Genomic DNA, 55,470 nt, shown 5'->3' on the forward strand with positions numbered 1-55,470 from the left:
CCGCACGTGTGAGGCCGAAGGCATCCCACCCGTCTTTCACACGGCGATCTTCCTTCGTAGGGGCCCCGAAGAAACCACTCCACCCCATCGAGCAAGACAGCAACAGCAACCAGCAGACAAGCAGAAGCATCACCGACGCCGAACAGCCCCCACCCGATCACCACCACGCCGACGCCCACCGGAATGCCATTCACTATGAAGGCTGATATCGCCGACCAAAACGCCGCACCGCCTGCAAGTAGCAGGCCGGTCCCCGAACGGCAATCCCGACGACGGCAAGCCCTGAGCCAACGCACCGTCATCGACCACAGGCAAAGCGCCGCCCTTACGCGCTCCCATCATCCACAAGTATTTCCACTCCCCGTTGATCGCCACCTCAGGAACGCCGAACTCCTGTAACAGCGCCCGGCTCATCGGCCACTTCGGGAACTGCTTGCCGTTGAGCACCCGGCCGAGCGACGTGGGCGACGAGCCGAGTGCGAGGTGGTCGCTGTGTTCGCGGAGTCTGCGTTCCAACTCCCGCAATGATGGCTTTCCCGCTTTCAGGTACTCCTGGGCCAAGCGGTCGTGGAACCGCTCCCGGGCTTCCGTGCGCGTGAGGGCGCCGGGCGCCGGGGAACTGACGGGAGATCGAGGTTCGCTGGCCTCGGCCATGACATCCTCCTCTGGTGGGCTCTGCGATCGGAAGGACCCGCGGCGGCGGGTGATCCGAACGTCAGAAAAGCCCCTGCGGGCGCGGAGTCGGCGAGCCGGTGCGCGAGGCGCCGAGCGCGCGGCCGGTGAGGCCGCTGGCTAGCAGCACGGCCGCGCTCTCGGCGGCGTGTCCCAGGAAAAGCAGCACGAGGATGTAACACAGGACTACCCCGATGACGACGCTCCGCATGGCGGCGCCGGTGCTCCTTCGAGTCGCGGCCGCCGTGCGGCAGGCGCGGCGGGCACGCGGTAGGTCGCGCGGGTACAGCAGGGTCATCAACAGTCACCTTCCGATTGGCCTTGGGCCAACCTTCGTACTCGCCCAGCCGCTGATCGACTGGGCCTTCGTTGATCTGGGCGTGCCGGGGCGCTGGCGTAGGACTGATTCCGATTGGCGATCGGACCTTCGGAAGCATCCCGGGTCGCGTTGGGCACATCTTTCCCTCGCTCTCAATCCGCTGCCAACACGGCGCGGCTGGGCGGCACGGGTTGGCACAGCCCACGCCAAGCCGGTTACTGATTAGTAGTCAGCATTGGCCGCGGCGGGTGAACCGGGCGGGAAAAATAGTTGCGAGGACAATTTACTAATCGGGCAGGCGAACGATCTTGCGGGCGCTCGGCGTTCCGGACGACGTCTTCCCGGGAAACCGAAGAGGACCTCCCGGTGCCAGCGGGAGGCCCTCTTCGTCATCGCTTCTGGCTCGCCCAGATCAGTGACCGTGCCGTAGCGCGCCTTATCGAGCGACCATGCTCCACAAGGCTATCGAGGGGGAAACTGCGACGCAGTTGTGCCGGCGGTTATCCTGCACGCGTTCGGACTTTCCGGCCAGTGTTATGGAAAGTTTTGAGACAAAGTGGCACGAAACGTTACGGCATCCGTCGACCGTACGCGGTAATACGCGACGGATCGCGACATTTCGCGGCAAGACTGTCACGGTTCAGACGAGTGGCGGCGGTCACAGCAGCGCGCCACCCCCGGCGGTGGCCACGGAGTTTTTCCGGCGCCGCCAATCATGCGGTTTGACATTTGTTGAGTCCGGGCCGCGAATCCGGTTTTCGTTCGGAACGACCGCCGTGGTAGTACGTCCATACTGCTGTCCACTCCCCGCGGACGAAACTTCGGTTTCGATTCGAGCGCCATGCCGGGAGGAGGGGCGCGACGGGGATGCCCGCGGGGTCGCGCCGCGTACGGTTTGCCCTGCCGTTTCCGTTCAAACGTCCAGCCCCCTTTCGGCTGCGATCAAACGGCGTAACGCGGCCCCCAAAGTGACATAGGTCACTCCATCGTGGCGCGTTTGCGTTGTTCGAGCCGCCCGTAGGCCACGGTTGGTCTACTACCGAGCGGAGTGACTCATCACGGTTGGTAGTCGCGCGGTCCGCGGTGTGGGCTTCGTCTACGGCCTGGCCACCAACTTTGTGCACACGTTCACAAGCGGTACCGTGGTGGCAGACCCGGAGACGAAATCTGCCGAGGAGTAGCAGCGTGGCGGCACAGCGAGGCCAGCGGAACGGGGTCGGCGACACCCCGCCCGCCCCAACCGCCGCCGAGATCACGACGCCGATCCCGAGGGTCGCGGAGGTGCCCGCCGCACGTGACCGGGCCCGCGCGATCCCCGAGGCCGCGGTGGCCCGGCTCGCGGTCTACCTGCGGGTGTTGTCCGGAATGCAGGAGCAGGGCGCGGGCACCGTGTCCAGCGAGGAACTCGCCGCCGCGGCCGGGGTCAACTCGGCGAAGCTGCGCAAGGACCTGTCCTACATCGGCTCGTACGGCACCCGGGGCGTGGGCTACGAGGTCGTGGTGCTCATCGAGGAGATCGAGCGGATCCTCGGGTTGACCCGGAAACACAGCGTCGCGGTCGTCGGAATCGGTAACCTCGGACATGCCCTCGCCAACTACGGCGGGTTTCCTGGACGAGGTTTCCCCGTGACAGCTTTGTTCGATGTCGATCCCGACCTCGTCGGCGTGCCCGTCGGCGGGATCCCGGTCGACCACATCGATGACATCCCGAGGGTCTGCGCCGAGCGCGAGGTGTCCATCGGGGTGATCGCGACGCCGCCGCCCGCCGCCCAGACTGTATGCGACCGTTTGGTCGAAGCGGGAGTTCAGTGCATTCTGAACTTCGCTCCCGTCGTCCTGCAGGTGCCCGACCACGTCGAGGTCCGCAAGGTCGACCTGGCGGTCGAGTTGCAGGTCCTGTCGTTCCACGTGGCGCGACGGGCCGACGACGCCGCGCAGGATGGCGGGGTCGCTGGGATGGGTCCGGATCTGCAGGTCAACGGGATGGTGGTGTCGTGAGCGTTCTCGCTGTCGGGATGTCGCACCGCACCGCGGAGGTGCGCGTCCTCGAACGCGTCACCGTCTCGGCCGTCGACGTGCCCAAGGTCCTGCACGACCTGCAGGCGTGCGCCAACGTCTCCGAAGCCGTGTTGGTCACCACGTGCAACCGGGTCGAGGTCTACGCGGTCGTCGAGGCGTTCCACGCCGGGCTGGCCGACATCGTGGGCGTGCTCGCGCGGCACTCCGGCGAGGACGTCTCCGCCCTTTACGACCACCTCTACGTGCACTATGCCGCCGCGGCGGCCCAGCACCTGTTCACCGTCGCCGCGGGCCTGGACTCCATGGTCGTGGGCGAGTCGCAGATCCTGGGCCAGGTCCGGCTGGCCTACGGCGCCGCCCGCGAGGCGGGCACCGTCGGCCGCACCCTGCACGAGCTGGTGCAGCAGGCGCTGCGCATCGGCAAGCGGGTGCAGACCGACACCGGGCTGGGCCAGGCGGGCGGGTCGGTCGTGTCCGAGGCGCTGTCCGACGCCGAGGAAGCCCTCGCCGGGCTGGCGGGCCGCAAGGCGCTGATCGTGGGCGCCGGGTCGATGGGCGGCCTGGCCGCCGCCGCGCTGCGCCGGGCCGCGATCGGTGAGGTCGTCGTCGCCAACCGCTCGCAGGCCAACGGCGAGCGCCTGGCCGCGTCGCTGCGCGAGCAGGGCGTGCCCGCCGCCGCCGTCGCGCTCGACGGGCTGCGCGAGCGGATCGCCGACGCCGACGTGGTGATCTCCTGCACCGGGGCCATGGGCGCGGTCGTGCGCGTCGAGCAGGTCGACGCCCGCCCGGCCGACCGGCCGCTGGTCATCTGCGACCTTGGCCTGCCGCGCGACGTCGAGGACGGCGTCGCCGACCTCGCTGGCGTGCGCGTGGTCGACCTGGAAAGCCTCCAGCGCAGGCTCGCCGAGGCCCCCAGCGGCATCGACACCCGCCGCGCTGGCGAGATCGTCGCCGAGGAGGTGCGCGCCTACCTGGCCGCGCAGCGCTCCGCCGAGGTCACCCCGACCGTCACGGCGCTACGCAAGCGGGCCGCCGAGGTGGTCGACGCCGAGCTGCTGCGGCTGGACGCGCGGCTGCCCGAGCTGGACGACCCGGTCCGCGCCGAGCTGGCCCGCACGGTCCGCCGCGTGGTCGACAAGCTGCTGCACACCCCGACGGTCCGGGTCAAGGAACTCGCCTCCGGGCCGGAGGGCACGGGCTACGCCGAGGCGCTGCGCGAGCTGTTCCAGCTCGACCCGCAGGCGCCCGCCGCCGTGGCCGCCCCCTTCGAGACGCCCGTGGACGGTGGTCGCTGATGGAACGCGTGATCAGAATCGGCACGCGCGGCAGCGCGCTCGCCCTGGCGCAGACCGGCACGGTCGCCGACGCGCTGGAGAAAGCGGGCGCGAAGACCGAGATCGTCGTCGTGTCCACCCCCGGCGACCGCTCGTCCGCGCCGATCGCCGAAATCGGCATCGGCGTGTTCACCTCCGCGCTGCGCGACGCGCTCGCCGACGGCACGGTCGACGTGGCCGTGCACTCGTACAAGGACCTGCCGACCGCCCCGGACCCGCGACTGTCGCTCGCAGGTGTTCCTCCTCGGGAGGACCCGCGCGACGCGCTGGTCGCCCGCGACGGGCTGACCCTGGGCGAGCTGCCGCCGGGCGCGCGCATCGGCACCGGCTCGCCGCGCCGCGCCGCGCAGCTGCACGCGCTGGGCTTCGGCCACGAGATCGTGCCGATCCGGGGCAACGTGGACACCCGGATCGCGATGGTGCGCGACGGCGAGGTCGACGCGGTCGTGCTCGCCCGCGCGGGCCTGGCCCGGCTGGGCAGGCTGGCCGAGATCACCGAGACCCTGGACCCGATCCAGATGCTGCCCGCCCCGGCGCAGGGCGCTCTGGCGATCGAGTGCCGGGTGAACGACGTCGACGTCGAGCACCTACTCCAGTCCACTGTAGACGATGAAGCCACCCGGGCCGCGGTGGCCGCTGAGCGCGCCATGCTGGCCGCGCTGGAAGCGGGCTGCAGCGCGCCGGTTGGCGCATTGGCCGATGTCGTGGAAGACCTCGACAGCGACGACCAGGTGGTCTACCGCCTGTCGCTGCGCGGGGTAGCCGCCGCGTACCTGGCCGACGGCGACCCCACCGGGCCCGTCGAGATCATGCGCGCCTCGGCCACCGGTGACCTGACCGCAGGAGAGCAGCTCGGTCGTGCGCTGGCCGCCGAGCTGCTGGAACTCGGGGCCGGGGTGCTCTCCGGTCCCGAGGCGTAGTTGATGAGGAAGTGGCCTGACATGACCACCCGTGCACGCAAGTCCCCCGGTCGCGTCGCCTTCGTGGGTTCCGGCCCCGGCGACGCCGGGCTGCTCACCGTTCGAGCCAAAGAGCTGCTCGAACGCGCGGAGCTCGTGGTTACCGACCCGGACGTGCCCTCCGGGGTGCTGGCGTTCGCCTGCCCCGGCGCCGAAGTCCGCCCCGCCGTGGGGCAACCAGCCGACGTCGCCAAGGACCTCGCTGGCGAGGCCAAATCCGGCCGCGTCGTCGTGCGCCTGGTCGCGGGCGATCCGCTGACGCATTCGGCGGTCGTCGCCGAGGCGCAAGCCGTCGCGCGGACCAGCGCGGTGTTCGACGTGGTGCCCGGCGTCTCCGCCGCCACCGCCGTCCCCGCCTACGCGGGCATCGCGCTCGGCTCCACGCACACCGAGGTCGACGTGCGCGGCGACATCGACTGGGCGGGCCTGGCCGGTGTGCCCGGCCCGATCGTGCTGCACGCCAGCGCCAGCCACCTCGCCGAGGCGGCCTCGTCGCTGGTCGAGCACGGCATCGCGGCGCAGACCCCGGTCGCGGTGACCGCCGACGGCACCGGCTCCAGCCAGCGCACCATCGACACCACGCTGGCCTCGCTGGCCGCCGACGCTGGCGAGATCTCCGGGCACCTGGTGGTGACCGTGGGCGCGGCCGTGTCGCAGCGCTCGAAGCTGTCGTGGTGGGAGTCGCGCGCGCTCTACGGGTGGCGGGTGCTGGTGCCGCGCACCAAGGACCAGGCTGGCGAGATGAGCGAGCGCCTGCACCTGCACGGGGCCATCCCCTCGGAGGTGCCGACGATCTCCGTCGAGCCGCCGCGCAGCCCGGCGCAGATGGAGCGCTCGGTCAAGGGCCTGGTCGACGGCCGGTACCAGTGGGTCATCTTCACCTCGACCAACGCCGTGCGCGCGGTCTGGGAGAAGTTCGCCGAGTTCGGCCTCGACGCCCGCGCGTTCTCCGGCGTGAAGATCGCCTGCGTCGGCGAGGCCACCGCGGCGAAGGTCCGCTCGTTCGGCATCAACCCGGAGCTGGTGCCCTCGGGCGAGCAGTCCAGCGAGGGCCTGCTGGCCGACTTCCCGCCGTACGACGACATCCTCGACCCGGTGGAGCGGGTGCTGCTGCCGCGCGCGGACATCGCCACCGAGACCCTCGCCGCCGGTCTGCGCGACCGCGGCTGGGAGATCGATGACGTGACCGCGTACCGCACCGTCCGCGCCGCGCCGCCGCCCGCCGAGACCCGCGAGATGATCAAGACCGGCGGGTTCGACGCGGTGTGCTTCACCTCGTCGTCCACCGTGCGGAACCTGGTCGGCATCGCGGGCAAGCCGCACGCGCGGACCCTGGTGGCCTGTATCGGCCCCAAGACCGCGGAGACCGCGCGGGAGTTCGGCCTGCGCGTCGACGTCCAGCCCGAGCACGCCACCGTGCCCGCCCTGGTCGACGCGCTCGCCGAGCACGCGGCGCGGCTGCGCGCGGAGGGCGCCCTGCCCCCGCCGCGCAAGACCAAGCGCGCGAGGCGCTAGTACCACCCGCGGGCGGTGTGCAGGGGCACGCCGCCCGCGGCCTTTTGGGGAGGGCCCGATGTTTCCGAACCACCGGCCGCGCAGGCTGCGCGGCACACCGGCGCTGCGACGCATGGTCTCCGAGACCGCCGTCGAGCCGCGGCAGCTCGTGCTGCCCATGTTCGTCAAGGAGGGCGCGACCGAGCCGACGCCCATCGGCAGCATGCCCGGGGTCGTCCAGCACACCCGGGACACGCTGCGCAAGGCCGCCGTCGACGCGGTGCGGGCCGGGGTCGGCGGGATCATGCTCTTCGGCGTCCCCGAGACCCGTGACGCGGTGGGCTCCGGCGGCGTCGACCCGAACGGCGTCCTCAACGTCGCGCTGCGCGACCTGCGGGCGGAACTGGGCGACGAGACGGTCCTAATGGCCGACCTGTGCCTGGACGAGTTCACCGACCACGGCCACTGCGGCGTCCTTGACGCGCACGGCGACGTCGACAACGACGCGACCCTCGCCGTCTACGCCGACATGGCCCTGGCGCAGGCCGAGGCGGGCGCGCACCTGCTCGGCCCCAGCGGCATGATGGACGGCCAGGTCGGCGTTGTCCGCGAGGCGTTGGACGCCGCGGGCCGCCACGACGTCGGCATCTTGGCGTACTCGGCCAAGTTCGCTTCCGCCTTGTTCGGCCCTTTCCGTGAGGCCGTCGACTCGCAGCTAACCGGCGACCGTAAGACCTACCAGCAGGACCCGGCCAACGTCCGCGAGGCGCTGCGGGAGGTCACGCTCGACCTCACCGAGGGCGCCGACCTGGTCATGGTCAAGCCTGCCCTGGCCTACCTCGACGTCATCCGCGCCGTCCGCGAGCTTTCCGACGTCCCGGTAGCCGCTTACCAGGTCTCCGGTGAGTACGCGATGGTCGAGGCCGCCGCCGCCAACGGCTGGCTCGACCGCAGGCGCACCATCCTGGAGACCCTGACCTCGATCCGCCGCGCGGGCGCCGATGTGATCTTGACCTACTGGGCGACCGAGGCCGCGGGCTGGCTGCGCGAGCGCTGACACCGGCGGAACACCCGGCGGGTATGTTCGGGCCGTGCGCACACCAGACGAATCGGACCCGGGGCCGCGCGACGACGAGCCGGTCATGCCGACCGCCGCCGAGGCGGCCGACGCGGGCCAGGCCCGGACGGACGCGCCGCGAGTCGTGCGGGCCGCGTTCTGGGTCTGGGTCGCCGCGGGGCTGATCGGCCTGGTCGGCGCGATCCTCTTCTTCATCTTGCGCGAAGAGTGGGCCGAGAACCAGAAGCGCGTGACGCCCGAGATGCGGTCAGTCGACACCATGCAGGTCGCGGTGGGCCTGTCCTGGTGGCTGTTGCTGGGCTCGCTGATGTTCCTCGGGTTCTTCCTGCTGCTGGCCCACCACGCGCGCCGCGGCGTGCGCAAGGCCCGGACGCTGCTGCTCGTCGTTGGCGTGATCGCCTGCCTGTTCGAGTACTCGGTCGGCCGGGTCACGATCTACGGCTTGATCAGCGCGCTGCTGGTGGTCGTCGGGCTGGGGATGCTCTACATGCCCACGGCGCGGCGGTTCTTCGCCGAGAGCGACGAACGGTGAGCGGGCAGCCCGAGGAGCCGATTCACTACCTGGAGCCGGGGTCGAGTTGGTGGCCGGTGCTGTGGGGGCCGCTGTTCTGCGCTGTCGGCGCGGGTCTTGAGGCCACTACCGGTGTGGTGCACGGACTTACCTGGCTGCTGGTAGGCGCGGTGTTGGCGCTGATGACCGCGGGCTGGGTAAACGCCAGGCGAAAGGTCTGCGCGGTCACGTTGACCGCCACCTCGTTGCGGCAGGGGGAGGAAGTGCTGCCGGTCGAGCGCATCGCCAAGGTCACCGGAGTGCAGGCCCCCGACGGAGCCAAACCGCTCGGTGGCGGTTTCACCGTGCCGCGCAAGACAACCGAGGTGCCGGTGGAGTTGGACGACGGGTCGGTGGTGCTGGCCTGGGCGCGGTACCCGGAGGACCTGACCGAGGCGCTGAAACCGCTGGTCGAGCGCAAAACGTGACCGTCGATCCCGCTAAGTCGCTGTGCATTCGACCAGGCAACCTAATAGTTTCTCAGCTATGACAACGAGTGGACCCGGACCCCAATCCAACGACCCCTACGAGCCACTGCCCAGCGCGCCGCCGGTCGACCCGCGATCCCTGCCGCAGGCGCCCGCCCGGCCCAAGCAGGTCGACACCGCCTTCACCCTGTGGCTGGTCAGCGCCGGACTGAGCCTGCTCGGGTTCGTCCTCACCCTCGCGTTCGGCCAGGACGCGACCCGTGACGCGGCCAGGAAAGCGCTGGAGGACTCGGGCACGTCGTTCACCGAAGCCGATCTCGACACCGCGGTCTCGGCCGCGCTCGTCCTCACCGGGGTCGTCGCGATCCTGTTCTTCGGCCTCTACCTGCTGTTCGCGTTCAAGATGCGCGCGGGCCGCAACTGGGCGCGGCTGACCCTGGCGATCCTGGGCGGCATCGGCCTGCTCTTCGGCATCTTCGGCCTGGTTTCCGGCGAGCAGGGCCCGCTCGACATGGTCGTCGGCATCGCGCAGATCGCCCTGGTCGGCACCGCGATCTACCTCATGTACACCAAGGAGTCCTCGGCGTACTTCGACGCGGCCAAGCGCGCGAGCTGACCGCGTTCGACGGCGGGCGGGGCGGTTCGGGACGCGCGAACGACCGTTAAATACACCTCGTAACACGGGTGTGTCCGGGGACTACATAGTTCGCATGACCGCCTCCCCGCCCGATTCGCCCCGTTCCAGACCCGGCGCGGTGACCGCGGCCTGCTACGGCTCGCTGGCCGCCGCCGCGCTCGCGGGCGCCCTGCTGCTGCTGTCCGACCGGCCCCTGGGCTACCTCGGACTCGGCGCGGGCCTGTCCGCCGTCCTCGCCGTCGTCCTCGTGCTGCCGTTGCGCGCGGGGCGGGGCTGGGCGCGCTACGCGTTCCTGGTCACCGCGCTGGTCGGGGCGCTGTGCGCGCCAGCGGCGGCCAACGCGCTCTGCCACGGCGCCGCCGTCTACGTCGGCGCGCTGCTGATCACGCTCTGGGTCGCCGTGGTCGTCCTGCTGCTGCGGGTCGACGTCCGCGAGCACTTCGCGGGCACCGCGCCCGAGGCGACGCGGCCATGAGAGGCTGACCCTGTGACAGCAGGGACGAGTCAGCCCGAGGCGCCCGACCTGGCCTGGCCGGTGGGCACCGAAGGGCTCAACCAGCCGAAGCGGGCGCTGGTCGCGGCGGCCGAGCTGGTCGCGGCCGCCCTGCTGGTGTGGCTCGCGGTGTGGCTGTGGTCGCGCGGAACCGTGCCGCTGACCCCGATCGCCGAGCGCCCCGACCTCGCCTTCGAGCGCTACGCGGGCAACTGGATCGGCGCCTCGGTCGCCGCGGGCACCGGCGCGCTGATCGTCGTCCTCGACGCCGTGCGGCAGATCGCGCTGGCCGTGCGGGCCCGCTCCCGCCGTACGTGAGCGCGGACACTCGACCCGATTTGGGAGACTGGCCCCGTGGAAGCTGAGACCCAGGCGCACGTGCGCGGTTCGGCCACGCTGTTCGACCGCGCGAAAGCGGTCACCCCTGGCGGAGTGAACTCCCCGGTGCGGGCGTTCTCCGCGGTGGGCGGCACCCCCCGGTTCATGGTGCGCGGCCAGGGCCCGCACCTGTGGGACGCCGACGGCAACCGCTACGTCGACCTGGTCTCGTCGTGGGGCCCGATGATCCTCGGGCACGCGCACCCGGCCGTGGTCGACGCGGTGCGCGCGGCGGCGGGCAACGGGCTGTCGTTCGGCGCGCCGACGGCGGGGGAGATCGACCTCGCCGAGGAGATCATCGGCCGGGTCTCCCCGGTCAACCAGGTCCGGCTGGTCAACTCCGGCACCGAGGCCACGATGAGCGCGATCCGGCTGGCCCGAGGCTTCACCGGCCGCCCCCGGATCGTGAAGTTCGCAGGCTGCTACCACGGCCACGTCGACGCGCTGCTCGCCGAAGCGGGCTCCGGCGTGGCGACCCTGGGCCTGCCCACGACGCCGGGCGTCACCGGCGCGCAGGCCGAGGACACCATCGTGCTGCCCTACAACGACCTCGACGCGGTCCGCGCCGCCTTCGCCGAGCACGGCCAGACGATCGCCGCGGTGATCACCGAGGCCGCCGCGGGCAACATGGGCGCGATCGCCCCGGTCCCCGGCTTCAACGAGGGCCTGCGCGAGATCACCGCCGCCAACGGCGCGCTGCTGATCATGGACGAGGTGATGACCGGCTTCCGCGTGTCCGCGGCGGGCTGGTTCGGCATCGAGGGCGTCGTCGCCGACCTCTACACCTTCGGCAAGGTCATGTCCGGCGGCCTGCCCGCCGCCGCGTTCGGCGGGCGCGCCGAGGTCATGGCCGCGCTCGCCCCGTCCGGCCCGGTCTACCAGGCGGGCACCCTGTCCGGGAACCCGGTCGCGGTCGCCGCGGGCCTGGCCACGCTGCGCGCCGCCGACGAGACCGTCTACCGCGCCTTGGACGCCAACGCCACCCAGCTCGGCGCGCTGCTCACCACCGCGCTGACCGAGGCGGGCGTGCCGCACCGGGTGCAGTTCGCGGGCAACCTGGTCAGCGTCTTCTTCACCGAAGACCCCGTGGTCGACTACGCGGGCGCCAAGGCCGCGCAGACCTGGCGGTTCCCGCCGTTCTTCCACGCCCTGCTCGACCGCGGCGTCTACGCCCCGCCCAGCGCGTTCGAGGCGTGGTTCGTCAACGCGGCGCTCGACGACGACGCGTTCACCCAGATCGCCGACGCCCTCCCGCACGCGGCGGCGGCGGCAGCGGCGAAGGAGCCGGTGTGAGCAAGACGATCGTCCACCTGCTGCGCCACGGCGAAGTCCACAACCCCACCGGCGTCCTCTACGGCAGGCTCCCCAACTTCCGCCTGTCCGACACCGGCAAACGCCAGGCCCTCACCGTCGCCGAGCACCTCAGCGACCGCGACATCACCCACGTCGTGGCGTCCCCCCTGCAACGCGCGCAGGAGACCGCCGCCCCCATCGCGGGCTCCCACCGCCTGGAGATCGCCACCGACGACCGCCTCATCGAGTCGGCCAACGTCTTCGAGGGCCAGAAGGTCTCGGTGGGCGACGGCGCGCTGCGCTCCCCCCGCAACTGGCCCCATCTGCGCGACCCGTTCACCCCGTCCTGGGGGGAGCCGTATTTGGAGATCGCGCACCGGATGCTCGGCGCCGTCCACCGCGCCCGCGAAGCGGCGAACGGCCACGAGGCGGTGTGCGTGTCCCACCAGCTGCCGGTGTGGACCATCCGCCGCTACCTGGAGGGCAAACGCCTCTGGCACAACCCCTCCCGCCGCGAGTGCTCCCTGGCCTCCCTCACCACCCTCGTCTTCGACGACGAGCAGCTAGTGGAAATCCGCTACTCGGAACCCGCGGGCTCCAGCGACCCCAGGAAAACGGGCGCGTGACCGTGCGCGCCCTCCTGGCGGCCGCTTCGGCCCTAGTCCTGGCCCTAGCGGGCTGCGCCACCGGGGAGAACACGAACAATTCGGAGTTCGTCTTCGTCTCCCCCGGCGGCAAAACGGAAATCTTCTACGACGGCCCCGACCGCAAACCGCTCCCCGACCTCTCCGGCGCGGACCTGATGGACGACACCAAACGCCGCTCCCTGGCCGACTACCGAGGCAAAGTAGTAATCCTCAACGTCTGGGGCCAATGGTGCGCCCCCTGCCGCACCGAAGCGGCCCAACTCCAGAAAATCCAGGACGCCTACCCCGACCGGGCCCAAGTCCTGGGCATCAACTTCCGCGACAACCAACGCGAAGTCCCCCAAGATTTCGTCCGCGACCGCGGCCTGACCTACCCCTCCATCTACGACCCCTCCGGCCGCACCCTGCTCGCCCTCAAGGGCTACCCCCGCACGGTCGTCCCGGCCACTTTCGTCATAGACAAACAGGGCAACGTAGCCGCCGCCTACCTCCGCGAACTCCTAGCCGAAGACCTCACCCCGGTAGTCGACCGCCTCACAGCCGAGTAACACCACCCGTCCCCTCCCCCGCTCGACCCTGTGAGCGGTGTCACTACTGTTCGATTGTGGCACAGCTGTGCGCGGAGGTGGTTAACCTCCGCACAGGCAAGTCGTTTCACCGCGACATGGGCAGTCGACTTACATGGCACAATGACTGAAAGCCAGCGACACCTCGTTCATATTGTAAGCGAATTCCGCGACAAATTGCAGCAATCCAATGCCGCCTACATGCAGCAGGAGGCTGATACCGCGCGTTCGTTTAGTCATCTTGCCGAGAATCTGGAAGCGAGGTTGAACCCCGATGGCCCCACCGGACAGACACCCTGATCCTTACCACTCGGCGACCACGGGCATCGACAGTGAATTTGGACACGAAGGCGAGATAGCCGCATGGGTCGAGTGGCTTCTCCACCCGGAAGAACACCACTATGACCGGATGGTCATCCTGGGTGACGGCACAAAGGTGGAGTCGCGAGGTGATCTTCCCATCAAGAGGAATGATCTGGACCCCAATGGTCCGTTGATTCCAGATCCGGCCGAGCCAACAGAGTACTATCCGTTCGAATCGGTAATCGAAGGTTGCTACATCGAGCAGTTTTTCGATCCAGCCCTCGCCCTCTCCGGACAACTGCTTGAAAGCGAGTATTGCGACTTGAGCAAGGTGTTCAAGGGGTTATGCGATACTTCGTGGCAGAATGACGACTGGATCGGTAGGCTTAGCGGGGAATTCGAGGATCTCCGGCAAGAATGGGAGGGCTCTGCCGCGCTCCATGCTGGCGCATTCCTGGGCGCCATCGACGACTTTCTGAAGGATTTCAATCGAATTGCCGCCGAGTTGGCCGCACTCGTGTTGCAGTACGGTGCCATAATCAAACTTGCCCGCAGAAGTCTGAATAATGCCATGGGCAAGCTCGTGGACGCGTTTCACCGAAAATTCTACGCAAATGAGAACCCGTTGGAGAAGGTGCTGATCAAGGCGCTGGTCGCGGTTTCAGGCGCGACACTCATCCTACATGTCCGGGGGAACGGCTGCGGCAGCTTGGGCGGCTGGGTTATCCACAGTGGTCGACAAGACGCTCGACAGCGAGGGCCCGGAGATCGGTGGCACAACGTGGCGCAAGATCGTAGATGATTACTTTGTCGCCCAAGCGGAGATCCTGCGACTTGCGCGTGCGGAGATTGACAGGTTGCACGACGACATCACGAGGCTGGCCGGACGACTGGTGAACATGCCAAAGTTGCCAGGATAGATCGGTTGATCATGCGTGGGATTGGGCCAATGAACCGAGCTGGGATTCTCCTATTGGTCATAGCTGCGGCTATGGCCGGGTGTTCGTCGGACTCGACGGAACCGGAGCGGCCTCGGCCGGTTCAGGCGGCGTACCCGAAGGCCGAGGTCCCGCGGGATCGGAATGAGGGCGCCGTGGTCGCGGAGCTGCGTGCGCTCGATCCGTGTGCCCTGCTCGCCCCGGACGCCGTCGGAGCCCCGGCGGGGACCGCGCCCAGGCCGGTCGCCGCGCACAGGTGCATGGTGTCGGCGGGTGACGGAGGCGGTCGGTTCACCATCGATGTCGATGACCGGTTCGACCGGATGCAGAAGTACTGGGCGGCGCCTCTCGTGCTCGACGGGGCCACCGCCTATCTGACTTCGGGGCCGGGGGAAGGACGGTGTCAGGTCGCGATTCCGGTGACCTTCGAGGTCGCCGTGACCATCGTGGGCCGTGACGGGCCGAAATCCTTAAGCGACCTCTGCGCCCAGGCCAAGGCCGCAGGCGAGGTCGCGGTCACCAGGCTGGGCGCGCTGGTGTTCCGGAACGAGCCCGACATGGCACTGGCCGGGGCCTGCGTCGACTTCCCCTACGGCACGACCTGTCAGCCCAGCACCGCTGCCCCGGTCCCGACCGGCCCGGAAGCCGCGTTCGTCGCCGCGGCGGGGGACGCACGGGTCGTCTGTGAGATCGCGGGCAATGCCTTCGGCGCGTTCTCCGCGGACTTCGCGCCCGTCCTGGCCAGCCTCGGCAATGAGCCGCCGCGGTGTCATCTCGTGGAACCGACCCACACCGTGATGATCGAACTCGTCGTGCACTACGACCGCGATCTCGCCGACAGCACGCCCACCGCCGGTGGACGAAGCGCCACGGTGGCGGGTCGGCAGGCCATGATCACAGGCGTGCAGGGGCAGCAGCGGGTGTGCCTGCTGCCGGTTCCCGGCTCCAAGGTCGGGGCGCTGTGCGTCGTTGCCTATTTCCTGCCCGGCCGTGGCGTGGCATCCGCGCAGAAGGTCGACTCCAGCAAGGCTCCCGAGTTGGAACGAGCCGTGGCTGAGATCGTGGCCAAGCACTTCTCCTGAGCGGGTTGTGAGCTACGCCCCTCACCAGGCCACCGCCCAACGGCTCTCAGCAGGCGTTCCTTACCCTGATCGGGTGGACCCGACGGAGCTCGCCATATCCGGACCGCTGCTGCTTGCCAGTGGTGTGGCCATGCTCGCCGGGTTGATCTCCTTCGCTTCCCCCTGTGTTGTTCCTCTTGTCCCCGGTTATCTCGCTTACCTGGCCGCTCTAGTCGGTGCCGAAGCCCCTGCCGTTGACACTGACGAGGACCGTAAGAAGGGCCGTTACCGCGTCTTGGGCGCGGTAACCCTGTTCATCCTCGGCTTCACCGTCGTGTTCGCCGCCACTGTGGGCAGTCTGGTCTGGCTGGCTGACGGATTGCTGCTCAACTCCGAGGCCCTCCAACGGTTCGGCGGGGTGCTCACCATCGCCATGTCGTTGGTGTTCATCGGGCTCGTCCCCGGGATGCAGCGGGACATCCGCATTCACAAGACTCCCCGCTTCGGTCTCGCGAGCGCCCCCGTGCTCGGCGGCATCTTCGCGCTCGGTTGGACGCCCTGTCTGGGGCCGACGCTTTCCGGTGTCATGACAATCGCCGCGTCGACCGGCAGCAACGCCGCGCGCGGGTATCTGCTGGTGGTCGTCTACTGCCTCGGCCTCGGGGTGCCGTTCCTGCTGATCGCGCTCGGCGCGCGGTGGGCGGTGCGCGCCACGACCTGGCTGCGCACCCACGGCAGGCTGATCCAGATCGTCGGCGGGGCGATGTTGTTCGTCGTGGGGGTGCTGCTGGTCACCGGGCTGTGGGCCGAGTTGGTCTCCTGGCTGCGCAACACCGTGGTCACCGACGTGAAGCTGCCCCTGTGAGGCGCGCCCTCGCGTTCCTGCGCAACACCTGGCGCGGCCTGACGTCCATGCGCACCGCCCTGGTGCTGCTGTTCCTGCTCGCCCTCGCCGCGATGCCCGGCGCGCTGCTGCCGCAGCGGTCGCTGAACTCGGGCAAGACGCAGGAGTACATCGCCGAGCACGGCTGGTGGGGGACGCTGCTCGACCGGCTCCAGTTCTTCGATGTCTACGGCAGCGTCTGGTTCTCCGCGATCTACCTGCTGCTGTTCATCTCTCTCGTCGGCTGCCTTGTCCCGCGCACCGTCGAGTACGCCAAGGCGCTGCGCGCCAAGCCGGTCCTGACCCCGCGCAACCTGGCTCGCCTCCCGCACCACGCGACGGTGACCGCCGACGCCACGCCCGAGCAGGTCATGGCCGACGCGCGCGCCCAGTTGCGCGGGTGGCGGCTGGTCGAGCGCGACGAGGCGGACGGCGCGCGCGGCCTCAGCGCCGAGCGCGGCTACCTGCGCGAGGCGGGCAACCTGGTCTTCCACTTCGCCATGCTCGGCCTGATCGTCGCGCTGGCCCTGGGCAAGATGTTCAACTACGAGGGCCAGGTCATCGTGCTCGCCGACGGCTCGGGGGAGCACTGCAACGCCGCCCCGGCCAACTACGACTCGTTCCGGCCCGGCCTGACCGTCGACGGCACCGACCTGCACCCGTTCTGCGTGCGGGTGGACGACTTCACCGTCGGCTACCTGCCCAACGGCCAGGTGGACCAGTTCCTGGTGAAGATCCGCTACCAGGCGGGCGACGACCTCGCCTCGGGCCGCTGGCACCCTTACGACCTGCGCGTCAACGAGCCGCTGCGGCTCGCGGGCGACCGGGTCTACCTGCTCGGCCAAGGCTACGCGCCCACCTTCACCGTGACCTTCCCGGACGGGCAGCGCCGCACCCAGACCATGCAGTGGCGCCCCGTCGACACGCTGACGCTGCTTTCCGAGGGCGCCACCAAGTTCGACCCGCCCGGCGTCACCGACTCCGCCCAGCGCCGCACACGGCAGTTGGCGGTCACCGGCCTGTTCGCGCCGACCGCCCTCATCCACGACAAGGTCCTCACCTCCAGCTTCCCCGACCTGACCGACCCGGCCGTCGCCGTGGACGTCCTGCGCGGCGACACCGGCCTCGACTCCGGCCGCAGCCAGTCGATCTTCGAGGTGGACCAGTCGCTGGTCGACAGCGGCAGGCTCACCCGCGTCGCCCGGCAGAACCTCAAACCCGGCGGCGAGATCACCCTCGACGACGGCACGAAAGTCCGCTTCGACGGCGTCGAGCGGTGGGTGAACCTGCAGGTCTCCCACGACCCGACGCAACTGTGGGTGCTGGTGTCGGCCGTCGTGATGATCCTCGGCCTGGGCACGTCGCTGGTCGTCAAGCGGCGCAGGCTCTGGGTGCGCGCGACCCCGGACGGCGAGGGTCGTACGGTAGTGGCAGTCGGCGGTCTCGCTCGCACCGACCAGGCGGGTTACGGCGAGGAGTTCAGCAGGATCGCAGCGACGCTGCTCAGTCCCCGGAGGGATACCTGATGCCCGTCATGCCCGTCAACGAGACGCTGGCCAGCTACAGCGACTGGAGCTTCGGCGCGGCCGCCCTGGTCTACGTGTTCGCGATGATCTTCTACACCGTCGAGCAGGCGTTCGGCCGCGCGGCGAAGAAGTCCGAAGCCGCCCGCGAACTGGTCTACGCGGGCGCGCCCGCCACCCCGCAGACGCCGCAGATCGGCCTGATCACCGAGGCGCCGACGCGGAGCAGGCCCGAGCGGTTCGGCCGGATGGCCGTCGCCCTGACCGTGCTCGGCGCGGTTCTGCACCTGGCGTCGCTGGTGCTGCGCGGCCTGGCCACCGAGCGGGCCCCCTGGGGCAACATGTACGAGTACGGGGCGGCGGCCATGCTGGTCGCGGTCGTCACCTGGCTCGTGCTGATGCGCAAGTTCGACGTGCGCAGGCTCGGCGCGTTCGTGCTCACCCCGATCGTGATCCTGATGTTCCTCGGCGGGACCGTCCTCTACACCGAGGCCGCCCCCGTCCAGCCAGCCCTCCAGTCGTACTGGCTGGTCATCCACGTCTCCGCCGCGGCGGCCTCCAGCGGCCTGTTCCTCGTGCCCGGCGTCGTCAGCCTGCTTTACCTGGTGAAGGTCAAGCACGACGCCGACCCGACGAAGTTCGCCCGGCTGGGCCCGCGCCTGTCCGACGCCGACACCCTCGACCGGCTCGCCTACCGCACCACGATCTTCGCGTTCCCGATCTACACGTTCGGGATCATCTGCGGCGCCATCTGGGCCGAGGCCGCCTGGGGCCGGTTCTGGGGCTGGGACCCGAAGGAGACCGTGGCCTTCGTGGCGTGGGTCGTCTACGCCGGTTACCTGCACTCCCGCGCCACCGCGGGCTGGCGCGGGAGCCGCGCGGCCGTGATTAACACGATCGGGTTCGCCATGGTCGTGTTCAACCTGTTCTTCATCAACCTCGTCATCACCGGCCTGCACTCTTACGCCTAGCCCGACCTGCGGTTGCTCGTGCGAACCGCATCACCCCCCTTTCTGTGCCGCCCGCGGCAAGCGACTACCGTCGCAAGAGATCGGGGAACTCCCCGCTCGACGCTTGCAGGAGGGGTCGCAGGGGTGACTGGACGGCAAGATGAGTCCGAGGTGGCCTGGCGGCCGCAGGCGGCGTCCGAGGGTGCGGACGCCCAGGAGTTCGGCCCCAACCCCGAACTCGGCGACACCCGCCCCGCCGAGAGCCACCTTGACGACGACGCCACCACCGATTCCACGGCGCACCCGGGCCAGGTGGACCCCGCGGCAGGCCACGCCCCCAAGCACCAGGTGGCGTCCGGCCAGTCCGGCCCGTACGAGGTCGGCGCGCACCCGATCGATGAGACGCTGTCCGGCGCGCACTACGCGCACAATCAGGCAAGCACGGGCGCGCACTATGCGGCGGCAGGTCAGTCCGGTCCGCACCAGGTAAGCGCGACGCCCGACTCAGGCGCCGCGCAGACGGGCGCGCACTACGCGGCCAACCAGCCCGGTTTCCAGGCGGGCGCGCACGGTCAGTCCGGCTTCCCGGTAAGCGGACAATCCGGCCAGCAGGTAAGCGGTCAGTCCGGCGCGCAGGTAAGCGGCGGTCAGTCTGGTCCGCATCCGGTAAGCGCCACCCAGTCCGGCCCGCACCAGGTCGCGTCCGGACCGTACGACGTCGGCTCCGGCCCGTACCCGGTGAACCCGGCGGCGTCGGGCCCGCACCAGGTCAACCCCCAGTACCCGGGCGTGTCCGGCCCGCACCCGGTCAACCCGACGCAGTCCGGCCCGTACCCGGTGAACCCCGGCCAGTCCGGCCCCTACCCGGTCAACCCCGGCTACTACGTCGAGGCCACCCCGTCCGGCCCGCAGCACCAGCAGCAGCGCCACAGCGCGCCGCACGGCGACGAGCTGTCCTCGGCCCGCCTGCTCAAGCAGGCCAAGCGCGCCCCCCAGTCCGGCTGGCGCAAGGCCGTCTACGTCGCCAGCGGCCACCTGATCAACCCCGGCGAGAGCCCGGCTGACATCCTCCGCCGCCAGCTGATCGCCCGGGTCAACCAGCCCCTGCGCGGCTGCTACAAGATCGCGATGCTCAGCCTCAAGGGCGGCGTCGGCAAGACCACCACCACGACCACCCTCGGCTCGACGTTCTCCTCGCTGCGCGGCGACCGCGTCATCGCCGTGGACGCCAACCCCGACCGCGGCACGCTGAGCCAGAAGATCCCGCTAGAGACCACGGCCACCGTCCGCCACCTGCTGCGCGACGCCGACCGCATCCGCCGCTACAGCGACATCCGCGCCTACACCTCCCAGGGCCCCAGCCGCCTGGAAGTCCTCGCCAGCGAACAGGACCCGGCTGTCTCGGAGGCGTTCAGCGAGGACGACTACCGCCGCACGGTCGCCCTGCTTGAGCACTTCTACAACATCGTCCTCACCGACTGCGGCACCGGGCTGATGCACTCGGCCATGAAGGGCGTCCTGGAGATCGCCGACTCACTGGTCATCGTCTCCTCCGGTTCGGTGGACGGCGCCCGCAGCGCCTCGGCGACCCTCGACTGGCTGGACGCGCACGGCTACCGCGACCTGGTCTCCCGGTCCGTCGCGGTGATCAACTCCGTCCGCCCCCGCTCCGGCTCGGTCGACCTGGACAAGCTGGCCCAGCACTTCGGCTCCCGCTGCCGCGCCGTCTGCCGCATCCCCTTCGACCCGCACCTCGAAGAAGGAGCGGAGATCGAGTTGGACCGTCTGGCCCCCGAAACCCGGCTGGCGCTGCTGGAAATGGCCGCCACGGTCGCCGACGACTTCCCCAACGAACTCGGCCGCGCCCGCTGAACGGGAACCGCCCGCGCATGCGGTCTTGACGGCATGGGCGGGCGGTTGATCGTTATCCGGTGATGTCTTAGGCCACGCGTTCCGGCCCTCTCGCGCCGTCGGTTAGCGGCGGGTTCAAGACCCGTTGGGCGGCAGGCCGTCCTCGTCCCGCTTGCGGAACTTGTCGAGGCCGCGCAGGAACTCAGGGTCGTCATCCGGGGCGATCGGCGCGGCGCGGCGCGGGGACACACTGGCTGTCTGCACCCCGAACGCCCGCCACAGCAGGACAGCGATGGTCAGCGCGCCGACCGCGGCGAGGACATACAACATGCGAAGCCACCTCCCGAACCGATTAGGTGTTCGAGGTTAACCCCTTTGTCTGTTTCGTGGGTGTGTGCCTCGTCAACAGATCAGCCGCGCTCGGCCTGCTCGGTGGCCTCGGTGGTCAGTTCGGCGAGCAGGGACTTGACCTCCGACTCACGGAAGCGACGGTGGCCGCCGGGGGTGCGGATCGAGCCGATGCGGCCCGCGGTCGCCCACCGGGTCACCGTCTTCGGGTCGACCCGGAACAGCGCGGCGACCTCGCCGGGGGTCAGCAGCCGCTCTCCGACGTGCGCAACTGTCATTGCCGTCTCCTTGCTCGCTCCGCGTGGTCGGGTAAACCAGGATCATCGTGGCACTTCGCCCGTCAGGTACTCGAACGGTTGGCTGATAGTAAAGAGGTAGTAAGGGACAAATCGGCCGGTTCGGACACCGACCGCCCACGCCGTACGCTGCCCGCGTGGACACTGTCGATCGCCGCATCATCGCGGCGCTGCGCACCAACGGCCGCGCCACCTACGCCGAACTGGGCCGCCAGGTCGGCCTCTCCGCGTCCGCCGTGCACGAGCGGGTGGGCAAGCTGGAGGCGTCCGGCGTGATCATCGGGTACCACGCCGTGGTCGACCCGCGCGCGGTCGGCCTCGGGGTCACCGCGCTCGTCGGCATTCACCCGACCGACACCGCCGACGACGAAGAGGTCGCCGACGCCCTCGGCGAACTGCCCGAGGTCGAGTCCTGCTACCGGGTGGCGGGCGACGAGGCGTTCGTGGTCAAGGTCCGGGTCGCCACCGTGGACGAGCTGGAGCACACCCTGGGCAGGCTCCGCCGGATCAAGGGCGTGGCCCGCACCCGGTCCACGGTAGTGCTGTCGACCCGGTTCGAGGGCAGGCCCAACACCGCCGACTTGGCCGCCGAGTAGCCTCCAAGACGTGCAAGAGGAGCAGGGTAAACCGGACGCGCACTTGGGCCGCGACATCGCGCTCTACACCGTGCTGCGACTGGTCCTCGTGGCCGTCGTCGCTGGCGTGCTGCTGCTGTTCGACGTCCCGCTGCTGGTCAGCCTGGCCATCGCCGTTGTCGTCGGCTTCCCGCTCGGCCTGCTGCTGTTCCGCGGCCTGAACAACCGCGTCACCGCGGGCCTGGCCGAACGCCACGCCGACCGCGACGCCGAACGCGACCGCCTCCGCGCGGAACTCCGCGGCGAAACCGATCCGGACGCGAACTGAATCCGCAGTTCAGCGACCGGTCCTAGGTCCAAGGTCTTAGCTCGTTCGATGGATCTTGCTGGACGATCCCCGCATTCCTGGCAGAATGAACACGAGAGCAAGAGTTAAGAACGTGGCCAGGACGCTCCAGTTCGTCAAATAGGCTCACGGCAACCCGTCTCTCCGTCTCAGGCTTACCTTCCCGACTCAGACCGGGAAGGCAAGCCTCCAGAGGCAATCCCGTCGAAGAATGCATGGGTGGAAAGGCACGTGGGTGGCCGGGCAACGAAAGTCGTCACAGGCGCGCGATCGGACGATCGGCGCGCAACTCAGGATCATCAGGCAAGAACAGACAACGCTCAGTTTGGAGGCAGCCGCGGCGGCCATGGGCTGGTCACCAGCGACGCTCAGTCGCACCGAGACCGGCAAGCGGCACATCACCAGCGAGGACACGGCCGCCTTGCTAGCCATCTACGGCATCCCCGCCGACCAACGGAACGAGCTGGTCACCGCCGCCCGCACCACGAACGGCCAAGCAGGCTGGTGGTCCCGACCCCTCCCCGGCGTTTTACCCGACGCGGGCGCCTTGGCGAGCTACGAGGCATCAGCACGAGCACTGACCGACTGGGCGATAGGCGTGCTCCCCGACATGGTGCAAACAGAGGATTATGCGATCGGCTTCCTGATCGCCGACGGCGCAACCCCAGAAGAGGCGCGAAGGAGATGGGAGGCACGCATGCGCAGACAACGCGTCTTGCCTCTGGTCGACTACGTGGCCTACATCCACGAGAGCGCACTCCGCGTGCCCTTTGGCGGCGCCGCCGCACTCAAAGCCCAACTTCAGCACCTGCACGACGCACCCACCAGGGGCCACACCATCCGCCTGGTTCGCGCGCACGCGCAGGCTCGCGCACTGCTGCATTCGTGGCTGCTGTTGGAGTTCCCCCAAGACCCGCCCATCGTCCATGTCGAGCTGACAAGGAGCAGCCTCTACCTCCACGACACCGAGGTCGCCATCTACGAGACTTTGCGCGCGGAACTGGATCGCATCGCCCTCTCCGGCCCGGAAAGCCGCAATGTCATCGAACAACTCGCGAAAGGCTGTGATTAGGGAATGACATAAGACTTCCCGCTCCGGCAACGCGCACAACCGTGTCGAGCGTCGCCAGGACCGAAGAGTTCCTAACTGTGGCGTGTTATCGACCGGGCATGGCCCACTCGTGGGCCGAGCCGGGCCGCCCGCACATGCGAGGAATCGATCACCGCCCGATCCCAATCCAGCGTGCCCGCCGCGTGCAGCTCAGTGAGCAGCACCTCGTGCAAGCGCTGCCACACCCCGGCCTCACTCCACTCCGCCAACCGCCGCCAACACGTCATCCCCGACCCGAACCCCAACTCCCGGGCAAAACTCCCGCCGGATCCCGGTATGCAGCACGAACAGGAGGCCCCGCAAGACCTGCCGGTCCGGCAACCACCTCCGCCCCGGATGAACAGACCGACGCTCCACCACCGGCAACAACGGCTCCACCCGCGCCCACAACTCATCCGACACCACCCACGGCGGCGACTGCCCCCTCCTCACACACCATGACGGGAACTACTTGGGTCCGGCAGCCAGGCGGCCGTCGAAAGGCGATCTCGAATGCGCGCAGCGCGGGTTTCCAGCAACATCGTCCAGCGCTGCGCCAGCGCCGGTCGGGTCCAGGCTCATGATGCGCCGTGCGGCACACCTGAGAGTTCGTGCCGTTCCTGGCGTCCGATCCGGAGATCCGGCGGGTAACCGGTCGGCGCGGTGTAGACAGCCTTGCGCGCCTTGGCGATGGCTCCCAATGCTGGTGGAACGGATTGAGAAGCTGGTTCTCCCCACTCGACCATGCCCTCCACCACCTTGCCCTCAGCGTTTCCACGCTGGACATCAGGCGCACCTCCATGATCAGGAGTTACACCGCTCGTTTTGCGGTCCCGTGCCGCGCCGCAAGACGCGAACAGAGACACCGCACGAGTAAGTCGTCCTGGTCGGGTGAGGTGGGTGAACTTGTTGAGGTGCGCCGGGTCTGGGGTGGTGGGAGAGACGTCGCTGGTCGGTGGTCTGGTGCGCTTATGCTCGCGGGCATGACCGCCGTCGATCGATGCTGTGACAAGACTCGGGCGTGGGTGTGTGAGGCCGTGCGCATCATCGAGGCGGATGCCAACCGCAGCGCCGACACGCATCTGCTGCCCTTTCCGCTCCCGTCGGAGTGGAACGTCCGGCTTTACCTCAAGGACGAGTCGACGCATCCGACCGGCTCGCTCAAGCACCGGTTGGCTCGGTCGCTGTTCCTGTACGCGCTGTGCAACGGCTGGATAGTCGAAGGCACGCCGGTCATCGAGGCGTCCTCGGGGTCGACGGCGGTGTCCGAGGCGTACTTCGCGCGGATGCTGGGGTTGCCGTTCATCGCGGTCATGCCGCGCACGACCAGCCAGGAGAAGGTCGAGCTGATCGAACGCCAAGGCGGCCGCTGCCACTTCGTGGACGAGCCGGGTCAGCTCTACACCGAGTCCCACCGCCTCGCCGACGAACTGGGCGGTCACTTCATCGATCAGTTCACCCACGCCGAACGCGCCACCGACTGGCGCGGCAACAACAACATCGCCGAGTCGATCTTCGAGCAGATGGCCCTCGAACCGCACCCCGAGCCCACCTGGGTCGTCGTGGGCGCCGGAACCGGCGGAACCAGCGCCACCATCGGCCGCTACATCCGCTACCGCAAACTCGACACCCGCCTGGCCGTCGTGGACCCGGAGAACTCCGTCTTCTTCGACGCCTGGCGGGACAACACCCCCGACCTCACCGCCACCCACGGCTCCCGCATCGAGGGCATCGGCCGCCCCCGCGTCGAGCCGTCGTTCCTCGGCCAGGTCATCGACCGCATGATCAAGGTACCCGACGCGGGCTCGATAGCCGCTATCCGCCTGGCGGAGGACGTCCTCGGCAGGCGCGTCGGCGGCTCCACCGGCACCAACCTCTGGGGCGCCTTCCAGATCGTCGCCGAACTGGTGGCCGCGGGCCGCTCCGGCAGCGTCGTCACCCTCCTCTGCGACGGCGGCGAACGCTACACCCACACCTACTACGACGACTCCTGGCTGTCCGCCCAGTCCATCGACATCGCCCCCCACCGCCGTTTCCTCGGCGAGTTCCTGTCCACCGGCCACTGGCCCACCGCGCCCTAGCCACCACCACCACCGCACCGAGATCGGGAACCGCAACCGGCGGTCCTGGGGCAAGCCCTTGGCATAACCGGAGCCGATGCCCGCCGAATATGTGCCCCACGAATACGCCGCGCCACTGACCGCCGCGCCGCAGGGCGTCGGCCGGGCCCGATTTCGACCTGGCGAGCCCGTCGCCGATCCGCGCGCCGGGACCACCACGGATATCGGTAGTGCCGCCACCGGTAGGGCGTTCCCACTGCCGACAGGGCGTGCGAAACGCCGCCTGAGACTCGTCGAGCTGCCGCCCCACAGGCGTCAGTCGGGCCGATACGCGCCCCGCTGATATCCGTCGCGCGAAGTGCGGCGCGTTCGGTTCGTGCCCGCCGCCCACCGCGCGGACGGGCGGAAGCCGGGGTCAGACGAAGCCGAGGGCGGCGCCGGTCACCACGGCCCAGGCGAGCATGGCCAGGCCGGTCTCCTTCAGGACCGGGATCAGGCCCAGCCCCGTCTGCCCGCCACCCACCCGCCGCACGGCAGGCACGACCAGAAGCCCGGCCACCAGCCCCAGCAGCGCCCACGGGGTCACGAACGCCGCCGCCGCCGTCACCGCGAAGGGGACGGCCACCAGCACCTCGTACAGCACCCGGGTGCGGGCCTCGCCGAGGCGCACGGCCAGGGTGTTCTTGCCCGCGACCCGGTCGGTCGGGACGTCGCGCAGGTTGTTCGCCACCAGTACCGCCGCCGAGAACGAGCCCATCGCGACCGCGCCCGCGACCCCGAGCCAGGTGACCCGGCCCGCCTGCACGTACTGGGTTCCCAGGACCGCGGTGAGCCCGAAGAACAGGAACACCGCCGCCTCGCCCCAGCCCGAATACCCGTAGGGCCGCTTGCCGCCGGTGTAGAACCACGCCCCCGCGATGGACACCGCGCCTACCGCCAGCAGCCACCAGTAGCCCGACACCGCCACCAGCACGAGCCCGGCCAGCGCGCCGACAGCGAAGCACGCGAACGCCGCCGCCTTCACCGCCCCCGGGGCCGCGACCCCGGACCCGACCAGCCGCAGCGGGCCGACCCGCTCCGCGTCGGTGCCGCGGACGCCGTCGGAGTAGTCGTTGGCGTAGTTCACGCCCACCTGCAGGGCGAGCGCCACCACCAGGGCCAGCAGCGACCGCACCCAGGAGAACGCGCCCACCGCGCCAGCGGCGCCCGCCCCCACGAGCACGGGCGCGACCGAGTTCGGCAGGGTGCGCACGCGTGCGCCCTCGATCCACTCCGCGACTGTCGCCATAGGTCCATCTTCACCGATCCCCGGCCGCCCGCGACGAGTGGCTCGTCACGTCCCCGTCACCTGACGGTCCTATGGACGACGCGCGACCGCGACCGCCCGCTCTAGATCCGGTGTCGCACCCAGACGTTCGGCTCCACATAGACCGCGTAGTCGTGCGCGGCGTCGCAGTGCACGGGTGTCAGCGCGCCCGGCACCAGCACCGGCCCGCTCTCGGCGAACGGCAGGCCCGTCCACTCCCGCCACTCCGCGAGCGTTCCGGGGATCGTCATCGACCGGGCCGCCACCGACTCGATCACGCCGCCCGCCCGCGCGTGCACCCGCAGCCAGGGGTCTTCCGGCAGCCCGTCCGCGCGGGTGCCCGCGGCGTACGTCGGCATCGGGACGGTCGGGTCGGACTTGCCGTTGGGGCGGACCGGGGCGACCAGGGTGTCGAAGCCGAGCCCGCGGACGTTGGCGCGCAACGCGTCCAGCAGGACCTTCGCCAAACCCGTGCCGCGCAGGTCGGTCTGGATGTTGATCTCCAGGGCGGACACCATGGTCGGCTCGGCCCCGCTGAGCCGGTCCAGCGTCGCGCGCTGGACCACCCAGTCCCAGCCGCCGTCGGGCAGCGGGTCGTCCGACCACCGCAGCGGGGCGCTGTGCGCCTTCGCGACGGCCCGCTCCGGGTGGTCGCGGTCGTAGGCGATCAGCACGTGCTCGGCGTAGTGCTCGGCCGCGACCGCGTAGTACAGCGGCGACATCGGGTCGTGCCGCATGAACTCCGGCCACGCGCCGGGGAAGTCGTGGAGCCAGGGATCGAGGTCCGGCCGGTCGGCCAGCGTCACCACAGCGAGGTCCATGATCCGGCGACGCTACCTGCGGGGCCGAGGTCAGCGCACCGGAGTTTCGGCGCGCGCGGGCTCGTAGTCGGGCAGTGAGAAACCGTTCGCCGCCGCCTGCAACGCCTCGTGCGGCGCGGGCTCGCCCGCGTAGTCGGTCGCCAACCGCTGGCACGCCTCGACGTACGGCCGCATCTTCGCCTCATACGCGGCGAACGCGGTCCAGTAGTCGGCCTGGGCGAGTTCTCCGGCGAGGACATAGGCGCCGACCAGCGCCGTGCTCGTGCCCTGCCCGGAAAGCGGTGAGGCGCAGTAGCCCGCGTCGCCGAGCAGCGCGACTCGGCCCGCGCTCCACCGGTCCATGACGATCTGGCTCATCGAGTCGAAGTGGAAGTCTGGAGCCGTCCACATCGCCCTGAGCAGCGCGGGCGTCTCCCAGCCGACCCCCGCGAACCGCTCGGCGACGATCCGCCGCTGCGTGTGCGGGTCGCGGTGGTCGAACTCCAGCGGCGGCGACTCGAACCCGAGCATTCCGCGTGCCTCGGTGTTGGCGCGGGCGCTGTAGACGCCCGCCATCGCGCCGTCGGTGCGGTGGAAGGTTTGCCAGTGGTCGAGGCCCAGGTGATTGTCGAGGGTGAACACGGCCAGGTAGACGCCCAGGTGCCGGATGAACCGCGACTCGTCGCCAAAGGCCAGGTCCCGCACCCGTGAGTGCAGCCCGTCAGCCCCGACGACGAGGTCGAACCGGCGTGGGGCGGAGCGCTCGAAGGTGACGTGCACGCCGTCGACGCGCTGGTCGAGGCTGGTCACAGTGTCGGAGAACAGGTACTCGGTGTGCTCGGTGTGCCGGTGCAGGACGGCGGCGAGGTCGTCGCGCAGGATCTCGATGTCCGGGCTGTCGATCGGCCCACCGGTGAACGTCTCGGCGGTGGTGCTCATGATCTCCCCGCCGTCCGCGTCCACGAACGACACGCCGCGCATCCGGGTCCGCAGGTTGCGGACCTCCTCCAACAGCCCCATCCGCCGCACGACGTCGAGCGCGACCCCGCGGATGTCGACGGCCTGCCCGCCGCCGCGCACCCCCGGTGCCCGTTCCACGACGGTCGTTGTGCAGCCGTGCCTGTGCAACCAGTAGGCGAGGGCGGGTCCGGCGATGCCTGCGCCGGAGATCAGCACGGTCTGCATGGAAGCTCCTCTTGTGTACCGGGTATGCGTTCTGCGTACAAGGTACACGCTGATCTAGCCAGAGCAATGGTAGATTCTTTCGGAGCTGTACTAGTACAGGGAGTTGTCTGATGGAGCCGCCGTACCTCCGGATCGCCGCCGAGATCCGCCGCCGCGTCGAAACCGGCGAACTGTCCCCGGGCGACCGGGCGCCCTCGACCCGGCAAATCACCAGGGACTGGGGCGTCGCCCTGGCCACGGCGACCAAGGCCCTCCAAGTCCTCACCCACGAGGGCGTGCTGCGGGCGGTCCCGCGCGTCGGCACCGTCGTCGCGGCCCCGGAGCCGCCGCAGGCCCACCGGCGCGACGCGGCGCTGAGCCGTGACCGGATCGTCCGCGCCGCCGTGGAAATCGCCGACGTGGAAGGCATGGCCGCCCTGTCCATGCGCGGCGTCGCCGCGAAACTCGGCGTCGCCACCATGGCCCCCTACCGGCACGTGGCGGGCAAAGACGAGTTGATCCTGCTGATGATCGACGCGACCATGGGCGAAGACCCGCTGCCCGTCGAGCCGTCCGATGGCTGGCGGGCGCGCCTGGAGGCGGCGGCCTGGCTGCAATGGCGGCTCTACCGCAGGCACCCGTGGCTCGCGCAGACCCTGTCGCTGACCCGGCCGCAGATCCTGCCCAACGCCCTCAAGCACGCCGAATGGATGCTGACCGCCCTGGACGCCGCCGGAATCCCCCAGGCGATGGCCATCCACTCGTACATCACGGTGTTCAACTATGTGCGCGGGACGGCCGTGAACCTGGAATGGGAGCGCGAGGCGGAAAGCGCCACCGGGTTGACGGGTGAGGAGTGGATGAGCACCCAGGAGGAAGTCCTCCGGGAAGTCCTGGCCAGCGACGACTACCCGGTCTTCGCCAGGATGAACGCCGACGGCGACGGCTTCGACCTGGTCCTGGACGACTTGTTCGAGTTCGGCCTGCTCCGACTGCTGGACGGTATGGAAGCCTTCCTGGCCACTCGCCCTCAGTCCTGATCTGAAGCGTTCCTTCCGCCGGTTCTTTGGTCAGGGTGATTCGCGCGCCAGAAGTTTCGTGACGGCGGCCCGGTCGACTTTGCCGGGCCCGCACAATGGCAACGCCGCCACGACGAGCAGAGTGCGGGGGGTCGCCGCCGGGCCGAGTTCGGCGCGCACGGCCGCGCGAGCGGCTTCGGCTACCGCTTGGGGCGGTCGGCTCGTCGTCCGGTTGGAGGTGACGACCGCCGCCGCGACGCGCTGGCCCCATTCCGGGTCGGGGAGTCCGACCACGCACGCGTCGGCGATCCCCGGTTGGCCGGTCAGGACCCGTTCGACGGCGGCAGCCGCGATCTTCACGCCGCCAGTGTTGATCATGTCGTCGGCGCGGCCCAGGACCTCCAGCGTGCCGTCGCGCAGGCGGCCCAGGTCGGAGGTGCGGAACCAGCCGTCGGCGAAAGCGTTTGCGGTGGCGGTCGGGTCCAGGCGGTAGCCGAGCGCCAGCGTGGGCCCGCCCAGGTGGACCAGCCCATCGACTATCCGCACCCGCACACCGTCCAGCGGCGTCCCGTCGTAGACGCATCCTCCCGCCGTCTCGCTCATCCCGTACGTCGTCACCACGCGCACCCCGGCTTCCCGAGCGCGCGCCAACGTCGCGGCGGGCGTCGCGGCGCCGCCGACCAGCACGGCGTCGAACGCGCGCAGGGCGGCCAGCGCGTCGCCCCCCTCGTCAAGCAACCGCGTGAGCTGCGTTGGCACCAAGGACGTGTAGCGCGGCCCGGTCGCCGCCAGCACATCCGACGCCGCTTCGACAAACGCGCGCCCCCGGAACCCGCCCGCAGCCAGCACCGACAGGTCGGTGCCAGCCAGGATCGACCGCACCACCACCTGCGCCCCCGCGATGTGGTGCGCGGGCAGCGCCAGCAGCCACGTCCCCGGTCCCCCCAGCCGCCGATGCGTCGCCTCCGCCGACGCCCGCAGCGCCGCGGCCGAGAGCAGCACCCCTTTGGGCGTGCCCGTCGACCCCGAGGTCCGCACCACCAGCGCGGTCCCGCGCTCGACCGCGACGTCCGGGCGCGCGAAATCCCCCGACTCCCCCGGCCCGATCGGCAGTACAGCGGCGGCTGAGCCCGCCAGCGCGTCGCACAGGGCGCGCCGCAGGACGTGAACCGCGGCTGGGGTGCCGTCGATGGGGATCAGGCGCATGGCCCCATCCTCGCAGCGGGTGTCGGGGCCCGCCCCTACGCTCGGGCGGGAACGGTCCCGAGAGGAGTGGCAGCCCATGCCGACAGCGCCGCAGAAGGTCACGACCTTCCTGATGTTCCAGGGCCAGGCCGAGGAAGCGATGACCTTCTACACGTCCCTGTTCGACGACGCGGAAGTCCTCACCGTCGACCGGTGGGGCGCGAACAGCGCCGGGGCGGAAGGCTCGGTGCGCGTCGCCACCTTCTCCCTGGGCGGGCAGCAGGTGATGTGCATCGACAGCACAGTCCAGCACGCGTTCACCTTCACCCCGTCGATCTCCCTGTACGTCCAGTGCGACACCGAAGCCGAAATCGACCGCCTCTACGCGGCCCTCTCCGAAGGCGGCCACCCCCTGATGCCGCTGGCCGACTACGGCTTCAGCACCAAGTTCGGCTGGACCAACGACCGCTTCGGCGTGTCCTGGCAACTCAACCTCGCCTGACCACCGATGCCCGATCGCAACGAGTTCGCCCAGCCCCCACCAACCCCCAACACCCCCGAGCGAATCGCCCCTGCCGGGCCCGTGCCCAACCCCAGCACGCCCAACCAAGGCACGCTGGACCAGAGCGCACCCGACCGGCAACCGCCCGACCGCAGCCAACCTGAGCCAGGCATGCCCCACGCACAACCACCTGATCAGGCCCCCCTGCCCCAAGGCGCGCCGAATCAGCAGTCGCCCGAGCAGGGCTCGCCCGACCACGGCCCACCTGACCAGCGATTACGAGACCAGCGTTGGTCTGGTCGCCGCTCGCCAGTCCACGGCCCACCAAGCCGCACCTCGGCAGACCAGGTCTCGCCAGGCCAAGCCGCACACAGCCAAGCCGTGGCTGTCCAAGCCCCGCCAGGCCAAGCCCTGGCAGACCAAGCCCCGCTGGGCCAAGCCCCGCCGGGCCGCCAAGGTTCGCCGGGCCAGACCGCACCCGGCCCAGCCATGGCGAACCAAGCCCCACCAGGCCAAGCCCCGCCGGACCAAACCCCGCCAGGCCAGACCCCACCCGACCCAGCCATGGCGAACCAAGCCCCACCAGGCCAAGGTTCGGCGGAGCAAGCCCCGCCGGGCCAGAGTTTGGCGAACCTAGACCCACCAAGCCCAGCTTTGACGAACCAGGCCGCGCCGGGCCAAGCCCCGCTGAACCAAGCCTTGGCAGACCAGGCTTTGCCGCGCCAAGGCGCGCTCAGCCAAGCCGCCCCTAGCCAAACTGTGGCGAACCAGGCCTCGCCTGACCCAGGCTCGACTGACCCAGGCCCAGCTGACCGAGGCTCGACTGACCAAGGTTCGGCTGACCGCGGCCCGGCTGACCGCGGCTCGACTGATCAAGGTTCAGCTGACCACGGCACGCCGGACCAAGGCTCGACTGGCCGAGGCTCGCCTGACCACGGCACGCCGGACCAGAGTTCGCCTGGCCGAGGTTCGGTGAACCGTGGCTTGGCGGGGTGTGGCCGGGACGGTCGGCATTGGCGTAGGCCGGTCGATGAGTCGCTGCGCGATGGTTACCTTGCCAGGCTGGGGTGGGCGGAGCCGCCGCCGCCGACCGTGGAGACGTTGGCTGCTCTGCACCGGGCGCAGGTCGAGCGGGTGCCCTATGAGGTGGTGTGGATCGCCCTTGGTGAGACGCGCACCATTGAGCCGCTGGACTCGATGGCGCACCTCGTCTCGGGCCGCGGCGGCTACTGCTACCACCTCAACGGCGCCCTTGGCTGCCTGCTGGACTGGCTCGGCTTCGACGTGCGGTGGCGGGCTGGCGGCGTGCAGGGGCGCGCCGACCCCGTCCCCGTGGGAGCGAACGGGACGCACCTGGCCCTGGAGGTCCACGGCCTGCCCACGGCCGAGTGCCCCGACGGCCGGTGGCTCGTCGACACGGGGTTGGGCGACGCTCTCTACGAGCCGCTGCCCCTGGCGCCGGGCACGTACCCGCAGACGCCGTCCACCTTCGCGCTGCGACCGTCGGAGGTCGTCTCCGGCGGGTGGCGCTTCGACCACGACCCGCGTGGTTCCTTTTTTGGCATGGACTTCACTCCCTTCGATGCCACCATGGCACAACTGGAGGAGCGGCATCTGGAGTTATCCACAGGCCCGGATTCAGGCTTCGTGCGGGTCGTCACCGTGTCCATCCGCGCGGCGGCGCACATCAGCACGCTGCGCGGGTTGGTGCTCGAACACCTCGACTCAAGCGGTAAGAGCAAGACCGAGATTGGCGCCAAGGCCGACTACTTCGCCCTCTTGGCCGACGTCTTCGCCCTCCCGTTGCGCGACGTGGACGAACCCCGCCGCGCCGCGCTGTGGAACCGGCTCAAAGCCGACCACGAGCGCTTTTTGACGGCGCCCCAGCCCACCACCGACGCGGGGACGCCGCCGAAACCCCACTAGCCGAAATCTCAGTAGTAGTAAGGGAATCCCGACCAGTCCGGGTCGCGCTTCTCCAGGAAGGCGTCGCGGCCCTCGACGGCCTCGTCGGTCATGTACGCGAGCCGCGTCGTCTCGCCCGCGAAGATCTGCTGGCCGACCAGGCCGTCGTCGATGGCGTTGAACGCGTACTTGAGCATCCGCTGGGCCGTGGGCGACTTGCCGTTGATCTCCCTGGCCCACTGGAGCGCGGTCGCCTCCAGCTCGGCGTGCGGCACGGCCGCGTTGACCGCGCCCATGCGGACCATGTCGTCGGCGGTGTAGGTCCGACCGAGGAAGAAGATCTCGCGGGCGTACTTCTGCCCGACCTGCCGGGCCAGGTACGCCGAGCCGAAGCCGCCGTCGAAGCTGCCGACGTCGGCGTCGGTCTGCTTGAACCGGGCGTGCTCGGCGCTGGCCAGGGTGAGGTCGCAGGTCACGTGCAGGCTGTGTCCGCCGCCCGCCGCCCAGCCGGGGACGACGGCGATGACGACCTTCGGCATGAACCGGATCAGCCGCTGGCACTCCAGGATGTGCAGGCGGCCCGCGCGGGCCGGGTCGACCGTCTCTGCGGTCTCACCGGAGGCGTACTGGTAGCCGGTGCGCCCGCGGATCCGCTGGTCGCCGCCGGAGCAGAACGCCCAGCCGCCGTCCTTGGCGGACGGGCCGTTGCCGGTGAGCAGGACGCAGCCCACGTCCGAGCTCATCCTGGCGTGGTCAAGGGCGCGGTACAGCTCGTCCACCGTGTGCGGGCGGAACGCGTTGCGCACCTCCGGCCGGTCGAACGCGATGCGCACGGCCCCGGTGTCCACGGCGCGGTGGTAGGTGATGTCGGTGAAGTCGAACCCGTCGATCTCGCGCCACTGCGCCGGGTCGAACAGCTCGGAAACCTCGCGATCAGCCACGTCGGGGAGCATGCCGGCGAGGCTGTGGACAGTCGTTCGCGGGGTTCGGGGTCGGCGTGTAAAGCTAAGTCCGTGCACGACCTGGATTCGGCCTTGGAGGTCATTCGCGCGCGGGACGACACCGCGGCGAAGCACGCGCACGCTCTGTGGCACGTGATGCGCTCGACGGCCGCCCATCCGACCAAGGTCACCCGCTACGACGTGCAGCAGATGGTGTGGAGCACGCTCCCGCAGGCGCACGCCAGCCCGGCGGGCGAGGGCGCGTTCGACGACCTGCACGAGACCTGCGAGTCCTTCGCCGAGCTGCTCGACCTGCTCGGCCACACCGCGTACGCCCAGCTCTGCCGCGCGCGGACCACGCACGAGATCCTCGACGCGGCTGGCGACGAGCGGCGGCACCGGGAGCTGGTGGCCGCGGCGTGGCGCGCGTCGGGGGTGCTGCCGCCGGACACCCCGCTGCTGACCTGGTCCGATCGCGGCGGGCCGGTGGAGTCCGCGCTGCACGCCGCGGCGGGCAGGCTGCTGGAGGAGGCCGTCGAGGCCGGGACGCTGCCCGCGGACGGCAGCGGCGAGGAGCTGCGGGTCGGCCTGGTGATGCGGCTGCTGACCAGCCCGGAGACCGAGGGCGACGACACCTGGTTCGTCAAGCTCCTTGACGAACGCCTCGACGCCTGGACCCGCGGCCAGGGCAGCCAGACCCGGCGTGAGCTGATGGTGCGGCTGCGCCCCGAGGTGCGGCGCGCGCCGGAACGCGACGGGGCCGAACTGCCCGCGTTGACTTTCCTGCTGTCGGAGTGCCGGGGCGCGGGCGCGCGGCTGACCGGCAGCGGCTACCTGCCCACGGCGCTGGTCACGGCGCTGGCCGAGCTGATGCCCACGTGCCGTGAGCTGGTCATCATGGGCCGCAGCGAGTCGCAGTGGCCGCCGGTCAAGCTGCTGCGCGAGATGGCCACCGACTTCGGCCTCACCGTGCGCAACGGCACCCGGCTCCAGCTGACCAGCCGGGGCGCGACCCTGGTGGACGACCCGGATTCGCTGCTGATGACCGTCGGGGAGCGGCTGGTGTCGCTGGACCGCACGGCGCTGGGCGTCATCGAGGAGGTCGTGCTGGCGGCGCTGCTGCTGGAGGACCGGATGGCGCCGAGCCGGATCTTCGAGAAGGTCGCCTACGTCTTGGCCGAGGAGGGCTGGTCCAGCACCGACGGCACCGACTACGGCCCCACGCACGCCGCCGAGGTGGGTAGCTGGTTCCTGCGCCGCCTGCGCGTCCTCGACGCCCTGGACGCCGACTGGACCGCCCGCCGCGTCGGCCTCACCCCGGCGGGCCAGTCGATCGCCCGCTGGGGGTTGCGCGCCCGCGTCCTGTTCCGCCACCGCCCCGACGATTCGTCGCCCCGGCCGTTCACACCGTGACCGGCTTACTCCCGCGCGGCCCCGGCAGCCAGCCCCAGGTCAGCAACCCGCCTGACTTCCTCGCGCGCGCGTCAACAACATCCCCCACCCTCTCCGGGGGGCAGCCCCGCTCCAGTCTATCGGCTCTGGGGGTGCGGGGAAGGGGGGCGCGAAATCTGTGGATAACTTCGGCCTATGTGGACTACCCGCGACCTCATCGCCTCCGGTTCCGGGATGATGGTCCGCCGCTAGGCGGGTGTGCGCCGGGGTTCGGGCCTGGCCGGGCGGGTGGGTCTCGCCGTGTGCGGGGTCACTCATTGCCGGTCCGCGAGAGTGGGCAGTCCTGGTGGGGCGCGCGAGTGCGGGCCCGGGAAGTGGGAGCGCTGTGAACCCGTCCACCGCGATGGCCACGGTGGTGGTCGACGAATTGGTCCGCAACGACGTGCGGCATGTGGTCCTGTGCCCGGGGTCGCGGGACGCGCCGTTGGCGTTCGCGCTGCACGCGGCGTCCGAGGCGGGGCGGGTGGAGTTGCACGTGCGGGTCGATGAGCGGTCGGCGGGGTTTTTCGCGTTGGGGCTGGGGCGGGCCTCGGGGCGGCCCGCCGCGGTGGTGTGCACCTCCGGCACGGCCGTGGCGAACCTGCACCCGAGTGTCCTGGAGGCGCACCACTCCGGGGTCGGGCTGCTGCTGATCACCGCAGACCGGCCGCCGGAGCTGCACGGGACGGGGGCGAACCAGACGATCGACCAGCGCAACATCTTCGGCAGCGCCGCGGTCGCGGTGGACTTCCCGGTGGCCGAGCGGCGGACGGGGCTGAACCCGGTGTGGCGCGGCCTGGTCTGCCGGGGCGTCGCCCGCGCGGAGACGGGGCGGCCGGTGCAGCTCAACATTCCTTTCCGTGAGCCGTTAGTGCCGACGTTCGCCGACCAGTGGCCGGACACGCTCGACGGTAGGGCTAACGGTTTGCGTTGGACGACGTCCTCGGCCGCTCGGTCAGTGCCGGGCAACCGGGTCGACTTTCCGCTGCCCGCGCGGACGCTGATGGTCGTCGGCAGCGGTGACGCCGCCCGCGCGGCGTCGGCAGCGGGGGTGGCGGCGAAGGCCGGGTGGCCGGTGATCGCCGAGCCGGTTGGCGCGGCGTCGGCCATCGCGGGCGGGGCACGGGTGCTGCGGTGCGGGCCGCTGCTGCTCGGCGGCGGGGCGCTGCCCGACCGGCTCCGGCCGGACGCCGTGGTCGTCGTGGGCCGTCCGACGCTCTCGCGGGGGGTGCGCGGCCTGATGGACCGGGTGCCGGTTTACGGCATCGGCGACCACCCGCAGTGGACCGACCCGCAGTACGTCGCCACGCACGTGCGCGGCTGGCTCGACCAGGACGACCTCGCCCACGTCGAAGGCCACGACCCGGATTGGCTCACGCGGTGGCACGACGCGGAGGACGCCGCGGTGGGCGCGGTGGAGGGGCTGCTCGCCCGCGAGCCGTGGCCGACCGGCCTGCACGTGGCCCGTGAGCTGCTGGCGGCGCTGCCGTCGCACGCCACGCTGTTCCTCGGCTCGTCCAACCCGGTGCGCGACGTCGACCTGGTCGCCCAGCACCGCGCCGACGTCGCGATCCACGCCAACCGGGGGGTCGCGGGCATCGACGGCAACCTGTCGACCGCCTCGGGGGTCGCGGTCGGCGGCGTGGCTCCGACGTACGCGCTGATCGGCGACCTGACGTTCCTGCACGACGCGAACGCCATGCTCATCGGCCCGGGCGAGCGGCGGCCGGACCTCACCGCGGTCGTGCTCAACGACGACGGCGGCGGCATCTTCTCGCTGTTGGAGCAGGGCGCGGCCGAGCACAAGGCGGGGTTCGAGCGGGTGTTCGGCACCCCGCACGGCGTCGATCTCGGCGCGCTGTGCGCCGCTTACCGCGTTCCGCATACCCGCGCGGATTCCGCGGGCGAGCTGCGCGCCGCCCTCGCCCCGGCCCCCGGTTTGCGGGTGGTGGAGGTCCGGGCCGACCGGGCTGGTCTGCGCGATCTGCACGCCCGGCTGCGCGGCGCGGTCGCCGACGCCGTGCGCTGACCGAAGTCGCCCAATCACCGCTGGTGATGCGGATAGGCTCCCGGTGTGGACGAGCACAGGCTTGGCCGCTCGGAGCGGGCGCGCAGTGTCACGGCCCTGGTGTCGATCGGGGTGGCCGCCGTGCTGACGGCGCTGGGCGTGCTGCTCGTCGTGGCCGCGTTCACCGAGGACACCGCCATCGAGGAGCACACCGGCCGCGCTGACGCCGACGTGGTGAGCGTGTCGTTCAACCGGACGCTGGTCCGCTTCCAGACTCCAGACGGCGCCGAGCACGTGCCGTCGGTCGGCGTGCTGTACCCGGAAGCGCTGGAAGAGGGGCAGGTCGTGCGGGTCGAGTACGACCAGCGCAACCCGGATCTGGTGCGGGTCGCCGGGCGGGGGGCCGCGCTCACGATCCTGCCGGTCAGCACGGCTCTGCTCGCCGTTTGGGCCGTTGTCGCCGTGCTCGTGTACGCGCTGCGCAGGCGCGGCCCGCTGCATCTGCGCCGCTGGCGGCCGCGCAGGCTCCAGGTGTGACACTTCCCGGCGAAAATGGCGTTCAGGTGTAACATCGAGGGGTGGACACCGAGCGCGAGTTCGAGCGTGTCGTCGCCGCCGACCACCGGATCGAGCCGCGCGACTGGATGCCCGACGGCTACCGCAAGACGCTGGTCCGCCAGATCGCGCAGCACGCGCACTCGGAGATCATCGGGATGCAGCCGGAGGGCGCCTGGATCAGCCGCGCCCCGTCGCTGCGGCGCAAGGCGATCCTGTTGGCCAAGGTGCAGGACGAGGCAGGCCACGGCCTCTACCTCTACGCCGCCGCCGAGACGCTGGGCGCGGACCGCGACGACCTCACCGCCCGGCTGATCGAGGGCCGCCAGAAGTACTCCTCGATCTTCAATTACCCCACGCTGACCTTCGCCGACGTCGGCGTCATCGGCTGGCTGGTCGACGGGGCGGCCATCTGCAACCAGGTCCCGCTCTGCCGCACCTCCTACGGCCCGTACGCGCGCGCGATGATCCGGATCTGCAAGGAGGAGTCGTTCCACCAGCGGCAGGGCTACGAGCTGCTGATGACCATGATGCGCGGCACGCCCGCGCAGCGGGACATGGTGCAAGACGCGGTTGACCGCTGGTGGTGGCCCGCGCTGATGATGTTCGGCCCGCCTGACGCGGAGTCGGCCAACACTGAGCGGTCCCTGGCGTGGCGGATCAAGCGGCACACCAACGACGAGTTGCGGCAGCGGTTCGTGGACATGTCCGTGCCGCAGGCCGAGAAGCTGGGCGTCACCCTGCCCGACCCGGAACTAGCCTGGAACGCCGAGCGCGGCCACTACGACTTCGGCGAGATCGACTGGGCCGAGTTCTGGCGGGTCGTGCAGGGTGACGGGCCGTGCAACGCGCAGCGCGTCGCGCACCGCCGCGAGGCGCACGAGGACGGCGCGTGGGTGCGGGAGGCGGCGGCCGCGTACGCGGCGAAGCGGGAGCGGGCGGCATGAGCAGGTCTTCTTGGCCCCTGTACGAGGTTTTCGTGCGCGGCAAGCGCGGTCTCAACCACGTGCATGTCGGCTCGCTGCACGCGCCCGACGACGAGATGGCGCTGCGCAACGCGCGCGACCTCTACACCCGGCGCAACGAGGGTGTGAGCATCTGGGTGGTCCGGGCGTCGGCGATCACCGCGTCGAGCCCGGACGAGAAGGACCCGTTTTTCGCCCCCAGCGGCGACAAGGTGTACCGGCACCCCACGTTCTACGAGATTCCCGAGGACGTGCCGCACCTATGAGCAACCCCTACGACGGCTTGGCGGACACCGGCGAGGAGAAGCACTGGGCGTTCGGCACCGGCTTCACCACCGCACTGTCCGATGTGGACCGTGCCGTTCCGTCCTCTGTGGACTGTGACGACCTCGCCGCCTACTGCCTCATGCTTGGCGACGACGCGCTCGTCTACGCCCAGCGTCTCGCCGAGTGGTGCGCCCGCGCGCCCGAGCTTGAGGAAGACGTGGCCCTGGCCAACATCGCGCTCGACCTGCTCGGCCAGGCGCGCCTGCTGCTGACCCGCGCGGGCGAGGTCGAGGGCGCGGGCCGCGACGAGGACGCGCTGGCGTACCTGCGTGACGAACACGAGTTCCGCAACGTGCGCCTGGTCGAGATCGACTGCGGCCCAGGCGAAGGCGGCGACTTCGCCGCCACGATCGCGCGGCTGCTGGTCTTCTCGACGTGGCGGCTCGCGGTGTTCGGGCGGCTGACCGAGTCCGTCGACCCGGTGCTGGCCGCGGTCGCCGCGAAGGGCGGCAAAGAGCTGGCCTACCACCGTGATCACGCCGCGCAGTGGACGCTGCGACTCGCGGGCGGCACGGCGTACTCGCGCGAGCGCATGATCGCCGGGCTGGCGCGGGTGTGGCCGTACGTGGCCGAACTGTTCACCCCGCACCCCGTCGAGACCCGGCTCGCCGCCGCGGTCGACCCGGCCACCGTTCGGTCCGAAGTGGACGATGTGCTCGACACGGTGTTCGAGGCGGCGGGCCTGGAACGGCCTGACGTCAAGCAAATCGGCGGGAAAGCGGGCCGCGACGGCGTGCACACCGACGCCATGGGACACCTGCTCGCCGAGATGCAGCACGTGGCCCGGTCGATGCCGGGAGCGCTGTGGTGAGCGCGCGGCGGATCGCCGAGCAGGTGCCCGACCCCGAGTTGCCGGTGCTGACGCTGGCCGATCTCGGCATCCTGCGCGAGGTCCGCGAAGACGGCGGCAAGGTCACTGTGACGATCACGCCCACCTATTCCGGTTGCCCCGCGCTGGACGAGATGCGCGCCGACCTGCTGGCGCGCCTAAGTGACGCGGGCTACGCGGACGTCGAGGTGCGCACCGTGCTGCACCCGGCGTGGACCACGGACTGGATCAGCGCCGAGGGCCTGCGCAAGCTCGCCGACCACGGAATCGCGCCACCGCGGCGGGTCGGGCCGATCCGGTTGAACCTGGAGCCGCCCGCGCGGCGCGTGCCGTGCCCGCGCTGCGGCTCGCCCCGCACGACCGAGCTGTCCCGGTTCGGCTCCACCGCGTGCAAAGCGCTGCGCCGCTGCGCGGATTGCCGCGAGCCGTTCGAGCAGTTCAAGGAGCACTGACGTGCCGCGCCCGGTGTTCCACCCGCTCCCGGTCGCCCGCGTCGACCGGCTCTGCGAAGACGCGGTCGCGGTCACCTTCGCCGTTCCGGAGGAACTGGCCGGGGAGTACGAGTTCCGCGCCGGACAGTACCTGACGCTGCGCCAGGACGTCGACGGCCACGAGGAACGCCGCTCGTACTCGATCTGCGCGCCGGTCGGCGCCGCCCCGCGCATCGGCGTCCGCCGCGTCGAGGGCGGCCTGTTCTCCACCTGGATCGTCGACACGCTCAAACCCGGCGACACACTGGAAGTCCTTACCCCGCAGGGGAACTTCACCCCCGAGCGGGCACCAGGGCGGCACCACTGCTTCATCGCCGCCGGGTCCGGGATCACGCCCGTGCTCTCCATCGCCGCCACGGTGCTGGCCGAGCCGGACACCCGCGTCACCCTGCTCTACGGCAACCGCCGCTCGGACACCGTGATGTTCGCCGAGGACCTGGCCGACCTCAAGGACCGCCACCCGGCCCGCCTGCACCTGGTCCACGTCCTGTCCCGCGAGCCAAGCGAGGTCGACCTGTTCTCCGGCCGCCTCGACGCCGCCCGCCTCGCCGCCCTGTTCGACCGCGTGGTGCCCGCGGCCGAGATCGACCAGTGGTGGCTGTGCGGCCCGTTCGGCCTGATCCAGGACGCCAACGCCCTGCTGGTCGAACGCGGCGTGCCCCCGGAGAACGTGCACCGCGAGCTGTTCTACGTGGCCGAGCCCCCACCCGAGCCCAAACGCCCGGACAACACCCTGGTCGACGGCCCCACCGCCGCCGTCACCATCCACCTCGACGGCCGTGCGACCACCCTGGCCCTCCCCGTCGACCAACCCATCCTCGACGCCGCCCAGCGCGTCCGCGCCGACCTCCCGTTCGCCTGCAAGGGCGGCGTCTGCGGCACCTGCCGCGCCAAGGTGACCGAGGGCCGCGTCGCCATGCGCCGCAACTACGCCCTGGAACCGGACGAGGTCGCCGCCGGGTTCGTCCTCACCTGCCAGGGCCTCCCGGCCACGGACACGGTCACCGTCGACTTCGACGCCTGACTCCGGGCCCGCTCCGGACAGCCACCCGAACGGGTTCACTTAGCTCGATGCCTGAACTTCCTTCGCCGGGCGGAGCACGCTGGGTGCCGCGACAGAAAGTCGCACGGCGAAAGGGAGGACGCACAAGATGATGAAGAAGATCCTGGGAACACTGGCAAGCGTTGTCCTGGCGGTGGCCAGCCTGGCTCCCGCGGCATCAGCGACGCCGACGGCCGCGCCGAACTGCCAGTTCGGCAGCACCTACGGCACCATCGTGGCTTCCGGCGCGGTGAAGACCCTGGCGAACGGCACCACCATCGGGCGAGTCCAACTCTGCCGCGACGGCAGCTACAACTACTGGGGTTTCCTCCTGCTCAACGCCCCTCTCACGGCCAGCCAATGGGGCCAGGGCCACCTCGACCGCTACCGCGACGGCTTCCTGGAGGCCCAGCTCACCTGTGACAGCTCCGGCGGCAACGGCAACATCAGACCCGGGCAGACTCGGTGCTGGACGCCGAAGGCAGGTGGAGTCAGCGGCCGCTACACGTTCCAGGCGTGGGGTGAGGTGCACAGCAGCCACACCGGCCAGGTCATCGCGCAAGGCTGGACCTCCATCACCCGCTGACCGGAACCGAACCCGCCAAGCAGACTCAGGACGACGGGTCAGCTTGGCGGGTTCGCCACGTCAGGAGAGGGCACAGTCTCCCCCGTTCGACTGTCCGCCGAGAATCCTTCACGCTCCCGGCCCGCCTCAACGGGTTGACAAACCCCGAAAATGAGGAACCGAGTTCACAAAAAAAGGAAACGAAAGACCGGATAGAGCGCCCCATAAACACAAGACATACCGACAGTATGTAGACTGAGAATGATTCTTTCACTTGCCATCAGGTGCTATCCGGTGGCTGAGGTGTCACTCTCTCGCCCCCGCCGGGTCGTATGCTCAGCGGGTGGAGCCGAGCGGGACGAGGGCGGTGCTGACGACACCGGCGCGAGGGAGTACTCCGCCGAGGGGGAAATGCCAACACGACAGCGCGGCGAGGACAAGGGTGGATGCGTTTCACGCTGTTTCATCCCGTTTCACGCCGTTCCGTCTCGTCCCAATTTCCCGCCGCGGCTTGCGTGGGGGACACGACACGGCTTCCATGGCTTACGTGGCGGTGCCACCGGTCTCGCGGCCAGAGTCCTCTCTGACGACGTGCCGGGGGAGCCAGGGTAGCCTGAGATATGCCTGTGGTGGGATGCGGCGGCAAAGGGGGGAAGCATGATTGCGCTGGTCTGGTGCGTCGTGCGCACCGCCCTGGGGACCCACCCGCGAAGCCCGCTGGGGGCGGGCGCACATCTGGTGCGGTCGTCCCCGCTGGCGCCGAGAACCTCCCGATCCCAGCGATGGCGGGCGCACCCCTTCGCGGCGGCCGGGGCGCGGGTCATCCGGTTGCCCGGCGTGGGCCACTCCCAACTCGGCGTGACGTCGTCGCAGCTCAGCGCCTGTTCCGCCGTTTCGGTCGCCGGTAGTTCGGCCCGCCGGGGCCGTGGTCGGGCCGCTCGGACAACTCTCGTCGGCGCCGGTCGGGCGCCAGGCGCCGGACTCGTCGCCGCGCGCCGCCGCCCCGCCAGGCGGCCAGCCGCGCCCGCGGCCCGCGCCCGTCGACGATGTGCTCATGACTAGCCACCGCGCCCGGAGCCTGCCTTCCGACCGGCTCCGAGGCAGGCCGTGGCGCGCCTCCCGCGGTTCAGCGGATTCTCCTCATTCCCCCTAGTTTCCCGAAACTCCGCTCATTTTGCGCTGGGTGTGTGGTATCGGGATCAGGAAGGCTCCTCGTCTGGCAGCGGGGAGCCTTTCGCTATTCCGCCACCAGCGCGGCGCGGTAGCGGTTCACATTCTCCCCGACCGGCCGTTACCCATTCCAATTTCCGCCGTCACCATCCTTCTTCGGTGACCAAAAAAGGAAATTCCCCGCCGAGTTCTTGTCCATAGTGGACGTTTTCGGCGATGCGAGGCGCACGACGTGGTAGCGCGGAGGGCGCACGCTCTGGCATTCTGGGCAGTGGTCGCGTTCCATGCCAGTGGGCGCGTCCGGTGGAAACCCTCGAAAGTCCACACACCCAGCGCAAATGGGTACGAGTGAGAGTGGGTGCGACGTTGGGTAACAAGCTCAAGGCATTCCTTGTCATCGTCGAGGCCATTGGCAGCACTCCGCCGTTCGTGCGGGCTCACCTGTAGGGCAAGTCAAGCCTCGTGGGGTCCCTTTGCGGGACCCCACGGGGCGGACAGGGAGGACTGCCGATGTCACACCCCAACCAGGACTTGGCCGCCGCCATCGCCGACTTCGCCTACCAGCTGCGTCGCGCCCGCCGCGACGCGGGCGACCTGCCGCTGCGTCAACTGGTCCGCAGGATGGACCACAGCACGTCGTTCTCGACCCTGCACCGAGCTTTCGAGGGCAAGGCGCTGCCGTCCTGGACGGTCGCCGAGGCCCTGCTCGTCCAGGGCTGCCGACTGCCCGAGGACACCGTCCGCGGCGAGTGGCTGCCCCGCTGGGTCGCCGTCAAAGACTTGGTCGACCCCCTCGAACCACCCGGGGGCGGCCACACCGCGCCGCAGGCGTCGGTGGGCGCGTGCCCGGACTGCGGTCTCCTGGTCGTGGACGCGGACATCCACCGGGAGTTCCACGCCAGGCACATCCCCGTGTCCGACCAGCGACCGACCGGCATCGCGGGCAAGCGCAAGAAGCGGCGGCTGCGGCTGGCCTGACGCGACCGGCACACGGGGCAGGCCCAGCACTCCCGGTGATGGGCCTGCCCCGTGTCACGCGTGCCCGGCCTAGTCGGGCAGCCGGTCCAGGATCCACTCGGCGATGGCGGCAGTGATCTTGGTGTGCGGCTCGTTCTTCTCCGCGACGAAGAAGTCGTCCAGCTCGCTCTCCTCCGGGAACAGTTCGTCCACGACCGTGTAGGGGTCGTGGAGGTCGCGGACCGCCACCGCGCTCACGGTGGGCACGAAGCCGACCGCGCGGTGGCCGACCGTCACCTTGCCGGTGACCTTGAGCCGGTCGCCCGCGATGCCGAACGTCTCCAGCGTGCCGGGCTTCCTCGTGCGCGTCGGCGACCGGGAGCTGCGCGCCCGGCGGCTGCTGGTCACGACCGGGCTGGTGGACGGACGGTGGCCGTGGTGGACGCGGGCGAGCCCCGCAACGCCCCGGCGACGGATTCCGAAGTGTTCGACGTGGTGATCGTGGGCGGCGCACCCGCCGGGCTGAACGCGGCCCTGGTGCTGGGCCGGGCCCGGCGAGCGGGCGACCAGGCCGCCCATGCTGAAGCCGCCGACCAGCAGGCGGGCGTCGCCGAGTTGCTCGGCGATCGTCCGCATGACCGCGGCCGTCACATTGTGGTGCGACCCGTACACCCATTGGAACCCCGCGTCACCTGACTACCGAAGGTAGTTCACGCGCGAAGGTGAACGAGACACACATTGGGTCGGACCGGCGGCCGGGGCGTCACTCATCAGCGTGGCTCCCCCGCTGAGTTTACCCATTGGTAACCCTTGACTCCACCGAAACAAAGACGTACAAAGGTGAAACCACAGTGAAACGAAGGGAATCTCACGCCATGTACGCGCCGGAACGTCAGCAGCTCATCGCGGAGCGGGCCCGGGAGGCGGGGCGGGTGGAGGTTGCCGTGCTGGCCGAAGACCTGGGGGTCACCACCGAAACCGTGCGCCGGGATCTGGACGCCCTGGAGAAGCGGGGGGTGTTGCGGCGGGTGCACGGGGGTGCGATTCCCATTGAGCGGTTGCGGTTCGAGCCGGAGTTGGCCGCCCGGGACGCCGAGGCGACGGCGGAGAAGCAGCGGATCGCGAAGGCCGCGTTGGCGGAGTTGCCCGCGGAGGGCGTGATTCTGCTGGACGCGGGCAGCACCACCGCGCGGCTGGCCGATCTGCTTCCCGCCGACCGCGACCTCACGGTGGTCACCAACGCTCTCCCCATCGCCATCACGCTCGCGACCCGAGGGGTCAACGTCCTCGTGCTGGGTGGCCGGGTGCGCGGCAAGACCCTCGCCGGGGTCGACGTCTGGGCCCTCGACATCCTGCGCGACCTCTACGTCGACGTCGCCTTCCTCGGCGCCAACGGGCTGAGCGGGCGCGGGTTGAGCACCCCGGACCAGGCCGAGGCCGCCGTCAAGCGGGCCATGGTCGCCGCGGGCCGCCGGGTGGTGGCGCTGGTCGACTCGTCCAAGGTCGGGACCGAGTGCTTCGCCCGCTTCGCCACGCTGGACCAGATCGACACCATCGTCACCGACGACGGTCTGGACGCGGAGGAAGCCGCCGAGTTCATCGCGGCCGGGCCGACGGTGGTGCGGGCATGATCGTCACCGTCACCGCCAACCCGAGCGTCGACCGGACCGTCGAGATCGACGGCCTGCGCCGGGGCGCGGTCCTGCGGGCCCGGTCCGCGCTGCTCGACGCGGGCGGCAAGGGGGTCAACGTGGCCCGCGCGCTCGCCGCCAACGGGCACCGGGCCACCGCCGTCCTGCCGACCGGCGGCGCGGAAGGCGTGCAGCTCACCGCGCTGCTGGCCACCGCGGGCATCACCGTGGTCGAGGTGCCGATCGCGGGGGCGGTGCGGTCCAACATCACCATCGCCGAGGCGGACGGCACCACGACCAAGCTCAACGAGCCCGGCCCCCGGCTCACTCCCGCCGAGTCCGCCCGCCTCGCCGCGGCGACCCTCGACGCCGCGGAAGGCGCCGACTGGGTGGTGCTCTGCGGCAGCCTCCCGCCCGGGGTCCCGGTCGACTTCTACGCCGAACTGACCGCCCGCCTGCGCGCGAAGGGCGTCCGGGTCGCCGTCGACAGCAGCGGCGACGCCCTGCGCGCCGCCCTCCCCGCCCGCCCTGACCTGCTCAAACCCAACCGCGAGGAACTAGCCGACCTGACCGGCCGCGCGGTGCGCACCCTCGGCGACGTCCTCGCCGCCGCCCGCCAGGTCCTCGACGGCGGCGTTCCCGCCGTGGTCGCCAGCGTCGGAGCCGAGGGCGCGCTGCTGGTCACCGCCGAGTGCGCCTGGCACGCCCACGGCGCCGTCGCCGAGACCCGCAGCACCGTCGGCGCGGGCGACGCCCTGCTCGCGGGCTTCCTCGCCGCGGGCGGCGCGGGCCCCGACGCGCTGGCCGCCGCCGTCGCCTGGGGCGCCGCCGCCGCGAGCCTGCCCGGCAGCCGGATGCCCACCCCAGCCGAACTCGACCGCGCCGCCGTGCGCTGCTCGCCCGCCTTCGACCCCGCCACCGCCCTCAGCGACACCTAACCGACCCCTGACCGGAAACCGGAGATGCCAATGCCGCTCATCACCGAAGACCTCGTTCTGCTCGACCTGGCCGCGAACGACCGCGCCGAGGTCACCCGCGCGCTCGCCGAACGGCTCGCCGCCGCCGGTCGGGTCACCGACGTCGAGGCGTTCCTCGCCGACGTCACCGCCCGCGAGGCGCAGATGCCCACCGGGCTCGAAGGCGGCATCGGCATCCCGCACGCCCGCTCCGCCGCCGTCGCCGAGCCGTCGCTCGCCTTCGCCCGCAGCGCCAATGGCGTGGACTGGGGCGCGCCGGACGGGCCCGCGCGGCTGATCTTCCTGATCGCCGCGCCGGACGGGGCGGGCGGTGAGCACATGAAGATCCTCGCCGCGCTCGCCCGCAGGCTCGTCCACCAGTCCTTCAAGGACGCTCTCGCCACCGCGGCCGACGCCGCCGCGGTCGTCAAGCTTGTCACCGAGGAAGTGATCGACCGATGAAGCTCGTAGCCGTCACCTCGTGCCCGACCGGCATCGCGCACACCTACATGGCCGCCGAGTCCCTTGAGCAGGCCGCCAAAGCCGCCGGACATGAGTTACTGGTGGAAACCCAGGGGTCCGCTGGCATGGACCCGTTGTCCCCGCAGGACATCGCCGACGCCCGCGCGGTGATCTTCGCCGCCGACGTCGAGGTCCGCGACCGCGACCGGTTCGCGGGCAAGCCGTTGGTGCAGGCCGGGGTCAAGCAGGCCATCAACAATCCGGCCGACCTGATCGCGCAGGCCGTGGACCGGGCCGACACGGACTCCGCGCCCGCTCCGGTGCTGGTGTCCAAAGTGGATGAGTCGGCCGGGGTCGGCACGCGGCTGCGGCAGTGGCTGATGACCGGCGTGAGCTACATGATCCCGTTCGTCGCCGCGGGCGGGCTGCTGATCGCGCTGGCATTCCTGTTCGGCGGAGCCGAAGTCGCCTCGAAGGTCAACGGCGGCACGTTCGGCGGCGTCACCTACGCAGGCGTGACCGACCTGTCGCAGCTGCTGGCCACCGCGGGTGTGCCGGGGGTGCTGTTCAAGATCGGCGCGGTCGCGTTCTCCATGCTGGTCCCGATCCTGGCCGGGTTCATCGCCTTCGCGATCGCCGACCGGCCCGGCCTGGTGCCCGGTGTCGTCGGCGGCCTGCTCGCCACCGCGACCGGCGCGGGCTTCCTCGGCGGCCTGCTCGCGGGCCTGCTCGCCGGTGCCGTCGCCTACGCCCTGACCCGGGTCACCCTGCCGCGCGCGCTGCAGGCCGTGATGCCCGTGGTGATCATCCCGCTGGTGTCCACCGCGGTGGTCGGCGTGATCATGCTGCTGGTCATCGGCTCCCCGGTCGCCGCCGCGCAGACCGGCCTGACGAACTGGCTCACCAGCATGACCGGCGCGGGCGCGGTCGGCCTCGGGCTGCTGCTGGGCGCGATGATGGCCTTCGACATGGGCGGCCCGGTCAACAAGGTCGCCTACACCTTCGCCGTCGGCACCCTGGCTTCCGGCACGCCGTCCGCGGCGATGGCGGCGGTGATGGCGGCGGGCATGGTCCCGCCGCTGGGCCTGGCGCTCGCGACCACGGTGCGGCGCAAGCTGTTCACCGACGCCGAGCGCAAGGCAGGCGAGGCCGGTTGGCTGCTCGGCGCGTCGTTCATCACCGAGGGCGCCATCCCGTTCGCCGCGGCCGATCCGCTGCGGGTCATCCCGTCGATCATGCTCGGCAGCGCCGCCACCGGCGGCCTGACCATGGCCGTCGGCGCGACTTCCCTTGCCCCGCACGGCGGAATCTGGGTCGTCGGCCTGATCGGCAAGCCGCTGCTGGTGTTGCTGGCCATCGCCGTCGGCACGGTCATCGCCGCGGTCAGCGTGCTGGCCGCCAAGTCCATCGGCCGCACCGAGAACCCGACCGCCCCCGTCCCCACGACGGCCACCCCGGCCGCCGCCTAGCCCACCAGAAAGGCCACCAGCCATGTCCGAGCGCCGAGTGAAGATCGCGTCCGCGGTGGGCCTGCACGCGCGGCCCGCGGGACTGTTCGTGCGGGCCGCGGCCGAGCAGCCGGTCCCGGTGACCATCGCCAAGGACGGCCGCGACCCGGTGGACGCCCGCAGCATCCTGTCCGTGCTCGGCCTCGACGCCCGCGGCGGCGACGAGGTCGTGCTGGCCGCCGAGGGCGAGGGCGCCGAAGCCGCCCTGGCCGAACTCGCGGCCCTGCTGGAAGTGGACCACGACGCATGAGCGAGCTGGCAGCACGGACCCAGCGCGCGGGAAGGCGCGACGTTTGCGGGGTGGCGGCATGAGCAGGAACGCGCACACCGCCACCCACCGCGGCATCGGCGTCAGCCCCGGCGTGGCGACCGGCCCGGCCGCCCGCCTGGGGCAGCCGCCCCGCCTCCCCGCCACGGTCCCCCCGGTCGGCGCGGACGACCGCGACCGCGCCCGCACCGCCCTGGAGGAAACCGCCGCCGAACTGGAGCGGCGCGCGAAACTGGTGGGCCCGGAAGCCGCGGACGTGCTGACCGCCGCCGCCATGATGGCCCGCGACCCAGCCCTCGCCGGGAACGTCAGAGACTTGGTCGACGCGGGCGTGCCCGCGGCTTGGGCCGTGGACCGCGCCATCGCCGGGTACCGCGAGCTACTCGCCAACGCCGGGCCCTACATGGCCGAACGCGTCGCCGACCTGGACGACATCCGCGACCGCGCGGTGGCCTACCTGCTCGGCCTCCCCATGCCCGGTCTACCCGCCCCCGGTCACCCATACGTGCTGGTCGCCGAGGACCTGGCCCCCGCCGACACGGCGCTGCTGGACCCGACCGTGGTCCTGGCCGTCGTCACCGAACGCGGCGGCCCCACCAGCCACACCGCGATCCTGGCCAAGTCCCTGGGCATCCCCGCCGTGGTGGCCTGCCCCGTAGCATGCTCCTTTGTGGACGGTCAGCCCCTGGTCGTCGACGGCAGCAACGGCACGGTGGTCACCGACCCAACCCAAGCAGAGGTGGACGACGTGGCGGCCCGCCGCGCCGCCCGAGCCGCCCGCGCCACCCAACGCGGCCCCGGCCGCACTGCCGACGGCCACCCCATAGCCCTCCTGGCAAATGTAGGCGGCCCAGCCGACGCGGAGACCGCCGCGTCTTTGGACCTGGAAGGCGTGGGCCTGTTCCGCACCGAGTTCCTGTTCCTCGACCGCGCCGAAGCCCCCACCATCGAAGAACAACGCCGCGTCTACCGCCGTGTCCTGGAACCCTTGCACGGCAGGAAAGTAGTCGTCCGCACCCTTGACGCGGGCGCGGACAAACCCGTCCCCTACGCCTGCCCCGACCCGGAGGACAACCCGGCCCTGGGCATCCGCGGCCTACGCACCTCATGGCGCCGCCCAGACCTCCTCCGCGACCAACTGGAGGCCCTGGCCCTAGCTGCGGCAGACGCAGGCGCCACCCCCTGGGTGATGGCCCCCATGGTCGCCACCGCCACCGAAGCGGCCGACTTCGCCGCCACCGCAAGGGATCACGGCATCACCAAGGTAGGCGTGATGATCGAAATCCCCGCCGCAGCCCTCCGCGCGGCAGCCATCCTGTCCGAAGTGGACTTCGTCAGCCTGGGCACAAACGACCTGGCCCAATACACTTTCGCCGCAGACCGCCAACTAGGCGCCCTGGCCCCCCTGCTGGACCCCTGGCAACCGGCCCTCCTGGACCTGATCGCCTTCACCGCCCGAGCAGGCCAAGCAACCGCCAAACCAATAGGCGTCTGCGGAGAAGCAGCCAGCGACCCCCTGTTGGCCCTGGTCCTAGCGGGCCTGGGCATCGACTCCCTATCCATGGCCCCCGTGAGCGTCCCCGACGTCCGCACGGCCCTGGCCACCCACACCATCGACACCTGCCGAGAAATAGCAGCAGCAGTCCTCCGAGCCGATACAGCGGCCGAAGCCCGAGCCACCGCCACCCACCTGGCCCACACCCCCTAACAGCAAAGAGAAAGAGAAAAGCTGCCAGGCACTCGATGGGAGCGGCGACAGCGAACCCGCCCGACTGCCAACCGCACCTAACGCTGCTAGGTGCTCGATGGGGTGGAGTGGTTTCTTCGGGGGAGAAGGAAGATCGCTAAGCTGGCTGCGCGTGTGAGGCCGCAGGCTTCCCACCCGTCTTTCACACGGCGATCTTCCTTCGTAGGGGCCCCGAAGAAACCACTCCACCCCATCGAGCAGACACCACGAGCAACCAATCAGCCAAAGAACCCAGCCAACACAGGCGCAAGCACACCAACATCCACGTTATGCGTCTGCCCCACCAACCCCACCAACTCAGCATCAGGCAACGCACCCACAACAGCCAGCGCCGCAGCCCGCATCGAAGCAGGACTAGCCGCCCCATCAACCACCAGCACCGGCACCAAAACCCCACTCAAATCCGGCACAGCCCCACTCCCCACAATCGCCGCCTCATAAGGCAGCGTATGCGCCAACCCCACCAGATGCTCCCACCCCAGCCCATCCCGAATCGTGCCGATCACCTCAGCCGACATATCCAGCGCGTACGGAGCGGTGTCCCCACTCCCACCCCGCCCCCGCCGGTCATAAATATGCACCGAAAAGCGCGAAGCAAGCAGCCCAGCCAACAAACGAGCCGACTCACGATCACTGAACGCACCGCCAACCAGCACCAACGCGGGCCCCGAGCCCAAGCACTCGTACGCGATCACCGTGCCGTCAGCCGAGCGAGTGGTCCCATGACGCCTCCGTCGAGATCCGGGCAAAAGAACAGCATCCCGAATCCGACGCCAGCATGAGCTTAGGTCGCGGTTTCTTGCCACCATCCGAGTACCTGCTCAGCCACCCCCGGCGCCGCGACCAGCAGCCCGTCCACCGGCAGCGGCGCGTCCTCGCCCCGTCTGTCCAGCACCGCAGCCCCCGACTCCAGGGCCAGCGCGACGGCCCCAGCGACATCCCACTCGTGGTAGCTGTGCAGCACCGCCGCCGCCGCGTGCCCGAGGGCGACCTGAGCGACCGACAGCGCGGCCGACCCCAGCACCCGCACGCCCGCCTGCGCGGCGGCGGCCCGCTCGATGAAGCCGCCCATTCCCGGCCACGGGCCATTGCGCGCGAGTTCGGTGCACACGATCGCGCCCGCTGTCGTCGTGCGGTCGGTGAGTGACATCCGCACGCCGTTGGCCCGCGCGCCGCGGTCGCGGGCGGCGGCGTAGATCTGGGAGCGGTACGGGTCGGCGACCACGCCGACGACCGGGCCTTCCGCGTCGACCAGCGCGAGGCTGTAGGCGCACCAGGGGACGCCCGCGACGTAGTTGGCGGAGCCGTCCACCGGGTCCACCACCCAGCGGTACTCGGAGTCGTCCGAGCCGACGTCGGCGCCGAACTCCTCGCCGACGACCGGGATGCCGGGGAACTCGGCGGTCAGCACGCGGCGCGTGTGGCGCTCCAGGGTGCGGTCGGTGTCGGTGACCCAGTCGAAGGGGGAGTCGGTGACCCCCGGCCTCGCCCCGCGCCCCGCGGTCGCGGTGATCACATCGGTCGCGTCATTGGCCAGGCGGCCCGCGACCTCCAGGGCCCGGGACAGCAGTCCAGGCTCCACCGGCTTTCGGGAACGGGAGGACAAGAGCGTCATACCAACCTAGAGTGACCACACCGCGTGGCCGTTGCGCGACACCAAGGTGACTTTCGGAGACACGTACGGCCAAGGTTGGTCACTGGTTGGTCACTTCGGCGGTACCCACCCGGGAGTTCCGGTGTCGTTCGCCGCCTTGTCACACAGCGGTCCACCGGAGGGCAGGACTGGGGTGCGACGGTCCTGGTGTGCGCGTCGCGATCGTCACCGAGAGCTTCCTGCCGCAGGTGAACGGCGTCACCAACTCCGTCCTGCGGGTCCTCGAACACCTTAACCAGCGCGGGCACCAGGCGATGGTCATCGCCCCCGGTGCCGGGCCCGACCGCTACCTCGACGCGGAAGTCCGCCGCGTGCGGGCGGTCGACGTGCCCGTGATCACATCCCTGCCCATCGGCGTGCCGACGCCGAAGATCCTCACCGACCTCGCCGATTTCGACCCGGACGTGGTGCACCTGGCCTCGCCGTTCGTGCTCGGCGCTGGCGGGCTGTGGGCGGCCAGACGCCTGGGCGTGCCGACGGTCGCGGTGTACCAGACCGACGTGGCCGGGTTCGCCGCGAGCTATGGGCTCAGCCGGGGCGCCCGCGCGGCGTGGCGGTGGATCCGCAGGCTGCACGCGAACGCCGACCGGACCCTGGCCCCGTCGACGGCGGCGGTGCGCGACCTGACCGAGCGCGGCATCCCCCGGGTGCACCGCTGGGGCCGGGGGGTGGACACCCGCCGGTTCGCCCCCGAGCACGTCGACCGGGACCTGCGGGCCCGGCTCGCGCCCAACGGCGAACTGCTCGTCGGCTATGTCGGCCGCCTGGCCCCGGAGAAACGCGTCGGGCACCTGGCCGCGCTCAACGGCCTGCCCGGGGTGCGGGTGGTCGTCGTCGGCGACGGCCCGGACACTGACGCGCTGCGCGCGCGGCTGCCCGGCGCGGCGTTCCTCGGCTTCCGCGGCGGCGCCGACCTGGCCGCGGCCTACGCGAGCCTCGACGTGTTCGTGCACACCGGCCCGCATGAGACGTTCTGCCAGGCCGTGCAGGAGGCCATGGCGTCCGGGGTGCCGGTGATCGCGCCGGACGCCGGCGGCCCGCGCGATCTGGTCGACCACGGCCGCACCGGGTTCCTGCTCGACCCGGACCAGTTCGCCGCGCAGCTTCGCCCGACCGTCGACCGGCTCACCGACGCGCTGCTGCGCCGCCGGATGGGCGCGGCCGGGCGGGCGGACGTGCTCAGCCGCACCTGGGGCGCGGTGTGCGAGGAGCTGCTCGGCCATTACCACGAGGTCACCGTGGGAAGAAGGTCGAAGGCGGCCTGAGCCATGCGCATCGTGCAGCTCGCCAACTTCTACGGCCCGCGGTCGGGGGGACTGCGCACCGCGCTGCACCACTTGGGCGCGGGCTATGTCGCGTGCGGCCACGAGGTGACCTTGGTCGTGCCGGGGCGCGGGTCCGACGACGAGCTTCTGCCCAGCGGCGTGCGGCGGATCACGCTGCCCGCGCCGCGTATCCCGGGCACCGGCGGCTACCGGGCGGTCGACCCGCTGCGGGTGGCCGCGCTGCTGCCGAAGCTGGCGCCGGACCGCCTGGAGGTTTCCGACCGGCTCACTCTGCGCGGCATGGGCCGGTGGGCGCGCGCCCACAACGTGCCCAGTGTCGTCATCTCGCATGAGCGCCTCGACCGGCTGCTGGAGCAGTTCCTGCTGCCCTCGGCGCTGGCCAGGCGCGCGGCCGACGCGGCGAACCGGCGGATGGCCGCGAACTACGACACGGTCGTGTGCACCACCGGGTTCGCGGGCGCGGAGTTCGACCGGATCGGCGCGACCAACGTCCGCCGCGTGCCGCTGGGCGTCGACCTGACCACGTTCACCCCGGCCCGGCATGACGGCTCGCTGCGCGCCGAGCTGGCCGAGGGCGCGGACATGCTGCTGGTCCACTGCGGCCGGTTGTCCCCGGAGAAGCACGTCGAACGCAGCGTGGACGCTCTCGCCGAGTTGCGCGCGGCGGGCAACCGGGCGCGGCTGGTCGTCGCCGGGGACGGCCCGAGGATGTCCGCGCTGCGCCGCCGCGCCGCTGGCCTGCCGGTGACGTTCCTCGGCTATGTCGCCGACCGCTCCGACGTGGCCCGGCTGCTAGCCACCGCGGACGTGTCGCTCGCCCCCGGCCCGCATGAGACGTTCGGCTTGGCCGCGCTGGAGGCCTTGGCGTCGGGCACCCCGGTGGTCGTGTCCGCGTCGTCGGCGCTGCGCGAGATCGTCCGCCCCGACTGCGGCCTGGCCGTCCCCGACGACGCGCCCGCGTTCGCCGGGGCGGTCGAGGGCCTGCTCTCCCTGCCCGAACCCGACCGCAGGGCGGCGGCGCGGGCGCGTGCGGAGGAGTTCGACTGGCCGACGTCGGTGCGCGGGATGCTGACCGCGTTGAGTGTGTCGTGAGCCTGTCCTGAGCCCCTCTCGGCGCAGGTCTTACGCTTCGGCCATGGCGCGTGCAGGCTTGGACAAGGATCCCCACGACATCGCCGAGATGTTCGACGAGGTCGCCAAGGGCTACGACCGCACCAACTCGGTCATGACCCTCGGCTTCGACCGCCGCTGGCGCGAGATGACCCGCCAGGTCCTAGACGCGTCCCCCGGCGAAAAGGTCCTAGACCTAGCCGCGGGCACCGCCGTGTCCACTGTGGAACACGCCCGCTCCGGCGCGTGGTGCGTAGCAGCCGACTTCTCCCTGGAAATGCTCAAGGGCGGTGCCGGACGCGGCGTCCCCCGCGTGGCGGCGGACGCCTTCCACCTCCCCTTCGCCACCGGCGCCTTCGACGCGGTCACCGTCGCCTTCGGCCTACGCAACATGAACGACACCGTCGCCGCCCTAACCGAGATGCGCCGCGTAGTCCGCCCAGGCGGCCGCTTGGTCATCTGCGAGGTCTCCCAACCCCCCCTCAAGCCGCTGCGCTGGCTCTACCACAACACAATCCTGCGCGGCCTCCCCCTGGCAACTCGCCCCTTCTCCTCCAACAGCGAGGCCTACAGCTACCTAGCCGAGTCCATGCGC

59 protein-coding genes and 1 pseudogene (1 of these 60 only partly in view) are annotated in these 55,470 nt (G+C 70.7%); 47 read left to right on the forward strand and 13 right to left on the reverse strand.

Annotation, left to right across the window (positions count from 1 at the left end; translation table 11 throughout):
- Positions 1–129: 129 nt before the first annotated feature.
- Together ACZ6SD_RS10995 and ACZ6SD_RS11000 are read right to left on the reverse strand one after the other, a co-directional pair.
- Positions 130–654: a hypothetical protein gene (locus tag ACZ6SD_RS10995; RefSeq protein WP_465316746.1), complete on the reverse strand. Its 525-nt coding sequence runs from the start codon at positions 652–654 to the stop codon at positions 130–132.
- A gap of 61 nt (positions 655–715) precedes the next feature.
- Positions 716–970: a hypothetical protein gene (locus tag ACZ6SD_RS11000; RefSeq protein ID WP_465316747.1), complete on the reverse strand. Its 255-nt coding sequence runs from the start codon at positions 968–970 to the stop codon at positions 716–718.
- A 1,206-nt stretch (positions 971–2,176) separates the two neighbouring features.
- On the opposite strand from ACZ6SD_RS11000, the gene ACZ6SD_RS11005 reads away from it, so the two are divergent.
- The 20 genes from ACZ6SD_RS11005 to ACZ6SD_RS11100 all read left to right on the forward strand — a co-directional run bounded on the left by ACZ6SD_RS11005 (position 2,177) and on the right by ACZ6SD_RS11100 (position 20,397).
- Positions 2,177–2,989, forward strand: a complete 813-nt coding sequence (locus ACZ6SD_RS11005; RefSeq protein WP_465316748.1) for a redox-sensing transcriptional repressor Rex — start codon at positions 2,177–2,179, stop codon at positions 2,987–2,989.
- Complete coding sequence (locus tag ACZ6SD_RS11010) at positions 2,986–4,305, forward strand: glutamyl-tRNA reductase (RefSeq protein WP_465316749.1); 1,320 nt, start codon at positions 2,986–2,988, stop codon at positions 4,303–4,305. Before ACZ6SD_RS11005 ends, ACZ6SD_RS11010 begins: the two co-directional genes overlap by 4 nt.
- Positions 4,305–5,264 (forward strand): hydroxymethylbilane synthase, encoded by a 960-nt coding sequence (gene hemC, locus ACZ6SD_RS11015; RefSeq protein WP_465316750.1) that lies wholly within the window; start codon positions 4,305–4,307, stop codon positions 5,262–5,264. Before ACZ6SD_RS11010 ends, hemC begins: the two co-directional genes overlap by 1 nt.
- A 21-nt stretch (positions 5,265–5,285) precedes the next feature.
- Positions 5,286–6,818, forward strand: a complete 1,533-nt coding sequence (locus tag ACZ6SD_RS11020; protein ID WP_465316751.1) for a bifunctional uroporphyrinogen-III C-methyltransferase/uroporphyrinogen-III synthase — start codon at positions 5,286–5,288, stop codon at positions 6,816–6,818.
- A gap of 58 nt (positions 6,819–6,876) precedes the next feature.
- Positions 6,877–7,854 (forward strand): porphobilinogen synthase, encoded by a 978-nt coding sequence (gene hemB / locus ACZ6SD_RS11025; protein WP_465316752.1) that lies wholly within the window; start codon positions 6,877–6,879, stop codon positions 7,852–7,854.
- 34 nt (positions 7,855–7,888) lie between these two features.
- The gene (locus ACZ6SD_RS11030; protein WP_465316753.1) at positions 7,889–8,407 is read left to right on the forward strand and encodes a hypothetical protein; all 519 of its coding nucleotides are present in this window, start codon (positions 7,889–7,891) and stop codon (positions 8,405–8,407) included.
- Positions 8,404–8,853, forward strand: a complete 450-nt coding sequence (locus ACZ6SD_RS11035; RefSeq protein WP_465316754.1) for a hypothetical protein — start codon at positions 8,404–8,406, stop codon at positions 8,851–8,853. Before ACZ6SD_RS11030 ends, ACZ6SD_RS11035 begins: the two co-directional genes overlap by 4 nt.
- A 58-nt stretch (positions 8,854–8,911) precedes the next feature.
- A complete protein-coding gene (locus tag ACZ6SD_RS11040; protein WP_465316755.1) occupies positions 8,912–9,469 on the forward strand; it encodes a hypothetical protein in 558 nt (185 codons plus the stop codon).
- A gap of 94 nt (positions 9,470–9,563) precedes the next feature.
- Complete coding sequence (locus ACZ6SD_RS11045; protein WP_465316756.1) at positions 9,564–9,965, forward strand: hypothetical protein; 402 nt, start codon at positions 9,564–9,566, stop codon at positions 9,963–9,965.
- A 12-nt stretch (positions 9,966–9,977) separates the two neighbouring features.
- Positions 9,978–10,301: a hypothetical protein gene (locus ACZ6SD_RS11050; protein WP_465316757.1), complete on the forward strand. Its 324-nt coding sequence runs from the start codon at positions 9,978–9,980 to the stop codon at positions 10,299–10,301.
- 36 nt (positions 10,302–10,337) lie between these two features.
- Positions 10,338–11,654 (forward strand): glutamate-1-semialdehyde 2,1-aminomutase, encoded by a 1,317-nt coding sequence (gene hemL / locus ACZ6SD_RS11055; protein ID WP_465316758.1) that lies wholly within the window; start codon positions 10,338–10,340, stop codon positions 11,652–11,654.
- Positions 11,651–12,280, forward strand: a complete 630-nt coding sequence (locus ACZ6SD_RS11060; RefSeq protein ID WP_465316759.1) for a histidine phosphatase family protein — start codon at positions 11,651–11,653, stop codon at positions 12,278–12,280. Before hemL ends, ACZ6SD_RS11060 begins: the two co-directional genes overlap by 4 nt.
- Positions 12,281–12,282: 2 nt before the next feature.
- Positions 12,283–12,849 carry a TlpA family protein disulfide reductase gene (locus ACZ6SD_RS11065; protein WP_465316900.1) on the forward strand — a complete coding sequence of 189 codons (567 nt, stop codon included), beginning with the start codon at positions 12,283–12,285 and terminating at the stop codon, positions 12,847–12,849.
- 141 nt (positions 12,850–12,990) lie between these two features.
- Positions 12,991–13,167, forward strand: a complete 177-nt coding sequence (locus ACZ6SD_RS11070; RefSeq protein WP_465316760.1) for a hypothetical protein — start codon at positions 12,991–12,993, stop codon at positions 13,165–13,167.
- The gene (locus ACZ6SD_RS11075; RefSeq protein WP_465316761.1) at positions 13,142–13,972 is read left to right on the forward strand and encodes a hypothetical protein; all 831 of its coding nucleotides are present in this window, start codon (positions 13,142–13,144) and stop codon (positions 13,970–13,972) included. Before ACZ6SD_RS11070 ends, ACZ6SD_RS11075 begins: the two co-directional genes overlap by 26 nt.
- Before the next feature lie 291 nt (positions 13,973–14,263).
- Positions 14,264–15,190, forward strand: coding sequence for a hypothetical protein (locus tag ACZ6SD_RS11080; RefSeq protein WP_465316762.1), 927 nt, complete (start codon positions 14,264–14,266; stop codon positions 15,188–15,190).
- Between the two features lie 73 nt (positions 15,191–15,263).
- Positions 15,264–16,034, forward strand: coding sequence for a cytochrome c biogenesis CcdA family protein (locus ACZ6SD_RS11085; protein WP_465316763.1), 771 nt, complete (start codon positions 15,264–15,266; stop codon positions 16,032–16,034).
- Between the two features lie 47 nt (positions 16,035–16,081).
- The gene (gene resB / locus ACZ6SD_RS11090; protein WP_465316901.1) at positions 16,082–17,578 is read left to right on the forward strand and encodes a cytochrome c biogenesis protein ResB; all 1,497 of its coding nucleotides are present in this window, start codon (positions 16,082–16,084) and stop codon (positions 17,576–17,578) included.
- 8 nt (positions 17,579–17,586) lie between these two features.
- The gene (ccsB, locus tag ACZ6SD_RS11095; protein ID WP_465316902.1) at positions 17,587–18,546 is read left to right on the forward strand and encodes a c-type cytochrome biogenesis protein CcsB; all 960 of its coding nucleotides are present in this window, start codon (positions 17,587–17,589) and stop codon (positions 18,544–18,546) included.
- Between the two features lie 123 nt (positions 18,547–18,669).
- A complete protein-coding gene (locus tag ACZ6SD_RS11100; RefSeq protein WP_465316764.1) occupies positions 18,670–20,397 on the forward strand; it encodes a MinD/ParA family ATP-binding protein in 1,728 nt (575 codons plus the stop codon).
- Positions 20,398–20,511: 114 nt separating this feature from the next.
- On the opposite strand, the gene ACZ6SD_RS11105 is transcribed toward ACZ6SD_RS11100, so the two are convergent.
- Positions 20,512–20,706 (reverse strand): hypothetical protein, encoded by a 195-nt coding sequence (locus ACZ6SD_RS11105; RefSeq protein ID WP_465316765.1) that lies wholly within the window; start codon positions 20,704–20,706, stop codon positions 20,512–20,514.
- An 80-nt stretch (positions 20,707–20,786) separates the two neighbouring features.
- Entirely contained in the window at positions 20,787–21,002 is a 216-nt protein-coding gene (locus tag ACZ6SD_RS11110) for a BldC family transcriptional regulator (protein WP_091453837.1), read from the reverse strand.
- Positions 21,003–21,157: 155 nt separating this feature from the next.
- Between ACZ6SD_RS11110 and ACZ6SD_RS11115 the strand changes: the two genes are divergently transcribed.
- The 3 genes from ACZ6SD_RS11115 (at position 21,158) to ACZ6SD_RS11125 (ending at position 23,013) form a co-directional block, all read left to right on the forward strand.
- The gene (locus ACZ6SD_RS11115; RefSeq protein WP_465316766.1) at positions 21,158–21,616 is read left to right on the forward strand and encodes an Lrp/AsnC family transcriptional regulator; all 459 of its coding nucleotides are present in this window, start codon (positions 21,158–21,160) and stop codon (positions 21,614–21,616) included.
- A 10-nt stretch (positions 21,617–21,626) separates the two neighbouring features.
- A complete protein-coding gene (locus ACZ6SD_RS11120; protein ID WP_465316767.1) occupies positions 21,627–21,923 on the forward strand; it encodes a DUF4229 domain-containing protein in 297 nt (98 codons plus the stop codon).
- Positions 21,924–22,176: 253 nt separating this feature from the next.
- Positions 22,177–23,013 carry a helix-turn-helix domain-containing protein gene (locus ACZ6SD_RS11125; RefSeq protein WP_465316768.1) on the forward strand — a complete coding sequence of 279 codons (837 nt, stop codon included), beginning with the start codon at positions 22,177–22,179 and terminating at the stop codon, positions 23,011–23,013.
- An 87-nt stretch (positions 23,014–23,100) separates the two neighbouring features.
- On the opposite strand, the pseudogene ACZ6SD_RS11130 reads toward ACZ6SD_RS11125, so the two are convergent.
- A pseudogene (locus ACZ6SD_RS11130) lies at positions 23,101–23,484 on the reverse strand (transposase); the annotation flags it as partial.
- A 530-nt stretch (positions 23,485–24,014) separates the two neighbouring features.
- Here ACZ6SD_RS11130 and cds1 point away from each other — a divergent pair.
- Entirely contained in the window at positions 24,015–25,112 is a 1,098-nt protein-coding gene (cds1, locus tag ACZ6SD_RS11135) for an L-cysteine desulfhydrase Cds1 (protein WP_465316769.1), read from the forward strand.
- A 394-nt stretch (positions 25,113–25,506) separates the two neighbouring features.
- Here cds1 and ACZ6SD_RS11140 read toward each other — a convergent pair whose 3' ends face one another.
- The 3 genes from ACZ6SD_RS11140 to ACZ6SD_RS11150 form a co-directional block, all read right to left on the reverse strand.
- On the reverse strand, positions 25,507–26,379 hold the full coding sequence (locus tag ACZ6SD_RS11140; protein ID WP_465316770.1) for a 1,4-dihydroxy-2-naphthoate polyprenyltransferase: 873 nt from the start codon (positions 26,377–26,379) through the stop codon (positions 25,507–25,509).
- A 101-nt stretch (positions 26,380–26,480) separates the two neighbouring features.
- Positions 26,481–27,218 (reverse strand): N-acetyltransferase, encoded by a 738-nt coding sequence (locus ACZ6SD_RS11145; RefSeq protein ID WP_465316771.1) that lies wholly within the window; start codon positions 27,216–27,218, stop codon positions 26,481–26,483.
- Positions 27,219–27,248: 30 nt separating this feature from the next.
- Positions 27,249–28,382, reverse strand: coding sequence for an FAD-dependent monooxygenase (locus tag ACZ6SD_RS11150; protein ID WP_465316772.1), 1,134 nt, complete (start codon positions 28,380–28,382; stop codon positions 27,249–27,251).
- 110 nt (positions 28,383–28,492) lie between these two features.
- On the opposite strand from ACZ6SD_RS11150, the gene ACZ6SD_RS11155 reads away from it, so the two are divergent.
- Entirely contained in the window at positions 28,493–29,401 is a 909-nt protein-coding gene (locus ACZ6SD_RS11155) for a TetR/AcrR family transcriptional regulator C-terminal domain-containing protein (protein WP_465316773.1), read from the forward strand.
- 30 nt (positions 29,402–29,431) lie between these two features.
- Here ACZ6SD_RS11155 and menE read toward each other — a convergent pair whose 3' ends face one another.
- Entirely contained in the window at positions 29,432–30,586 is a 1,155-nt protein-coding gene (menE, locus tag ACZ6SD_RS11160; RefSeq protein ID WP_465316774.1) for an o-succinylbenzoate--CoA ligase, read from the reverse strand.
- A 76-nt stretch (positions 30,587–30,662) separates the two neighbouring features.
- Here menE and ACZ6SD_RS11165 point away from each other — a divergent pair, with 76 nt between their 5' ends.
- The 3 genes from ACZ6SD_RS11165 to ACZ6SD_RS11175 all read left to right on the forward strand — a co-directional run bounded on the left by ACZ6SD_RS11165 (position 30,663) and on the right by ACZ6SD_RS11175 (position 32,993).
- On the forward strand, positions 30,663–31,067 hold the full coding sequence (locus tag ACZ6SD_RS11165) for a VOC family protein (RefSeq protein WP_465316775.1): 405 nt from the start codon (positions 30,663–30,665) through the stop codon (positions 31,065–31,067).
- A gap of 793 nt (positions 31,068–31,860) precedes the next feature.
- Entirely contained in the window at positions 31,861–32,043 is a 183-nt protein-coding gene (locus ACZ6SD_RS11170; RefSeq protein WP_465316903.1) for a pentapeptide repeat-containing protein, read from the forward strand.
- A gap of 116 nt (positions 32,044–32,159) precedes the next feature.
- A complete protein-coding gene (locus tag ACZ6SD_RS11175) occupies positions 32,160–32,993 on the forward strand; it encodes an arylamine N-acetyltransferase family protein (RefSeq protein ID WP_465316904.1) in 834 nt (277 codons plus the stop codon).
- A gap of 8 nt (positions 32,994–33,001) precedes the next feature.
- On the opposite strand, the gene ACZ6SD_RS11180 is transcribed toward ACZ6SD_RS11175, so the two are convergent.
- Entirely contained in the window at positions 33,002–33,925 is a 924-nt protein-coding gene (locus ACZ6SD_RS11180; RefSeq protein WP_465316776.1) for a 1,4-dihydroxy-2-naphthoyl-CoA synthase, read from the reverse strand.
- A 60-nt stretch (positions 33,926–33,985) separates the two neighbouring features.
- Here ACZ6SD_RS11180 and ACZ6SD_RS11185 point away from each other — a divergent pair, with 60 nt between their 5' ends.
- The 10 genes from ACZ6SD_RS11185 (at position 33,986) to ACZ6SD_RS11230 (ending at position 44,274) form a co-directional block, all read left to right on the forward strand.
- Positions 33,986–35,326 (forward strand): hypothetical protein, encoded by a 1,341-nt coding sequence (locus ACZ6SD_RS11185; RefSeq protein ID WP_465316777.1) that lies wholly within the window; start codon positions 33,986–33,988, stop codon positions 35,324–35,326.
- A gap of 364 nt (positions 35,327–35,690) precedes the next feature.
- On the forward strand, positions 35,691–37,373 hold the full coding sequence (menD, locus tag ACZ6SD_RS11190) for a 2-succinyl-5-enolpyruvyl-6-hydroxy-3-cyclohexene-1-carboxylic-acid synthase (RefSeq protein ID WP_465316778.1): 1,683 nt from the start codon (positions 35,691–35,693) through the stop codon (positions 37,371–37,373).
- 45 nt (positions 37,374–37,418) lie between these two features.
- Positions 37,419–37,889 carry a DUF3592 domain-containing protein gene (locus tag ACZ6SD_RS11195; protein WP_465316779.1) on the forward strand — a complete coding sequence of 157 codons (471 nt, stop codon included), beginning with the start codon at positions 37,419–37,421 and terminating at the stop codon, positions 37,887–37,889.
- Between the two features lie 41 nt (positions 37,890–37,930).
- Positions 37,931–38,854, forward strand: coding sequence for a 1,2-phenylacetyl-CoA epoxidase subunit PaaA (gene paaA / locus ACZ6SD_RS11200; protein WP_465316780.1), 924 nt, complete (start codon positions 37,931–37,933; stop codon positions 38,852–38,854).
- On the forward strand, positions 38,851–39,138 hold the full coding sequence (gene paaB, locus ACZ6SD_RS11205) for a 1,2-phenylacetyl-CoA epoxidase subunit PaaB (protein WP_465316781.1): 288 nt from the start codon (positions 38,851–38,853) through the stop codon (positions 39,136–39,138). The genes paaA and paaB overlap by 4 nt, the downstream gene beginning before the upstream one ends.
- Positions 39,135–40,010 carry a 1,2-phenylacetyl-CoA epoxidase subunit PaaC gene (paaC, locus tag ACZ6SD_RS11210; protein ID WP_465316782.1) on the forward strand — a complete coding sequence of 292 codons (876 nt, stop codon included), beginning with the start codon at positions 39,135–39,137 and terminating at the stop codon, positions 40,008–40,010. The genes paaB and paaC overlap by 4 nt, the downstream gene beginning before the upstream one ends.
- On the forward strand, positions 40,004–40,480 hold the full coding sequence (paaD, locus tag ACZ6SD_RS11215) for a 1,2-phenylacetyl-CoA epoxidase subunit PaaD (protein WP_465316783.1): 477 nt from the start codon (positions 40,004–40,006) through the stop codon (positions 40,478–40,480). Before paaC ends, paaD begins: the two co-directional genes overlap by 7 nt.
- A gap of 1 nt (position 40,481) precedes the next feature.
- Entirely contained in the window at positions 40,482–41,543 is a 1,062-nt protein-coding gene (paaE, locus tag ACZ6SD_RS11220; protein WP_465316784.1) for a 1,2-phenylacetyl-CoA epoxidase subunit PaaE, read from the forward strand.
- Between the two features lie 127 nt (positions 41,544–41,670).
- Positions 41,671–42,147 (forward strand): hypothetical protein, encoded by a 477-nt coding sequence (locus tag ACZ6SD_RS11225; protein ID WP_465316785.1) that lies wholly within the window; start codon positions 41,671–41,673, stop codon positions 42,145–42,147.
- A 1,659-nt stretch (positions 42,148–43,806) separates the two neighbouring features.
- Positions 43,807–44,274, forward strand: coding sequence for a hypothetical protein (locus ACZ6SD_RS11230; RefSeq protein WP_465316786.1), 468 nt, complete (start codon positions 43,807–43,809; stop codon positions 44,272–44,274).
- Positions 44,275–44,343: 69 nt separating this feature from the next.
- Here ACZ6SD_RS11230 and ACZ6SD_RS11235 read toward each other — a convergent pair whose 3' ends face one another.
- Complete coding sequence (locus ACZ6SD_RS11235; protein ID WP_465316787.1) at positions 44,344–44,925, reverse strand: hypothetical protein; 582 nt, start codon at positions 44,923–44,925, stop codon at positions 44,344–44,346.
- 203 nt (positions 44,926–45,128) lie between these two features.
- Between ACZ6SD_RS11235 and ACZ6SD_RS11240 the strand changes: the two genes are divergently transcribed.
- Genes ACZ6SD_RS11240 through ptsP form a run of 6 tightly spaced genes read left to right on the forward strand, consistent with a single transcriptional unit; the run spans position 45,129 to position 50,786 of the window.
- Positions 45,129–45,884, forward strand: coding sequence for a DeoR/GlpR family DNA-binding transcription regulator (locus ACZ6SD_RS11240; RefSeq protein WP_465316788.1), 756 nt, complete (start codon positions 45,129–45,131; stop codon positions 45,882–45,884).
- On the forward strand, positions 45,881–46,822 hold the full coding sequence (gene pfkB, locus ACZ6SD_RS11245; RefSeq protein ID WP_465316789.1) for a 1-phosphofructokinase: 942 nt from the start codon (positions 45,881–45,883) through the stop codon (positions 46,820–46,822). The genes ACZ6SD_RS11240 and pfkB overlap by 4 nt, the downstream gene beginning before the upstream one ends.
- Positions 46,823–46,846: 24 nt before the next feature.
- Positions 46,847–47,302 carry a fructose PTS transporter subunit IIA gene (locus ACZ6SD_RS11250; protein ID WP_465316790.1) on the forward strand — a complete coding sequence of 152 codons (456 nt, stop codon included), beginning with the start codon at positions 46,847–46,849 and terminating at the stop codon, positions 47,300–47,302.
- On the forward strand, positions 47,299–48,771 hold the full coding sequence (locus tag ACZ6SD_RS11255; RefSeq protein ID WP_465316791.1) for a PTS fructose transporter subunit IIC: 1,473 nt from the start codon (positions 47,299–47,301) through the stop codon (positions 48,769–48,771). The genes ACZ6SD_RS11250 and ACZ6SD_RS11255 overlap by 4 nt, the downstream gene beginning before the upstream one ends.
- 22 nt (positions 48,772–48,793) lie before the next feature.
- Positions 48,794–49,060 (forward strand): HPr family phosphocarrier protein, encoded by a 267-nt coding sequence (locus ACZ6SD_RS11260; protein ID WP_091453898.1) that lies wholly within the window; start codon positions 48,794–48,796, stop codon positions 49,058–49,060.
- A 58-nt stretch (positions 49,061–49,118) separates the two neighbouring features.
- Entirely contained in the window at positions 49,119–50,786 is a 1,668-nt protein-coding gene (gene ptsP / locus ACZ6SD_RS11265) for a phosphoenolpyruvate--protein phosphotransferase (protein ID WP_465316792.1), read from the forward strand.
- Positions 50,787–51,043: 257 nt separating this feature from the next.
- Here the strand turns inward: ptsP and ACZ6SD_RS11270 are convergent, their stop codons facing one another.
- Positions 51,044–51,343 (reverse strand): hypothetical protein, encoded by a 300-nt coding sequence (locus ACZ6SD_RS11270; protein WP_465316793.1) that lies wholly within the window; start codon positions 51,341–51,343, stop codon positions 51,044–51,046.
- A gap of 266 nt (positions 51,344–51,609) precedes the next feature.
- The gene (locus ACZ6SD_RS11275; RefSeq protein WP_465316794.1) at positions 51,610–52,440 is read right to left on the reverse strand and encodes an inositol monophosphatase family protein; all 831 of its coding nucleotides are present in this window, start codon (positions 52,438–52,440) and stop codon (positions 51,610–51,612) included.
- Positions 52,441–52,628: 188 nt separating this feature from the next.
- On the opposite strand from ACZ6SD_RS11275, the gene ACZ6SD_RS11280 reads away from it, so the two are divergent.
- The 3 genes in view from ACZ6SD_RS11280 to ACZ6SD_RS11290 are tightly spaced (at most 43 nt apart) and all read left to right on the forward strand, a layout consistent with a single transcriptional unit that may run on beyond the window.
- Positions 52,629–53,744 carry a glycosyltransferase family 4 protein gene (locus ACZ6SD_RS11280; protein ID WP_465316795.1) on the forward strand — a complete coding sequence of 372 codons (1,116 nt, stop codon included), beginning with the start codon at positions 52,629–52,631 and terminating at the stop codon, positions 53,742–53,744.
- Between the two features lie 3 nt (positions 53,745–53,747).
- Positions 53,748–54,857: a glycosyltransferase gene (locus ACZ6SD_RS11285; protein ID WP_465316796.1), complete on the forward strand. Its 1,110-nt coding sequence runs from the start codon at positions 53,748–53,750 to the stop codon at positions 54,855–54,857.
- A gap of 43 nt (positions 54,858–54,900) precedes the next feature.
- Positions 54,901–55,470 carry the 5' portion of a class I SAM-dependent methyltransferase gene (locus ACZ6SD_RS11290; protein WP_465316797.1) on the forward strand. It continues 117 nt past the right edge of the window, so 570 of the gene's 687 nt are visible here — the first part of the coding sequence; its start codon is at positions 54,901–54,903; its stop codon lies beyond the right edge, outside the window.

This window comes from Actinokineospora sp. NPDC051303 (assembly GCF_055586285.1).

Bases quoted from the DNA above. Each gene is read 5' to 3' on its own strand.
- ACZ6SD_RS10995 (WP_465316746.1), bottom strand. From the start codon at position 654: ATGGCCGAGGCCAGCGAACCTCGATCTCCCGTCAGTTCCCCGGCGCCC.
- ACZ6SD_RS11000 (WP_465316747.1), bottom strand. From the start codon at position 970: ATGACCCTGCTGTACCCGCGCGACCTACCGCGTGCCCGCCGCGCCTGC.
- hemC (WP_465316750.1), top strand. From the start codon at position 4,305: ATGGAACGCGTGATCAGAATCGGCACGCGCGGCAGCGCGCTCGCCCTG.
- ACZ6SD_RS11020 (WP_465316751.1), top strand. From the start codon at position 5,286: ATGACCACCCGTGCACGCAAGTCCCCCGGTCGCGTCGCCTTCGTGGGT.
- hemB (WP_465316752.1), top strand. From the start codon at position 6,877: ATGTTTCCGAACCACCGGCCGCGCAGGCTGCGCGGCACACCGGCGCTG.
- ACZ6SD_RS11040 (WP_465316755.1), top strand. From the start codon at position 8,912: ATGACAACGAGTGGACCCGGACCCCAATCCAACGACCCCTACGAGCCA.
- ACZ6SD_RS11045 (WP_465316756.1), top strand. From the start codon at position 9,564: ATGACCGCCTCCCCGCCCGATTCGCCCCGTTCCAGACCCGGCGCGGTG.
- ACZ6SD_RS11070 (WP_465316760.1), top strand. From the start codon at position 12,991: ATGACTGAAAGCCAGCGACACCTCGTTCATATTGTAAGCGAATTCCGC.
- ACZ6SD_RS11075 (WP_465316761.1), top strand. From the start codon at position 13,142: ATGGCCCCACCGGACAGACACCCTGATCCTTACCACTCGGCGACCACG.
- resB (WP_465316901.1), top strand. From the start codon at position 16,082: ATGCGCACCGCCCTGGTGCTGCTGTTCCTGCTCGCCCTCGCCGCGATG.
- ccsB (WP_465316902.1), top strand. From the start codon at position 17,587: ATGCCCGTCAACGAGACGCTGGCCAGCTACAGCGACTGGAGCTTCGGC.
- ACZ6SD_RS11105 (WP_465316765.1), bottom strand. From the start codon at position 20,706: ATGTTGTATGTCCTCGCCGCGGTCGGCGCGCTGACCATCGCTGTCCTG.
- ACZ6SD_RS11110 (WP_091453837.1), bottom strand. From the start codon at position 21,002: ATGACAGTTGCGCACGTCGGAGAGCGGCTGCTGACCCCCGGCGAGGTC.
- cds1 (WP_465316769.1), top strand. From the start codon at position 24,015: ATGACCGCCGTCGATCGATGCTGTGACAAGACTCGGGCGTGGGTGTGT.
- ACZ6SD_RS11140 (WP_465316770.1), bottom strand. From the start codon at position 26,379: ATGGCGACAGTCGCGGAGTGGATCGAGGGCGCACGCGTGCGCACCCTG.
- ACZ6SD_RS11145 (WP_465316771.1), bottom strand. From the start codon at position 27,218: ATGGACCTCGCTGTGGTGACGCTGGCCGACCGGCCGGACCTCGATCCC.
- ACZ6SD_RS11150 (WP_465316772.1), bottom strand. From the start codon at position 28,382: ATGCAGACCGTGCTGATCTCCGGCGCAGGCATCGCCGGACCCGCCCTC.
- ACZ6SD_RS11155 (WP_465316773.1), top strand. From the start codon at position 28,493: ATGGAGCCGCCGTACCTCCGGATCGCCGCCGAGATCCGCCGCCGCGTC.
- menE (WP_465316774.1), bottom strand. From the start codon at position 30,586: ATGCGCCTGATCCCCATCGACGGCACCCCAGCCGCGGTTCACGTCCTG.
- ACZ6SD_RS11165 (WP_465316775.1), top strand. From the start codon at position 30,663: ATGCCGACAGCGCCGCAGAAGGTCACGACCTTCCTGATGTTCCAGGGC.
- ACZ6SD_RS11180 (WP_465316776.1), bottom strand. From the start codon at position 33,925: ATGCTCCCCGACGTGGCTGATCGCGAGGTTTCCGAGCTGTTCGACCCG.
- paaB (WP_465316781.1), top strand. From the start codon at position 38,851: ATGAGCAGGTCTTCTTGGCCCCTGTACGAGGTTTTCGTGCGCGGCAAG.
- paaC (WP_465316782.1), top strand. From the start codon at position 39,135: ATGAGCAACCCCTACGACGGCTTGGCGGACACCGGCGAGGAGAAGCAC.
- ACZ6SD_RS11225 (WP_465316785.1), top strand. From the start codon at position 41,671: ATGATGAAGAAGATCCTGGGAACACTGGCAAGCGTTGTCCTGGCGGTG.
- ACZ6SD_RS11230 (WP_465316786.1), top strand. From the start codon at position 43,807: ATGTCACACCCCAACCAGGACTTGGCCGCCGCCATCGCCGACTTCGCC.
- ACZ6SD_RS11240 (WP_465316788.1), top strand. From the start codon at position 45,129: ATGTACGCGCCGGAACGTCAGCAGCTCATCGCGGAGCGGGCCCGGGAG.
- pfkB (WP_465316789.1), top strand. From the start codon at position 45,881: ATGATCGTCACCGTCACCGCCAACCCGAGCGTCGACCGGACCGTCGAG.
- ACZ6SD_RS11250 (WP_465316790.1), top strand. From the start codon at position 46,847: ATGCCAATGCCGCTCATCACCGAAGACCTCGTTCTGCTCGACCTGGCC.
- ACZ6SD_RS11255 (WP_465316791.1), top strand. From the start codon at position 47,299: ATGAAGCTCGTAGCCGTCACCTCGTGCCCGACCGGCATCGCGCACACC.
- ACZ6SD_RS11260 (WP_091453898.1), top strand. From the start codon at position 48,794: ATGTCCGAGCGCCGAGTGAAGATCGCGTCCGCGGTGGGCCTGCACGCG.
- ptsP (WP_465316792.1), top strand. From the start codon at position 49,119: ATGAGCAGGAACGCGCACACCGCCACCCACCGCGGCATCGGCGTCAGC.
- ACZ6SD_RS11270 (WP_465316793.1), bottom strand. From the start codon at position 51,343: ATGTCGGCTGAGGTGATCGGCACGATTCGGGATGGGCTGGGGTGGGAG.
- ACZ6SD_RS11275 (WP_465316794.1), bottom strand. From the start codon at position 52,440: ATGACGCTCTTGTCCTCCCGTTCCCGAAAGCCGGTGGAGCCTGGACTG.
- ACZ6SD_RS11285 (WP_465316796.1), top strand. From the start codon at position 53,748: ATGCGCATCGTGCAGCTCGCCAACTTCTACGGCCCGCGGTCGGGGGGA.